Genomic DNA, 55,914 nt, shown 5'->3' with positions numbered 1-55,914 from the left:
GCGCCGAGGCCCAGCCCCAGGCGACCCCGCCTTCGAGCAGGCCGAGAATGAGCAGGGAGCAGCCCACGGTGAGCAGCGCGGCGCCGGTGTAGTCGATGCGGTGGGGCTTGCGGTCGACCCGCTCGGCGAACTTCCGCCACAGCATCCAGGCCGCGACCGCGCCCAGCGGGAGGTTCACGAAGAAGATCCAGCGCCAGCTCAGGTACTCGGCGAACACCCCGCCCAGCGTCGGCCCGACCACCGAGGCCGCCGCCCACACACCGGCGAGGTAGCCCTGCACCCTGGCGCGTTCCTCCACGGTGTAGAGGTCGCCGATCATGGTCATGCCGATCGGCTGGACCGCTCCGGCGCCGATCCCCTGGATCGCGCGGGCGGCGATGAGCACCGGCATGCTCCAGGCGACGCCGCACAGCACCGAGCCGAGCAGGAAGGCCGCGACGCCGAAGAACATCACCGGTTTGCGGCCCAGCACGTCGGCGAACTTGCCGTACAGCGGCACGGTGACGGCCTGGGTGAGCAGGTAGATCGAGAACAGCCACGGAAACTGGGAGAAGCCGCCGAGATCGCGCACGATCGTCGGGACGGCGGTGGCGATGATCGTGCTGTCCAGGGCCACCAGCGCCGAGGTCAGCATGACGGCGCCGAGGACGGGGCCCCGCTCCGAACGCAGGCCGACCCCCTTCGCCCGGTCGGTGGCAGAGGTCGTCATACGGTCGGCTGCTCCTCGGGTCCCCATGGTCAAGTCAAACTGTTTCGCTCGTGCAAGCATTCCACGGCCGCGGTCCGCGTGTTACCGATTTATGATCGACGACTCGCCAGCCATGATGGCTCCATGAGCGCATGGCTGAGGCCCATCCGGACAGGCTGGGTGGTCCGTGACGAAGTGCCCGGACCGGACGTCGACGAGTTCGACGAGCCCGAACGGGTGATCACCGCGCTCGCCGCCCCCGGCGCCGCGGACGACACGCTGCTGGCCGTCCAGCACCCCCACCGCACCCCGGCCGCGCGCACGGCCGGGCTCGACGTCCGCACCGCCCTCCCGCTGGCCCGCGTCGCGCTGGACCGCCTGCGCGCGCTGCACTACCGCCGGGTGAGCGAGGTGGTGGCGCCCTACCGGATCGACGGGCCGGACGGATCGGCACTCGGGGTGCTCTGCCTGGTCGACCCGGCGGCGGTCGGCGCGGACGGGGCCAGCTGGGTCCGGCACACCGAGGAGGTCTACCCCGAGGTCGTCGCCGAACGCGCCGCGGTGCTGTCGGGCCTCGGGTGCGCGACCAGCGCGGCGATGCTGATCCCGGCTTCCGGGGGCGCGGAGCTGACCGGGCTGGTCGAAGACGTCTGCGCCGGGCTCGGCGCCCCGACATCGTCCACAGTGGACTCCGGCGGCCGTCGGCACGCCTTGTGGCTGCTGGGGCCGGGGCAGCCACAGGACGAGCTCCTGGCCGCGCTGCGGCAGCGGCCGCTCCTGGTGGCGGACGGGAACCACCGGGTCGCGGCGGCGACCGCGCAGCGTTCACTGCTGGCACTGGTCACCGGCGGCCCCGGCCTCCGGATCGGGCCGATCCACCGGGTGCTGCGCGGCACCGGCCTCGGCCCGGCCGAGCTGGAAGAGCGCTGGCGCTCGGCGGGCCTGGACGTCCGGCGGGGCGGTGCGGCACAACCGCCCGCGGCGCCCGGCGAGGTGGTGGTCGTCGCGGGTGAGGCCGTCCTGACCGTCCGCCTGCCCGCCTGGCAGCCCGGCCCGTCCATCGATCACGGCGTGGTCGAGCGCGTCCTCGTCCAGCAGGCACTGGGCGTCGACCCGGACGGCCCGTCATTGCGCCCGCTGTTCGCCGGGCGCACCCCGCCCGCCGACGCCGACGCGGTCCTGCTGCTGGCCCCGGTCCCGCTGGCCGACCTGCTCGCGATCCACGCCGCCGGGCGGCGGATGCCCCGCAAGGCCACCTATTTCACCCCGAAACCGCGCAGCGGCCTGCTGCTCGCCGACCTCTGACTCGCGCGACCACGAAACCGACTGCCCCTGAAGGCCACCATCACGGCGTTAAACGCCGTGATGGTGGCCTTCAGGGGCAGTCAGCGCGGCTTGCACCGAGGGGCGGTCCAGGTCGGTGAGGTCGGGGTTCTCCTCGAGAAACGCCGTTCGCAGCGTGCGCCAGCCCTGGGCCGCGGACAGGGCCGCTTCCGCCGCGGTGATCGGGATGAGCCAGACCAGGCGGACCGTCTTCTCACCGAGCTTGTAGGTGGCGAACTCGTCGGGCAGGTACACCGGGCTGTGGGCCCAGAGGCCGACCAGGCCGGGGGAGCCGAGGAAGCCCTTGCCGAACTCGATGGTCTCGCCCTGGCGCAGGCCGCGGCCCGCGCGCAGGTGGTCGCGGGCCAGGTCGAGCAGGGGCGGCCCGTTGTTGCTCCTGGCGTTCGGCAGGTGCATCAGGAACTCCTGGTGCGCCGCTCCGGCGCCCGCGTGGCCGAGGTGGTGGTGGGACAGGCCCAGGGTGACCAGGGTGCTGACGCCGGTGAACGGCGCGTCGCCGAATTTGACCACCTGCAGGCCACTGCGGGGGGCGGCGTCGTCTTTCCACCCGGCCGTCATCAGGCCGAGATGGGCTTCGAGGTGCGTCACCAGATCGGGTGCGGCATCAGTCACGCAGGGATCATGCAGCATGCCTGCCCGGGTGAATTTTCTGAGGTCCGTCACACGTTCGGCCTACGATCGTGCCGTGGATCTGCCTGTGATGCCGCCGGTGCGGCCGATGCTGGCCAAAGCCGTGCACGAGGTGCCGCGCACCCCGGGGCTGACGTTCGAGCCGAAGTGGGACGGGTTCCGCTGCATCGTCTTCCGCGACGGCGACGAGGTCGAGCTCGGCTCCCGCAACGACCGGCCGCTGACCAGGTACTTTCCCGAGCTGGTCGAGCTGCTGAAGGAGGCGCTGCCGCCCCGGTGCGTCGTCGACGGCGAGATCGTGCTCGTCACCAGCGGTGGCCTCGACTTCGAACGGCTGCAGCTGCGGCTGCACCCCGCCGCTTCGCGCGTCAAGAAGCTGGCCGCGGAGACACCGGCCAGCTTTGTCGCTTTCGACCTGCTCGCGCTGGGGGATCGCGACCTCACGCCCGCGCCGTTCCGGGAACGACGCGAGCTGCTCGAAGGCGTCCTCGGCGCCGATCTCGCGCGGGTCCACCTGACGCCGTTGACCGAGGATCCCGACGTCGCGCAGGACTGGTTCACCCGGTTCGAGGGCGCCGGTTTCGACGGTGTGATGGCCAAGCCCGCCGACCTGCCCTACGAGCAGGACAAACGCACGATGTGGAAGGTCAAGCACGAGCGGACGGCCGACTGCGTGGTCGCGGGGTTCCGCTGGCACAAGGACGGTGCGGGCGTCGGCTCGCTGCTGCTCGGCCTGTTCGACGACGACGCCGTCCTGCACCACGTCGGCGTGGCCAGCAGTTTCACCGCCGCCCGCCGCCGTGAGCTGGTCGGCGAGCTGGCGCCGCTGCGGGAGAACGCGCTCGCCGCGCATCCGTGGCGGGAGTGGGCCGAGGCCCATCCGGACGCCGGTGGCCGGATGCCGGGCGGGCTGAGCCGCTGGAGCCCGGCCAAGGACCTCAGCTGGGAGCCGGTGCGGACCGAATGGGTCGCCGAGGTGCGCTACGAACACGTGCAGGGCGGGCGGTTCCGGCACGGCGGCAGGCTCGTGCGGTTCCGGCCGGACCGGGAACCGGCGTCGTGCACCTACGCCCAGCTGGAACAGGTTCCCCCGGCCGAGCTGGCCGCGTTGTTCCCGGAGGAGCCGGTGCGGTGAGCGAATCCGTCACACTGGAGCTCGACGGCACCGAGGTCACCGTGTCGCATCCGGACAAGGTGTTCTTCCCCCAGCGCGGCGAGACCAAGCTAGACCTGATCCGTTACTACCAGGCCGTGGCGGGGCCGCTGATGGCCGCCTTGGGCGGCAGGCCGCTGCTGCTGGAGCGGTATCCGAGCGGCGCGGGCGGCAAGTCGTTCTTCCAGAAGCGGGTGTCGTCCTCGGCGCCGTCGTGGCTGCGCACCACCGTGGTGGCCACCCCGAACGGCACGACCAGTGACGCGCTCGTGGCACACGATCTGGCGCATATCGCGTGGGCGGTGAACCAGGGCTGTCTCGGCTTCCACGTGTGGCCGAACCGGGCCGGGAACCTCGAGATCACCGACGAGCTGCGCGTCGACCTCGACCCGTCGCCGGGCGTCGGCTTCCCGCAGCTGCGCGAAGCCGCGGCGCTCACCAGGGAGCTGCTCGACGAGCTCGGGATCGCCGCGCACGTCAAGACCTCGGGTTCTCGCGGGCTGCACGTCTACGCGGTGCTGCGCCCGGAGTGGGACGGCTACCAGGTCCGGGCCGCCGCCGTCGCGCTGGCCCGCGAGCTCGAACGCCGTCATCCGGACCGGATCACCGCCGAGTGGTGGAAGGAGCTGCGCGGCTCCCGCGTGTTCGTCGACTTCAACCAGAACGCGCCGCACCGCACCGTGTTCGGGGCGTGGTGCGTCCGCCCGCGGGCCGGCGGGCAGGTGTCGACGCCGATCGGCTGGGACGAGCTGGCGACCGTCGAGCCGGACTCGCTCACCCTCGCCACCGTGCCCGCGAGGGTCGCCGAACGCGGTGACCCCTGGGGGCAGCGGAGTCCGCAGTCGCTCGAGCCGCTGCTGGAACTGTCCCGAAAGGACATGGCGAGCGGGCTGATGGACGCGCCGTGGCCGCCGGTGTACCCGAAGCAGCCCAACGAACCGCCCAGGGTCGCGCCGAGCAGGGCCCGCAAGGACTGACGGTTTCGTTGCCCGGAGTGAGGTAGATCGCGGTTGGGTAAAAACATGACCGCGGTTTTCTCAGGTCTGGTTAAGGTTCGCGTACCGATCACGCTCGAACCTGGGGGAACCTCCGATGACGACGCCAGAAGACAGACCGCAGCAGCCCGTGCCCGCCCCGGCACCGGAGGCCAACCCGTTCCAGCCCACGTTCCAGCCCACGGCCCAGGTTGACGGCGCGCAGCCGTACCCGGCCGCCCCGCCGATCGCCACGGCGCCCAAGAACCGCGGCGGGCTCAAAGTGGCGCTGCGGATCGGTATCCCGCTCCTGGTGCTGGCGGTCATCGCGGTGATCGGGCTGAACTCCTTTTCGGCCGAGGTCAGCAACGTTGGTGACTGCCTCAAGGGCAACACCGACAACGCCGAGAGCGTGACCTCGGTCGCCTGTGGCCCGGAGGCGAACTACAAGATCGTCGGTAAGTTCGAAGACCGGTCCCAGATCGGGCTGAGCCTCGGTGGCTGTGACGACTTCTCGACAGCGACCGTCGCGTTCTGGGAGGGCGTGAAATCCTCGAGGGGCACGCTGCTCTGCCTGGAGGACGCGAAGAACCCGGGCAAGGCCATGCCGGCGCTGGGCGACTGCGTCAAGGGCGACATCTCCGACGCCACCAAGGTCGACAAGGTCCCTTGTGGACCGAACGCGGACTTCAAGGTCGCCGCGGTCGAAGCCGGCAGCCCGCTGGGCGGGCTCACGACCGCGGTCTGCACCAAGACGCCGTCGGCGGCCGCCTCGATGGAGTGGAAGCGCCAGGGCAGCCTGTCGTCGAAGGTCCTGTGCCTCGAAGACGTGAAGGACCCGAGCAACCGCAAGCCCGCCGTCGGGGAGTGCCTGGTCGCCGACGCCAAGGAAGAGCTCCACCTCGGACCGTGCCAGAAGGGCGCGTCGAAGGTGCTCGGCCAGGTGGACGGCCTGACCAAGATGGACAGCCTGTCGAAGACCGTCGAGGAGATCTGCAAGGACTTCCCCGGTGCCGACCAGGCGGCTTCCTGGAGCATGCAGGGGTCACTCGCGGTGACCACGTACTGCATGCGGGCGGTGAAGCAGTAGGTCCTACCCGACCGGCAGGTCGAACGTCAGCTGCTCGCAGGCCGCGTCCACGGAGGCGGCCCGCGGTCGTTCCCGGGGGACGTCGAGCGTGGCCGCGCAGGCGGCGCACGGCGGGACCCCCGCCTCGGCCGGGTCGACCGCGTGCCAGGTGCGGGACTGCAGCTCGCCGCAGGCCGAGCGCCGGTAGCGCAGGTCGGCGGACCTGGTCATCAGGTGGGCCGTCAGCAGGTCTTCCGGAAGCGCGCCGACGAGGTACCAGCGCGGCTCGGCCGTCTGCTGCTCGGTACCGGCGGCGGTCACGCCGAGGGTGGCGGACATGAGGCTCCTCCCGTCTTCGTGCGGGTCAAGCCTCTTCAGTGTCCGTCGTGGACGGCTCGTCCTGCGTCGTTTCCGGATCCTCGGCGTGGCGCGCCGCACGGTCCTCTGTGTACCGCAGCACGTGCAGCAGGCCCCGTTCGTCGACGACGCCGGGATCATCGGCCACGCAGGCCCCGAGTCGTGAGCGGACCGCGGCCGCGTCGATCCCGGCGCCGATCAGCACCAGCTCGGTTTGCCGGGGCCCGCCCGACGGCCAGTGGGTGCGTTCGAACCGGACGAAGGCGCCGACGGTGTGCAGGCCGAAGCGCGACAGCGGGCCGGTGGGGCCGAAGTCGAGGTAGCCCTTGATCCGATAGAGCCCCGCGGGCCGCTGTTCCAGGAACCGCACCAGCCGCCGGGGGTGCAGCGGCCGGTCGGTGGTGAACTCGACGCTCTCGTACTTCGCGTGCAGGTGCTTCGAGTGGTCGTGGTCCTCGGCCCGCAGGTCGTCGAAGGACAGCTGGCCGGCGCGCTTGGCGGGGCCGGGGTCGAAGAACAGCTTCGGATCGACCCGCCCGTGCGTCGTGGTCAGCACCGGGGTGCCGGGGCTGAGCTCCTCGACGGTGCCGGTCAGCTTGGCCAAGGTGGTCGCGTCCACGCGGTCGGCCTTGTTGAGCACCACCAGGTCGGCGAGCCGCAGGTGCTCGTCCAGCTCGGGGTGCCGGGCGCGGGTGGCCGGGAACTCGGCGGCGTCGACCACCTCGACCAGCCCGCCGTACGCGATCGCGGGGTTCTCGCCGGCGATCATCAGCCGGATCAGGTCGCGTGGCTCGGCCAGCCCGGACGCCTCGATCACGATCACGTCGATCCCGGCTTCGGCCTCGGACAGCTTGGCGAGCATCGCGTCCAGCCCGCTCGCGTCGACCGCGCAGCACAGGCAGCCGTTGCCGACCGCCATCATGGTGTCGACCTGCCCGGCCACGGCCATCGCGTCGACGTTGATGCTGCCGAAGTCGTTCACCACGACCCCGACGCGCGCGCCGTCGCGGTTGGCCAGCAGGTGGTTGAGCAGGGTGGTCTTGCCGGAGCCGAGGAAGCCCGCGACCAGGATGACGGGAATCAGCTTCGTGGCCACCGGGCCCATGATGTCAGACCCGATGTCAAGTCCTGATGTCAAACTCGGGGGAGGGGCACGAACTCACCCGGAGGTGGCTGGATGGCTTACGACGTCGGCACGGTACGACGGTCCTTCCCGGCGCTGGCGCAGGGCGCCGCGCACTTCGACGGGCCGGGCGGCTCGCAGGTGCCCGCGGTGGTCGCCGACGCCGTGCGCGAAACCCTGTGCTCGGCGATCTCCAACCGCGGCACCGTCACCGCCGCCGAACGGCGCGCGGCGGACGTCGTCGTCTCGGCCAGGCAGGCCGCCGCGGACCTGCTGGGGGCGACCCCGGCCGGGGTCGTCTTCGGCCGCAGCATGACGCAGCTGACCTACGACCTGGCCAGGACACTGGCGAAGGACTGGGGCCCCGGCGACGAGGTGGTGGTGACCCGCCTCGACCACGACGCGAACATCCGGCCCTGGGTGCAGGCCGCCAAGGCGGTGGGCGCCACCGTGCGCTGGGTGGACTTCGACCCGGCGACCGGCGTGCTCGCCGCGGCGGCGGTGGCCGCCGTGCTCGGCCCGCGGACCCGGCTCGTCGCGGTGACCGCGGCGTCCAACCTGCTGGGCACCCGCCCGGACGTCCCGGCGATCACCGCGCTCGTCCACGAGGCGGGCGCGCTCGCCTACGTCGACGGCGTCCACCTGACCCCGCACACCCCGGTCGACGTCGCCGCGCTGGGCGCGGACTTCTACGCCTGCTCGCCCTACAAGTTCCTCGGCCCGCACCTCGGCCTGGTGGCGGCCGACCCGGCACTGCTCGAAACGCTGCGGCCGGACAAGCTGGCGCCGTCGAGCGACGCCGTGCCCGAGCGGTTCGAGCTCGGCACGCTGCCCTACGAGCTGCTCGCGGGGACGACTGCCGCGATCGGGTTCCTGGCCGGGCTCGTGCCGGGGGACGGGGACACCCGCACGCGGCTGACCAGGTCGCTGAGCGCCATGGAGGAGCACGAAGCGGCGATGGCGCGGCGGCTGGAGGACGGCCTGCGGCAGATCCCGGGGACCACGCTGCACGGCGCGCCCGAGCGGCACCGGACGCCGACGGTGCTGTTCTCGGTCGACGGGGTCGCTCCGCGTGAGGTCTATGTGGCGCTCGGGAAACGCGGCGTCAACGCGCCCGCCGGGCATTTCTACGCGCTGGAGTGCGCGCGCCTGCTCGGCCTCGGGGAAATCGGCGCCGTCCGCGCCGGGGTCGCGCCCTACACCGATCAGTCCGATGTGGACAGACTGCTCGCCGGGGTGGCGGAAATCGCCCGTACCTGATGCACCGCCGCGAGTTTTCCACCGATCAAGGCGGTGACCTGCTTGGTGTGTCAGGGAATTCCGCGGTGAGGCGTTCGGCGGATGGGCGGGCGCACTTAGTCGGGTAGTCTCGCGGGCTATTGCTTTCGCGCTGGTGCGAAAGCCGGAGAGTAGGGACACGCCTTGACGTCTACCTCCATCAGGGTGAAGAAGAATTCGCTCGTTGAGCGGTACCGCGGACGAAGAGTGAATTTCGCGGAGGCGGAGGAATTCCTGCGCCTGTTCCACGCCGAACACGAGCAGCACGCGGAGGGCGAGCTGCGCTCGCGGCTGGACCAGGTCCGCGCCGAGATCGCCGAGACCGGCGGCTACCGGCACACCACGGCCGAGCTGGAGTTCGGCGCGCGGGTCGCCTGGCGCAACTCCGCCCGGTGCATCGGCAGGCTGTACTGGCAGGGCTTGCACGTGCGCGACCGGCGCGCGGTGGCGGGAGCCGAGGGCATCGCCGCCGAATGCGCCGCGCATCTGCGGGAGGCGACCAGGGACGGCCGGATCCGTTCCGCCATCACGATCTTCGCGCCCGACACGGTCATCGCACCCGGCCCGCGCATCCTCAACGAGCAGCTGATCCGCTACGCCGGGTACCGCCTGCCGGACGGCACGGTGCTGGGCGACCCGCGCCAGCTCGAATTCACCGCGACCGCGCGCCGCCTCGGCTGGCGGCCGCCGGAGCGGCGCGGGCTGTTCGACGTGCTCCCGCTGGTGGTGAACGACGGCAGCGGCCCGCGCTGGTGCGCCCTGCCTGGCGACGCGGTGCTGGAGGTGCCGCTGAGCCACCCCGACCACGCGTGGTTCGCCGAGCTGGGGCTGCGCTGGCACGCGGTGCCGGCGATCAGCGACATGCGCCTGGTCATCGGCGGCGTCCACTATCCCGCGGCCCCGTTCAACGGCTGGTATCTGGGCACCGAGGTCGGCGCGCGCAATCTCGCCGACACCGCCCGCTACGACCTGCTGCCGGTGGTCGCGGACCTGATGGGGCTGTCGAGGGCGTCCGAGCGGACGCTGTGGCGCGATCGGGCGCTGGTGGAGCTGACGCTGGCCGTGCAGCACTCGTTCGACGAGGCCGGGGTGACCGTGGCCGACCACCACACCGAGTCCCGGCGGTTCCTCGCGCACGTCGCGCGGGAGGAGGCGGCCGGGCGGGTCTGCCGGGCCGACTGGAGCTGGATCGTGCCGCCCGTTTCCGGTGGTCAGACCGCCGTGTTCCACCGCTACTACGCCGAACCGGACCCGGCGGCCCGCCCCGCTTTCCTGCCGCCGGGCTGACGGGCGCGCGCCGCGGCGGGGACGGGCGGGCAATGGCGGCATGACGACCGTGCTCGTGGCCTGCGCCGGGAAGAACGGTGGCACCAGGGAGATCGCCGGGGCGATCGGTGCCGAGCTGCGGGCGATGGACCTGGGCGCGGACGTCCGCGACGCCGCCGACGTGGCCGGGATCGGGGCGTACGACGCGGTGGTCCTCGGCAGCGCGCTGTACTTCCATCGCTGGCGGCCGTCGGCGGTCCGGCTGCTCGCGGACCTCGGCCGCCGGGTCCGGACCAGCATTTCGCGCTGAGGCCGGTCCGCCGCCGGTCAGAGCTGAAAGCGCTTTCTGGACGGCTTGCCACCCCGGCCGTGAGGGTGTAGACCATTTTCCGGGCACTTTCGATCTTCGCCCGCGGCGGACGGGGGCCTGCTTTGACGGACATCGTGGCGGATACCGGGAAGAACCGGCAGCCGCTCACCTCGGACCAGCGCAACTCGTTCGTCGCCGCGCTGCTCGGCTGGAGCATGGACTCCTTCGACTACTTCATCGTCGTGTTCGTCCTCGCCGACATCGCGAAGGACAAGTCGTTCGGCGCGACCGCGACGCAGCTGGCCTTCATCACCACCGCCACGCTGGTCATGCGGCCGGTCGGCGCGCTGATCTTCGGCCTGTGGGCGGACCGGGTCGGCAGGCGGCTGCCGCTGATGGTCGACGTCGTCCTGTACTCGGTCGCCGGTCTGCTGTGCGCGTTCGCGCCGAACTTCACCGTGCTGCTGATCCTGCGGTTCGTCTACGGCATCGGGATGGGCGGCGAGTGGGGGCTCGGCGCGGCGTTGGCGATGGAGAAGATCCCGGGCGCGCGCCGCGGGTTCTTCTCCGGCCTGCTGCAGGTGGGCTACTCCTGCGGGTACCTGCTCGCGGCACTGGCGTACCTGCTGTTCCACTCCGCGCTGGGCCTCGAGTGGCGCTGGATCTTCGTGCTGAGCGTGTTCCCGGCCCTGATCAGCCTGCTGATCCGCTCGCGCGTCAAGGAGTCCGAGGTCTGGGTGGCCTCGCGGGAGAGGATGCGCGTCACCCGGACCTCGCTCAAGGACGTCCTGCTCGACGGCAAGGTGATCCGGCGGTTCGGCTACCTGATCCTGCTGATGACGGCGTTCAACTGGATGAGCCACGGCACCCAGGACGTCTACCCGAGCTTCCTCAAGGCGACCGAACACGGCGGCGCGGGCCTCGCGGCGTCGACCAGCACCTGGATCGCGGTGATCTACAACATCGGGGCGATCATCGGCGGGCTGAGCTTCGGCGCGCTGTCGGAGCGGTTCGGCCGCCGCCGGACCATCGTCCTGGCCGCGGTGCTGGCGCTGCCGATCGTGCCGATCTTCGCCTTCGACCACGGCACGGGCTTCCTGGTGCTCGGCTCGTTCCTGATGCAGGTCATGGTGCAGGGCGCGTGGGGCGTGATCCCGGCGCACCTCACCGAGATGTCGCCGGACTCGATCCGCGGGTTCTACCCCGGCGTCACCTACCAGCTGGGGAACCTGCTGGCCGCGCTCAACCTGCCCATCCAGCAGAGCCTCGCCGAGTCGCACGGCTACTCGTTCGCGCTGCTGTGGACCGTGGTCCCCGGGCTGGTCGCCGTGATCGTGCTGACCTCGCTCGGCAAGGAGGCCAAGGGCATCCGGTTCGGCGAAACCGCCGTCACCACGGCCCCGCGCTGAGTCGTTCTTCGTGGGTCTTGGTGATTCTCGTGTGTCCGAGCGTGGGACTCGCCGCACGGCGCGCAGTTCCTCCGCGAGTCCCGCACTCAGGGAGCCGAGTCCCACACTCGAGCGAAACAGACCACGCTCCACCAACACCCCGAAGAACTTCCGAAGTGACCACTGAGTCAGGGAGCCCGGCGCCGCGCCTGCACCCGGCGGTAGCTCCACACCAGCAGCCCCAGCAGCACCAACCCGGACAGGATCAGGCTGGACCCGGTGCTCCACCCGCCCAGCGGGAGGCCCGGGACGAGCCCCCAGGCCACGCCCGCGCCGATGAGCAGCAGCCCGGCCAGCACCGACCCCGCGATGCGCAGGGGAGAGGAGACGCTGTCCTCGGCTGCCTTCATCGCCCGCTCCTGGACCGGGTCGACATAGCGCTCCAGCGCGGGGAACTCGGACGAGAGGATGAGCAGCCCGGCCAGCACCAGCAGCAGGCCGGGGCCGGGCAGCACCAGCAGCGCGATCCCGACCAGGAGCACCGCGCCGCCCGTGACGGCCACCGTCACACGTTTCACCGGGTTGCCTGTAGCCACAGTGCCCACTTTCCGTCGTTTGCCCCGATTCTGCCCGTCACGCGCTGCCGACGCCCGCTTCTCCGCCGTGGCGGGGTGGGTGTCGCGCCGGGACCGCGCGTGCGGGTCCACCCGAAGGGGCGAGATCCGGCTGCCGGGACCCCGTCGTCCGGTAGCGTCCCCGGCAGGATCCCTCGCCGAAGGGAAGGCCGTGGCCAGGCAACTCCGGTCGGAAGTCACCAGGGGGGCGATCGTCCGCGGTGCGGCCGAGGCCTTCGACCGGTTCGGCTACGGCGGCACGAGCCTGAGCGAGGTAATCGCCCAGGCGGGGGTCACCAAGGGCGCGTTGTACTTCCACTTCGGCTCGAAGGAGGACCTCGCCCGCGCCGTGATCGCCGAGCAGCAGGCGTGGTCGGCGGGGGAGTACCTCGAGGGTGGCGCGCCCGGCCTCGAAGCGGTCATCAGGCTGACCCAGCTGCTCGCCGGGCGGCTCACCACTGATCCGATCATGCGCGCGGGCGTCCGGCTCACCCTCGAGAACGGCACTTTCGGCGGGGCCCTGCCCGATCCGCACCGGGAATGGATCGACGTGACCGAGCAGCTGCTCCGCCGCGCCGCCGCCGAGGGCGATCTGCGGGCCTCGGTGGACCCGGCGGCGCTGGCGCGGTTTGTCGTCGGCGCGTTCACCGGGGTGCAGATCCTCTCCCAGGTGCTCACCGGCCGGGCGGACCTGCGGGCGCGGCTGCGGGAGATGTGGGAGCTGCTCCTGCCGTCGGTGGTGCCGGAGTCGAAGGTGTCCGGGTTCCGGAGTGTCCTCGGAAGTGTTACAGGGAGTGTTACAGGAAGTGTTCTCGGAAGTGTCACAGCCGGTGTGGAGGCTCGGGCCCGCGGTCGCCTGCCGTCCAGCGGCTAGGATCCGCTCGGACGGTGGCCTTTACCGGCGTCACCGGCCGGAAGGGACGCTTCCGATGACCGAAGAGCTGGGGCGGCTGGCCGACCATCTGGACGAGGTCACCGACGCGCTCGAAGCGCTGACCGGCACGCTCGCTCGGGAGCAGGACCTCGACGTCATCCTGACCGCGATCTGCCACCAGGTGATCCGGGTGGTGCCGGGCGCGGACATGGCCAGCATCACGCTGCCGGGCGAGGGCGACGCCGAGACGGTGGCGAGCACCGATCCGCGGGCCGTCGAGATCGACGCCGAGCAGTACCGCTCCGGCGACGGGCCGTGCCTGCGCGCCGCCGCCACGGGCGAGGTGGTCCGGGTGGCGGTCGAGACCGCGTCGGCGCTGTGGCCGCGGTTCACCCGTGTCGCCCGTTCGCTGGGTGTCCGCAGTTATCTCGCGGCGCCGCTGGTCATCGAGCCGGAGCTGTCCGGGGCGCTGAACCTGTTCGGTTTCGAGGAGCACGGTTTCCAGGAGCTGGACGCCAAATTCCTCGACATGTACACCACGGTCGTGGCGGCGACCGTCCGCAGCACCCGCCGCTACCTCCGCGCGCAGGAGCACGTCGAGCAGCTGCGCCAGGCCATGGATTCGCGCGCGGTGATCGAGCAGGCGAAGGGCATCCTGATGGCCGCCAGGGGGATGACCGCCGAAGCCGCGTTCGACGAGCTGGTCGCCGTTTCCCAGCGGGACAACGTCAAACTGCGCGAAGTGGCCGCGCGGTTCGTCGGGAACGCCGCGGGGCTCGCCGGACAGGGCTGAGCATCCGGGCGTCGTCGCGGTGCTACTTTGCCCTCGGCTGCCGGTGGCGCGGCGCGGACTGGGTGATTTGGACTTGGTGATTCGGACTGGGGAATTCGGACTGGGGGACTTCGATGGACGACGACCGTCGCCGGGCATTCGCCGGAAAGCTGCTCAGCACGTCCACCGGTGGCGCGCTGACGTTGCTGATCAGCCTGGGCCACCGCACCGGCCTGTTCGAGGCGGCCGCCGGGGGACCCGCCACCAGCGAGGCGCTCGCCGCCCGCGCGGGACTGCGGGAACGCTATGTCCGCGAGTGGCTCGGCGCGATGGTCACCGGCGGGTTCTTCACCTACGAACCGGAATCACGCGAGTACACCCTGCCGCCCGAGCACGCCGTGCTGCTCACCGGGGACACCGCGGCGAACCTCGCGCCGACGGCCTCGATGCTGCGGGGGTTCGCCGGGGTGCTGCCGGGGCTGGAGCGGGCTTTCGAGACCGGCGGCGGGGTCTCGCACGAGGAGTTCGCCGCGTCGTTCGAGGCCGCCGGCGCGCGGTTCGGCGACACCTGGCGGCAGATCTACGACGAGCAGCTGGTCGACGGGTTCTTCGCCGTCGTGCCCGGCCTGAACGACCGGCTCACGGCCGGGGCGAGCCTGCTCGACCTCGGCTGCGGGACCGGGCACGCGGTGAACGTGGCGGCACAGGCGTTCCCGTCGTCGCGGTTCCTCGGGATCGACATCTCCGAGCAGGTGATCGCCATGGCCGAGGCCGAGCGGGACGAGCTCGGGCTGGGCAACGCGGCCTTCGCGGTGGGGGACGCGGCCCGGCTGCCCGCCCAGCCGGGTTTCGACGTCATCACCGCCTTCGACTCGGTGCACGACCAGCATTCGCCGCAGGAGGTCCTGCGCCGGATCCGGGCCGCGCTCGCGCCGGACGGGGTGTTCGTCATGGTCGACGCCAAGTTCTCCAGCCACCTCGAGAACAACGTCGGAAACCCGCTCGCCCCGCTGTGCTATTCGATCAGCCTGATCTACTGCACCAGCGTCTCCCTCGCCGAGGGCGGCGCCGGGCTCGGCGCGATGTGGGGGACCGAGCTGGCGGGCCGGATGCTCGCCGAGGCGGGGTTCGGCCGGGTCGAGGTGTACGACTCGCCGAGGCCGCAGAACTGCGTCTACGTCTGCCGGGCCTGACGGCCGTTCCGTTCAAGCGGCCCGCCGGTCCCGGTGCCAGAATCCGGGCCATGGAACCGCGTATTCACTTCATCACCCTGGCCACGCCGGACCTCGGCGCGGCCCGCGCCTTCTACCGTGACGGGCTGGGCTGGGAGCCGCTCGCCGACGTGCCGGGGGAGATCATCTTCTTCCAGGCCGCGCCCGGGCTGGTCCTTGGCCTGTTCGACGCGGTGAAGTTCCGCGAGGACGTCGGCGGGGCCGTGCCCGACACCAGCGTCACGGGGGTCACGCTGTCGCACAATGTGGACAGTCCCGAGGCCGTCGACACGGTGGTGGCGTCGGCCGTGCGGGCGGGCGCCCGGCTCGTCAAAGCACCCCAGCGCGCCGGATTCGGTGGCTATCACGGCCATTTCGCCGATCCCAACGGGGTCCTCTGGGAAATCTGCCACAATCCCGGCTGGCACGTCGACGGGACCGGGCGGGTGTCGCTCGAACCCGCGGGCTGAACCGGTGACCGGGCGCTCACCCACCGAAACGTTGCCGATCTTGAGCAACCTCGGGCCTGGCTGAGCCGTCAAAAGGTTGTGACAACAGGAAAAACCCGGGTACCGGGGCCGTGGGTGCGGCTCGAGGACGGCAGGAGCGGGATCGAGGACCTGCTGCGGCTGGCCCACGCCGACATGCCACCGACGCCGTTCGACTCCGTGACCGTGCTGGCCGAGGGCAGGCGCAGACTCCTGCGCCGTCGCTTCGCCGTGTCGCTGGGGGTGGCGCTCGCCGTCTCGATCTGGGCCGCGGCCCGCTGGGCGAGCAGACCGTGGTGATCCACCGGACCCGGCGTTTTTCCTTGGTTGCCCACGATTCGGACACGGCAAAGCCGGTGGGGCCCGTCGGCCCCACCGGCTTTGCCGTGTCCGGCCGCTGTCAGCGCGTGGCGGCGGGAACGTTTTCGTAGATCCGCTGCGTGGCGCGGGCGCCCTGGGCGGCCAAGCCGTTGGCCCACAGGGAGTTGACCCGCGAGGACTCCTGCGCGTTCGGGTTCGCGTTGGTGCAGGACGGGCCGGGGCCGCCGCCGGACATCAGCTCGGAGCACGGGCCCTGGTAGTGGTCGGGCAGGCCGAGCGCGTGCCCGGTCTCGTGGGCCGCGATGCGGGTGTTGTCGTACTGCTGGGCCTGCGTGTAGTCGAGGAAGATCGTGCCGCTGCCGTGGCCGTCGGTCTCGGCGTAGGAGCCCTGCGGGTCGTTGCCCTCGACGTAGCGCAGCGTCGCACCGGAGCAGGACTGGAGCTTCACGTTCGACACGGCGCTGTTCCAGTTGGCCGCCCCCGCGTTGATGGCGGACGCGAAGCTCGGCGCTCCGGAGGCGTCGTAGCAGACCGTCGCGGCGGCGGGCGCCTGAGCCGCCGCGGGCGCCGCGGTGGCCTGTCCGGCCGCGACGGGGACGACGAGTACCGCGAAGCCGGCGGCGGCGGAAACGAAGAACTTCCTGGCCATAGTTGTTACTCCTTGCCGAGGTGGCGGTGGGGACGCGTGCTCGGCAGGAAATCTAGGGCCGGGTGAAGCCCGCTACATCAGACTTTCGTCTTCTATCGCGGCTGGTGATTTACCAACCCGGTTGCCTTATTGACTTATCGCGATGTGTGCATGAGTATGCCCGCCGCTCAGTGGAGCAGCTGCTGCCAGTCCGCCGGGACCGCGTCTTCCGGGCCGGGCGTCGGCTGCTCCGCCGGGTGGGCGGCAGGCGCGGCCAGCTCCGGGCCGCCGTCGTAGAACTCCTCTGTCCTGGTGTCCCAGAACCAGTCCTCGCCGGGCTCGAAACTCGTCAGGAACGGGTGGCCCGCCTCGCTCGCGTGCTTGCTGGCGTGCTGCGCGGGCGACGAGTCGCAGCAGCCGATCTCGCCACATTCGGCGCAGCGCCGCAGGTGGAACCACCAGCCGGGGCCGTCGCCGGTGGAGCAGCCCGCGCAGCCGTTCCCGCTCGGTTTCGCGGTGGGGTTGATGCCGGGAATGCGTTCGGTGGACATCGGGCCGCCTCGTGGTCGATGGAGTGTCCCCGGATCATGCCTGGCCGACGTCGAGAAGCTGAACTGGAACCCCGACAACGGCGGGACCTTCGACAAGCTGGCCGCGCACCTGAGCGTGGACAAGACCGGCAAACGCGGTGACGAGGCCGTTTCGACAAGACGCAGATCGCCACCTATGGCGTGGGACAGCTGGCGGGCAAGGACTTCATCGGGGAGGCGACCTGGAGCTCGTTCGTGTCCGCCACCGGCGCGCGCAACGACGACGTGTTCGCGGAAATGGAGCAGAAGAGCCAGGAGGTCCTGGTCAAGAAGTAGCCTTGGCCTGAACGGATCCGGAGCGGGAAGCGGGGGATGGCGATGAACGCGGTGGTCGTGCTGAGGGCGGGTGGCACCAGCCTGGTCGTGGAACTGGCCGAGCCGGTGCCACGGGTGCTGCACTGGGGCCGTGACCTCGGTGAACTGTCCGAAGAGGACTGCGCCGCGCTCCGGCTGACCGACGAGCCCGCCGGGCTGAACAACGCGCTCGACACGCCGCGGCGGTTCTCGGTCTGGCCCACCGAAGCCGAGGGCTGGTCGGGAATCCCGGCGCAGGAGGGGCACCGCGGCGGCACCGCCACCACGCCCCGCCCGCGGCTGACCCGCGCCCACCAGCCCGGCGCCGGTGAACTCGTGCTGGAGTTCGACGACGCCGTCACCGGGCTGGACACCGTGCTCACCTATCGGCTCACCCCGTCGGGGGTGCTGGCCGTGCAGGCGACGATCACCCGGACCGACGACACCGACCCGGAGCCGTACGACCTGGCGGCGGTGGCGACCCTGCTGCCGCTGCCCGGCCGCGCGACGGAGATCCTGGACTTCACCGGCCGGTGGTCTCGCGAACGGGTGCCGCAACGGCGTCCGCTCGGCTTCGGCGCCCATGTCCGGGAGGGCCGCCGCGGCAAGCCGGGCATGGACTCGCCGTACCTGCTCACCGTCGGCACTCCCGGTTTCGGCTTCCGCACCGGCGAGGTGTGGGCGCTCCACGTCGGCTGGAGCGGTGACCACCGGTTCTTCGCCGAGCGGCTGCCGGAGGGCGCGGGCGTGCACGCCGGGGTCCTCGGCGGCGGCGAACTGCTCAGGGCGGGCGAGGTCCGGCTGGCCGCCGGTGAGTCCTACACCGGTCCGGTGAGCTATTTCGCCTGGTCCGGCGACGGGCTGGACGGGCTCGCCGGACGGTTCCACGCGTTCCTGCGCGCCGGTCCGTCGCGCACCTCGACGCCGCGGCCGCTGGTGCTCAACACCTGGGAGGCCGTGTACTTCGACCACGACCTGCCCCACCTGCTCGCGCTGACCGAGCTCGCCGCCGAGGTCGGCGTCGAACGGGTGGTGCTCGACGACGGCTGGTTCCGCGGCCGCCGCGACGACACGGCCGGGCTGGGCGACTGGTCGGTCGACGAGCAGGTGTGGCCCGCGGGGCTCGCGCCGCTGGCCGACCGCGTGCACGAGCTCGGCCTGCAGTTCGGGCTCTGGTTCGAGCCCGAGATGATCAACCTCGATTCGGTGCTGGCGCGCGAGCACCCGGACTGGATCCTCGGCCCGAGTGCCGGGCTCGGGGAGACCTCCAGGAACCAGTACGTGCTGAACCTGGCCCGCGAGGATGCCTGGACGTATCTGCTCGGCGCGCTCGACGAGCTGATCACCCGCTACCGCGTCGACTACGTCAAATGGGACCACAACCGCGAACTGCACGAAGCCGTCCAGCGGCGGCCCGGCGGCGCGGACATCCCGGGTGTGCGGGCGCAGACGCTGGCGCTCTACCGCCTGCTCGACGAGCTCCGCGCCCGGCACCCGCGGCTGGAGATCGAAAGCTGCGCCGGCGGCGGGGGCCGGGTGGATCTCGGCATCCTGGCCAGGACCGACCGGGTGTGGGCCTCGGACTGCATCGACCCGGTGGAGCGCCAGTCGATCCAGCGGTGGACGGCGCAGCTGCTGCCGCCCGAGTTCATCGGCTCCCACTTCGGCGCGGAACGCAGCCATACCACCCAGCGGGTGACCGGCACCTCGTTCCGGCTGCTCACCGTGCTGTTCGGGCACGCCGGGATCGAGCAGGACCTGACCCGTTGCACACCGGAAGAGCTGAAGCTGATCACCGCCTGGTCGGCGCTGTACCGCGAGTTCCGGCCGTTGCTGCACAGCGGCACGGTGGTCCGCGGCGACCTCGACGACGACGCGAACCTGCTGCACGGCGTGGTCGCGGCCGACGGTTCGGCGGCGCTGTACTGCTGGGTGCGCCTGCCGACCTCGGCCCCGAGCCAGCCGGGGCGGGTGCTGATCCCCGGGCTCGACCCGGCCTCCCGTTACCTGCTGCGGATCCGGGACGACGTCGGCCTGCCCGCGATGCAGCAGGCCGCGGCGCCGGGCTGGCTGGCCGCCGCGCTCGGGGAGGGGGTGCGCCTGCCGGGCGCCGTGCTGACCGGCGCCGGGTTGCCGATGCCGAACCTGCAACCGGAACAGGCGCTCCTGCTGGAGTTCCGCCGTGCCGGATGAGCAGGAATATCACCCATCATATGTCAGTGCGCGCCGGGCGCCAGGGTCAACATCGACGAGATCGCCCGCGAGCTGGTCGTTTCGGCGACGCCCGTGCGGGAGGCGTTGGCCCGCCTGGAATCCGAGGGACTGGTCAGCAGGCTCCCGCCGCGCGGCTGCACGAGCTGATCCTGCGCATCGCCGGGAACCTCGCCGTGGAGCGGGCTTTCACCCGCACCCACTGCCATCTGCACTTCTTCCAGCTGTCGTACCACCAGCCGTTCGGCGTGCAGGCCATCGCCGAACACCGGCACCTCATCGACGCGATGGTCGCCGGCCGGCCCGAAGCTACGAAGAACGCGATGACCGGACATCTGGAGACCGCGCGGGACAGGCTGTTGTCCCGCCTCTGACACGGCCCACGCGGCCCCTTGCCTATGCTGACGGGCATGGCGTCCGAAGTGCTGACCTCGACCGGGAATCTGCTGCGCAAGGCGACACAGCAGTGGCGTGCGCGCTGGTCCACGTCGGTGGCCAACGGCATGACCTCGCCCCAGTTCGTCGTGCTCAGCCTGCTGACGCCGGGTGAGCCGCTCGACCAGCACGACATCTCCGAGCGTGCGGTGCTGGACAAGGCCAGCTGCAGTTATCTGGTCGATCGCCTGGTCAAGCTCGGTTTCGTGCACGCGACCGAGGATCCGGCGGACCGCCGCCGCAAGCTCGTCGAGATCACCCCCACCGGGCGCCGGGCGTTCCAGGACGCCAAACCCGGGCATGTGGAGGCCCACCGCGCGACGCTGGTCAACCTCACCGAACCGGAGCAGGACCAGCTCAACCGCCTGCTCCGCAAGATGCTCGACACGCGCTAGGCGGCCGGAAGTCACCCCGCGGAGTCACCCGTTCGTGTCAGAAATGCTTACGCACCAAGTGGTGCTCGTCCACGGTGCACGGTGGCACCGCCGGTCCCGCGACAGCCGCCGTCCATCCACAGTGGACGGCGACCGCCGCGGGAGCGGATCAGAGGGTGGCCTTCTCGGCCGCCTGCCGTGCCCAGACCGGGTCGGTCATCGCACTGGCCCAGTCCGGTTCCTCGACGGTGGACACCGCGACGGGCTCCGTGACCGGGGCCGGCACGGGTGCCGGGAGCCGCCGGTCGAGCTCGGCCATCCAGTGCAGCATCGCCTGCGGCCGGTCCCAGCCGCAGGCGCCGACCAGCCTGCCCGCCTGGACGAACCCCGTCACGCCGTCGGCGAGCTGCACCGTGTCGTCGCCGAGCGAGGGCAGCCCGATCATCTGCAGCCGGACGTCGTACAGGCTCGACCACGCGCGGGGCAGCGGGGTGAACGGCTGCGCCTGCCCACGCCCGGCCAGCAGGCTTTCGGCCGCGTGCCGCGCGCTTTCGACGGCGTTCATCCAGTGCTCGACGCGCCGGGGCACCTCGTCGAAGCGCAGGTTCGGCCAGCGGGCCATGTCCCCGGCCACGACGACGTCGTCGGCGCCGGTGGCGAACAGGTTCGCCTCGCACAGCACGCCGTCCTCGAGGTCGAGGCCGGAACCGCGCATCCAGTCCACCGCGGGCACACTGCCGATCGAGAGGAGCACGCAGCTCGCCACCAGCAGCTGGTTGTTCGTCAGGTGCAGCCCGAACGTCTCCTTGGTGCTGATCCAGTGCCGCACCTTCGTGTTCATCGCGAGCTTCGCCCGGTGCTCGTGGTGCAGTTTGGTCACCGCGCCCGAGATCCGCTCGCCGAACCGGTTGAGCGGCGCCGCGGCGTGCCCGACCAGCGTGACGTCCCGGCCCAGGTGGCGCATGCTCGCGGCGAACTCGCAGCCGATCAGCCCGCTGCCGATCACCACGACCGGCTTGGCGCTCGCGGCCAGCGCACGGCGCACGGCGATCGCGTCGTCGACCGTCCGCATCACCCGGACGCGGGGATCGTGGCGCGGCGAGCCGGGCAGGTGCCGGGGCACGACACCGGTGGCGACGATCAGCCCGTCGTACCAGAGCGACTCGCCGCCGGGCAGGTGCACGACCCGCTCGTGGGTGTCGAGCCGGGTGGCCCTGGTGCCGAGGCGCCAGCGCACGTCGAGCTCGCCGTGGGACTTCAGCGTCACGTCCGAGGCCCTGGCCGCGCCGTAGACCAGCTGCTTCGACACCATCGGCCGGTGGTAGGGGCGCCGCGCCTCGTCGCCGACGATCATCACCTCGCCGTCGAACCCGAGCTCGCGCAGCCGTTCGGCCGCGCGGAGGCCGGCCACGCCCGCCCCCACGATCACGATCCGGTCGCCGTCACTCATCGAGGCCACCTCTGATCACGACGGCCTGCGTCGGGCAGAGCCGGGCCGCCGCGGCGGTCTGCTCCAGGTCCCCGGTGTCGATGGCGCGCCGGAAGCGCAGCCTGCCGTCACGGCCCAGTTCGAACACGTCGGGTGCCTCCCAGGCGCAGATTCCGTATAACTCGCAGCGGTCGTTGTCCACGCTGACGCGGATGCCTTCGCGTTGCCTGCCGAGCTTCATGACTGTTCTCCCGCCCTCGTGCCGCGCGTCCTCATGCGACCACCTCCTCGACCAGACCGATGCGTTCCAGGGTCCTGGCCGGCAGGAATCGCAGCACGGCCAGGGTGAGCGTGGGTATCAGCAGGGTGATCCCGCCCAGCCAGACCAGCGCGAGATGCCCGTTCGCGATGGCCCCGAACAGCGAGTGCAACGCGGTGAGCGCGACCGCCGGGTAGGCGAGCCGGTGCAGCCACAGCCAGCGCCGGTACGAGGTCCAGCGCTGCAGCCCGGCGGTCAGCGCGATCGACAGCATCAGCTCCAGGCCGAGGATCCCGAACGTGTGCCTGGCCAGCGTGCCCGGCAGCAGCGGGATCACCAGCTGTACCGGCGCGAACAGGGGAGTGGCCAGGAACAGGAAGCAGATCGCGTGCACGATGCCGAACGCCAGGGTGAGCGTGGCCAGTGCCAGGTGCCCGCTGCGCAGCGCCTTGCGCCCGGTGATCGAGCGGACCCAGCCGGTGGCGGTGAGCACGCCCCAGCAGAGCGTGAGGCACATGAAGGCGTAGGCGAGCCGGGCGGAGAACGCGGCGATGCCCCGGACTCCCACATCGGCGGGCACCGCCTGGGCGACGGTGATCACCATCTGGGACCAGCCCTCAACCATGAACGTCTCCCGTGGAGGTAGCGGCGGTGAGTGGGGGGTCGAACTCCGTCTTGCCCGCCCGCGCGGCGGCCCTCCGCCGTGAGCCGCGGATGAGCCGCAGCCCGAACACGGTGGTGCCGCCCAGTACGACGGCCAGCACGACCCCGGTGAGGATGTCGGTGGCCTGGATGTCGAGTGCCGCGCTGGCCAACGGGGTGGTGGTGGCAGCGGGCAGGACGGCGTCGGGGAGCCTGCCGTAGTCGACAAGGCCGGTGCTCTCCAGCAGGCTGATGTGCCGGAGCACGGCCTGGTTGGCCGTGGTCGCGAACTCCCGGATCTTGTCGTTGCGGGTCGCGGCGCGCACCGCGGAGATGACCGAGAACACGGTGCCGTGGGCGGCGCGCAGCCGGTTGACGAAGATCTGGTCGAACTCCGCCGGGGTCTTGGCGGCGTTCATCTCGTTCAGCCAGCCCTGCTGTTCCGCGGTGGGCTGAGCGGGCAGCGCGACGGTGAGTTCGGCCGCCAGCGCGCGGGTCGCCGTGTCGAGCCTGCCGTGGTCGATCATCAGCATCATGCCGACCTCTTTGACCCGGGGGCTGGCCCCGCGGGTCTCGGCCCACCGGCCGGCGGGCATCTCCCAGAGCCCGGCCTGGCGGACCTTGGTGAGCAGGGTCTGGTCGGTCGTGGTGAGCGGCTGGGCCGCACGGGCGTTCCCGGTGGCGGCCAACTGGGTCAGCACACTCAGGGCCAGCAGGAGCACGACGAGCACGAAAGAGGGCAGACGCATGGGGGATCTCTCAGATTCCGAGTGCATTGGCCTGCCACGCGGTGCCGGTGGCCCGGATCTTGCCGCCGTCCGGGGTGAGCGGGAACCAGGCGTCGCCGACGCCCTGGCCCGCGGTCTCCCCGGGCATTTGGTCCTTGGTGTAGCGGTAGAGCGGCCAGCCGGCCAGGGTGAGCTGGTCACTGCCGTCGGTCCGGGTCACCTGGCCGACGAGCGCCTTGTCGATGCCCGTCACCTCGAGGTTCTCGGCGGACCGGACCGGCGTCCACACCTGGGCGCAGCTGTCCTCGCAGGCCGACCTCGGCGGGCTCGCACTGTCCTTGTCATAGCGGTAGAGCGAGAATCCCTGACCGTCGACGACCATCGCGCCGACGTCGAAGGGACGCGCCGCGCGCAGTGCGGGTGGCCCGGGGACGGTGCCCATGCCCGGCATTCCCGCCGTGGCCTGTGCGCCGGAACCGGTACCGGCGGAATACCCGGCCGCCGGCGTGGCGGACGAGCCTGAACTGTCACAACCCGCGACCAGTGCGAGCGCGGCGAAACACGTGGCGAAAGGGATTACTGTGCGTGAGACGGAGTTCACGACTTCCTCCTGTCAGTGGGCAGGGGAGAACGCCGTAGCTGGGAGGCAACGGTAAACGGGCGCGAAAAATCCACTGTGGACAGTCTCATCCTTGGTGGATATCAGCGCGTTGCGGGGACAACGCTGTCGGGGGTCTTCGGTAGGGGATACGGACACGAGAGCATCACGGTTCAAAAAACTTTTCCGGGAAGCCAAATGATTTTGGTACTGGACGAAAAGGCCCGTCACCCACAAGGATGTCGTCCGTGGGACGCCACAGCCGGACTTTGCGAATTGTCGATCATGACGCCGATCAGGGCGGGCATGACGATCTGGCTGTGGCGTTGTACCAGGAGTTCGGCACCCAGTTGATGGCCTTCGTGCTCAAACTGACCGGCCACGACCGGCAGTGGGCCGAGGACGTCGTCCAGGAAACGCTGATCAAGGCCTGGCGCAACGCGGACAAGCTCGACCGCAAGCCCGAGATGCTGCGGGCGTGGCTGTTCACGGTGGCCCGCCGCATCGTCATCGACGGCTGGCGTAGCCGCAGTGCCCGCCCGCAGGAGGTCGAGGAGGCGGACGCCGACTCGATCGGCGTGGCCGACGAGTCCGAACGCACCTTGGCCGCGATGGTGGTCTATGACGCGCTTCGCAACCTTTCCCCCGAACAACGCGAGGCTGTCCAGCAGACCTACCTGCGTGATAGAACCGTGAACGAAGTCGCCGCGACGCTCGGCGTCCCGCCGGGTACGGTCAAGTCGCGAATTCACCACGCCGTGCGAGCGCTGCGGCGGGCCTTGCAGGATCGGGGGTGACCTGAGGTGGCTGGCGCGAGCCATACCGATTTCGCCGCCTACCTCCTCGGTGTGCTCGATCCCGCCGACGTCGACCAGTTCGAGACCCATCTGCTGGACTGCCCGCACTGCCAGCTCGACATGCTGGAGCTGTACCCGCTGCCCGACATCCTGCAGCTGGTCAAGCGGAGCTGGCCGGCGCCCCCGGTCCCCGAACCCGGTCCCCAGGTGGTGAGCGGGCTGCTGGAGGTGGCGGCGGCGAAACGCCGTCGCCGTCGGCGCAACGCGATCCTGACCGCCGCGGCGGCCGCCGCGGCCATCATCGCCGGCCCGCTGCTGACGATGGCGTTCGTCTCCTCCGGCGATTCGCCGCCGGTCAGCGCGGCGCTGCCGGTGGTGGCCCCGACGTCGATCCCGCTGCCCCCACCGTCTTCGTCCCCCGCCGCCGCCCCGACGCCGAGTCTGGGCGCGGCCGGTCCCGGTGGCTCGTTCGGCTGGTCCGAGGCCGGCAGCGCGGTTGGTGTCCAGGTGACCGTGCAGCCCCGGGAGTGGGGCAGCGCGGTCGACGTCGAACTGCGCGGGATCGTCGGGCCGATGAACTGTCAGCTCATCGCGGTGTCCCGGGCCGGCGAGTCGCGGACGGTCACCGGCTGGGCCGTTCCCGGCCGCGGTTACGGCGTGCCGGGGTCCCCGGAACCGCTGCGTGTTTTCGGTGGTACCGCGCTGAAGCCCGAGGACATCGCGCGCTTCGAGGTGTGGTCCGACGGCGGCACCTTGCTCGCCACGGTCGTCCACTGACCCTTTCCGTTTATAACGGAACAATAACGGCCAGGTCGCGTTTTGAACCGGTACCCCCGCCGCGTCCGTATTCCCCCATGCCGGATCTCCTCGGCAGGCGCACCCGGGCCCGAAACCCACCGGGCGCCTCGAATCCCGCAGTGACCATTCGTGGCTCGAACCTGGGCGGACGTGTTCTTTCGCCTGCCCAGAAGGCGAACGAGGTGAGTTATCAATGGCTTCGAATCAAGGGCGGCATCGAGTCGCCCGTAGAACGACCATCGCGACCGGCGTCCTCGGACTGACCATCGCCGTCGGCGCCATCGTGGTGTCCACCACGGCCGGTGAGCCCGGCCAGGCCGGTGCCGACGAGGTGAACAAGGCGCTGTTCGTCGACATCAAGACGGTCCAGCCGAACGTGAAGCCGCCGAACAACAAGGGAAACGCGTCCACCGGGACGTTCACCGTCAACTGCGGCACCAATCAGAACGGGCACTTCAACCCGGACAACTTCATCGCCCAGCCCGGGATCAAGAACGGCGCCCAGCACCTGCACGACTATGTCGGCAACCTCTCGACCAACGCGGAATCGAACAACAAGAGCCTGCTGCAGGCGGGCACCACCTGTAAGAACGGTGACCAGTCCGCCTATTTCTGGCCGGTGGTCCGCATCGACACCGGTGAAGCGGAAAAGGCGGCGGCCAACCCCAAGGGGGTTGCCCCCGACGCCGAACGCGTCCAGGCGGCCAAGGACGCCGCCGCGCCCCGGGTGGACTGCCCGGATGTCGCCAGCGCGCTCCCGGAGGTGCCCGACGGGTCCATGGACGCGGTGAACGCCGAGCTCGATGCGATGGACCAGCAGGCCGCCGACGCGGACGAGCAGCTCGCGGCCGATCAGGGAAAGTCCGCCGACCAGGTGCTCAAACCGTTGAAGGACAAGCGGTCCCGGTCGATCGACAAGATCAACGCCGCGATGGCCCAGAACGGCGCCGACGCCGGGAACGCCGACGCTGTGAACACCGACGACGCCCAGCAGCTCGCCACCTGCGCGGTGAAGGACCCGGGCGCCGCGGGCATCGACAACGGTGCCCAGAACAGCGATCCGGCCAAGGACACGGCGAAGCTGGGGGTGTCAACCAGAACAACGAGCTGGCGGGCAACGACGGCGAGATCCAGGAGCCGGTGAGCGCGCGGCTCACCTTCAAGGGCAGCGCCGCGGGCAAGGTCAGCGCGATGCCGAAGTTCCTCCGCATCCTTTACGGGGACGCGAAGGTGACCACCAACGGCCCGGCGAACGCCCGGCCCAGCTGGACCTGCAGCGGGTTCGAGGACCGGCTCACCCAGAAGTACCCGATCTGCCCCGACGGCAGCAACGTCAAGCGGATCCACACCTTCCCGAGCTGCTGGGACGGCAAGAACACCGACAGCGCCAACCACCGCACCCACATCGTCTTCCCGGACGCCGGTGGCAAGTGCAAGCAGGGCTTCCGCGCGGTGCCGGAGCTGCAGATCTCCCTCACCTACAACATCCCGCACAACATCCAGGTGGCCCGTCAGTACAAAGTGGACTCCTTCCCGGAGGAGAGCCACAACCCGTTCTCCGATCACGACGACTTCGCGAACGTGATGTCGCAGTCGATCATGAACCGGCTGGTCAACTGCGTCAACAACAACAAGAAATGCCAGGAGTGAGGCCGCTTCCGTAGTCAGGAACCGGTGCTCTTCCCCCCGAATTCGTAGGAGAACCCTGATGTCCCGGATCAAGATCGTCCTGCCGGTGCTGCTCGCCGTGCCGGGCCTCGGCCTGCTCAGCTCGTGCGGCCTCGGCACCGACAGCGCGAGTGACAACCCGGGCTATGTCACGCCCGTGGCGGTGCAGCAGCAAGCCCAGCAGCAGCCGGCCACCGAGGTGGTGAAACTGGCCGCGACCGAGGTCGAAAGCCTCGGCCAGGTGCTCGCCGACCAGAACGGCATGACACTTTACCGCTATGGCAAGGACACGGCCAAGCCGCCGAAGTCCAACTGCGACAACGCCTGCGCCACCGCGTGGCCGCCGCTGCTGGCCGAGGGCCGGGTCGACGTCTCCGGCGTGGACCAGAACCTCGTCGGCTCGGTCACCCGCGCGGACGGCAAGAAACAGGTCACCGTCAGCGGCTGGCCGGTCTACCGGTTCGCCAAGGACAACGGCCCCGGCAAGGCGCAGGGCCAGGGCGTCGACGGCAACTGGGCCGCGGTCACCCCGACCGGCGCGAAGGCCGCGGAGGCGGGGACCGCGCTGTCCGCGGCCGACGTCGACGGCCTCGGCCAGGTGATGACCGATCAGGACGGCAAGACGCTGTACCTGTTCACCAAGGACTCGAAGAAGCCCTCGAAGTCCACTTGCGACGGTGACTGCGCGAAGACCTGGCCGCCGCTGCTGGCCAAGGGCGACCCGAAGCTGAGCGGCATCGACCCGGCGCTGGTCGCCAAGGTGACCAGGACCGACGGCACCGAGCAGGTCACCGTCGGCGGCTGGCCGGTGTACCGGTACTCGAAGGACACCGCGGCGGGCGAGGCCAAGGGCCACGGCGTGGGCACCACGTGGTACGCGGTCGAGCCGAACGGCTGCAAGGTGGCCGCGGACAAGAAGCCGGCCGCCCCCGAGACATCCTCCAGTCCGTCGGAAGTGCCGTCGTCCAGTGCGGCGCCGTCCGACAGCTCGGGAGGATACGGCTCGGGCGGCTACTGACTCCGGCCGCCCGGGTCCCGGCCCGGTGGGAGCTCACCCCCCTCCCACCGGGCCCTCGCCCAGTGAAAGCCCGACGCCCCAACAGGAACAGATCCTGCGGGCTTTCACTGGGCCCATCAACGCACCACCCGCACGAAGACTCCGGGCCGCGCTTTCCTCGCGCGGCCCCGGGGCGGTCGAACCGGGCGGGACAGTCGAAGTACCCCAGTGGCCACGGCACGGACGGCGGGCAGGCCGATCCGGCCGGGGAGCCCGGTGAGCAGAGGGAACTCGCCGGACGTCCACCAGGGTGCGCCCAGCGCACGACCACGACGGGCCCGCCGGTGCGTCGGCCGGGCGTACTCGCCGGGGGCGGCGAAGCAGAGCGCCGCTCCCGGCGAGTACCCCCAGAAACCTTCACGAGAGCCCGGTCGCGGTGTCGCTCAGCGGTTTTGGAAGTCCGGTGCGCGCTTCTCGGCGAAGGCCGCCATGCCCTCCTTCTGGTCGAGCGTGGCGAAGGTGCTGTGGAAGACGCGCCGCTCGAACAGGATGCCCTCGGTCAGCCCGGTCTCGAACGCCCGGCCGACCGCCTCCTTGACCATCATCGCGGCCGGGGTGGACATTTTCGCGATCTTGCCCGCGACCTTGAGCGCCTCGGCCACCAGGTCGTCGGCCGCGACGATGCGGGACACGAGTCCGGCGCGCTCGGCCTCCTCGGCGTCCATCATCCGCCCGGTCAGGCACAGTTCCATCGCCTTGGCCTTGCCGACGGCCCTGGTCAGCCGCTGCGAGCCGCCCATCCCGGGGATGACGCCGAGGGTGATCTCCGGCTGGCCGAACTTCGCGGTGTCGGCGGCGAGCAGGATGTCGCACATCATCGCCAGCTCACAGCCGCCGCCGAGCGCGTAGCCCGCGACCGCCGCGATCAGTGGCTTGCGCACCCTGGTGAGCGCGTCCCAGCCGGCGAACCAATCGGCGGCGTAGACCTCGCTGAAGCTCTGCGGCTGCATCTCCTTGATGGCCGCTCCGGCCGCGAAGGCCTTCGCGGAACCGGTGAGCACGATCGCGCCGATCTCCCGGTCGCGGTCGAGCTCGGCCGCCGCGGTGGTGACCTCGCTCATGACCTGCGCGTTGAGCGCGTTGAGCGCCTTCGGCCGGTTGAGCGTGATCAGGGCGACGCCCTCGGCCGGGCGGTCGACGATGATCGTCTCGTAGTCGGTCATGCGGCTCCTTCTTCGTGCCGGGCGGTCAGTACGCCGTCCCGGACGGCCGTGACGGTCTGCCCATCATGGGCGCCGGCGCCCGACCGGGCGAGTCCGAGGTCCCGCACCATCAGCCCGCCGGTGAACGGCACGGGGCAGTCAGCGGCCCGATGTCGTCGCCGATCGGGTCGCCGTCCACTCTTCGGCGCCGAGCGGCGCGAAGAAGCTCTCGACGCGTTCGTCGGTCACCTCGGCCAGCGTGGCGGGCGACCAGGCCGGAGTGCGGTCCTTGTCGATGATCCGCGCGCGGATCCCCTCGGCGAAGTCAGGGATGTGCAGAGCCGCTGTCGAGACGCGGAACTCCTGTGCCAGCACGGTTTCCAGGTCGGGCAGTTCGGCGGCCGAGCGCAGCGCGCGCAAGGTGACCTTGAGTGCCGTCGGCGACTTGCCCTCGATCTCCTTGGCCGCCGACGAGGCCGCCTCGTCGTGCTGCCGGAGCCGGACGAGGATCTCCTCGACGCCCGGCGCCGAGTAGCACGCGTCGATCCAGGTCCGCTGCCGTGCGAGGTCGCTCTCCGATGCCGGTTCCGCGAACGAGCGCATGACTCCGGCCGGGTCACCCTCGCTCAGCGCGTCGACCAGCTCGCCGAGGCGGTCGCTCGAAACGAAGTGGTCGGCGAGTCCACAGGGCGACGTAGGGCTTGGGGTAGCTCGCGATCCGGGCGTTGAGCCGGTACTCGTCGGCGCAGAAGGCCAGTGAGTCCGTGCCGCCGGAGCGCGCGTCGGCGTGGATCGAGCGGATGTCGCCGCCCGCGCAGAGCCCGCGTTCCCCTTCGCCGTCGAGCACCACGGCGCGGACGCTGTCGGCGTGCTCCCACGAGTCGAGCGCGGCCGCGATGGCCCGCACCATGTCGTGGTTGAGCGCGTTGATCGCCCGTGGCCGGTCGAGGGTGATCCGCCCCAGTCCGTTGTGGACGGTGGTGCGCACGTCGGTGATCATGCCGCTCCCAGCGTCGGGCGGGACACGATGACCCGCATGATCTCGTCGGTGCCCTCGGGGAGCTCGCCGGACTTGCCCGCACCCGTGGTTCTCGGGAAACCATAAAGTAGGAAGTCCTACTATGTCGAGCAACGTCGGCGTGCCTGCCGTCACAGCGTCGGCCCGCCAGGGGAGGATGGTGCCATGACGCGACCGGATGCGCTGCCCGCCGAGGGACCCGGCCGGCTGTGGGAGCTGCTGGGCGAGACCGAGCGCCAGGCGGTCCGCGCGGCCGCCGAGGTCCGGCGGTTCGCGGCGGGGGCGGTGATCATCCGCGAGGGGGACCGGTCGAACTGGGTGCTGATCCTGATGGCGGGTCGGGTCAAGATCACCGCGGTGTCGGCGGGGGGCTACGACGCCGTGCTGGCCGTGCGCGACCCTGGCGACATCGTCGGAGAGATGGCCGCGATGGACGGCCGCGACCGGTCGGCCACGGTGGTCGCGGTCGAGCCGGTCACCGCGCTGTGGCTCTCGTCGGGCGCGTTCGCCGGGGTGCTGCAGGAGTACCCGGCGGTCTCGGCGGCGCTGCTGCGGATCGTCGCGGCCCGCCTGCGCCACGCCAACGCGCGCCGCACCGAGTTCGGTGACAGCACGGCCGCCGAGCGCATCGCCGCCCTGCTGCTCGACCTCGCCGAGCGCTACGGCGTCGCGGTGCCCGACGGCACCCTGATCGCCCTGCGGATCAGCCAGCGCGACCTCGCCGGGCTGGCCTCGGCGTCGCGGGAGGCCGTCGGCCGGACCCTGCGGACGTTGCGCGCGGAGGGCGTGCTGAGCACGGGAAGGCAACGCCTGATCGTGCGCAGCCTGCCCGAGCTGCAGCGGCTGGCCGTGGGAAAGGCCACTTAACGCCCCTGAAGGCCACCATGACGGCGTTTAACGCCGTCATGGTGGCCTTCAGGGGCAACTGGGCCTACCGGCCCCGCATGCCGTTTTCGATCGCGTCGATGATCCGCGGCCGCAGCTCACCGGCCTTCACGATGGCGTCCACCGAGCCGACCTCGACGGCCCGCTCGATGCTGTGCACGCGGTCGAACTCCGCGGCGACCTCGCCGAGCTTCACCGTCCGGACCGAGGACCGCAGCTCGGTCAGCTCAGCGCTGAGCTCGGCGCGCTCCGCCCCACTCGCCTCGGCGACCCGGCTCTGCAGCTCCCGCACCGCCGGGTCGTTCGCCGTGCGCTGGTTGACGTCGCCGACGAAGACCACCGCCGCCGCCGGGGCGCCACCGAGCACCGAGGCGAACGAGCCTTCCAGCGCGAGCACCGTCATGTTCGGGTTGAGCGCCTTCGAGAACACCACGAACGCGCCGCCGTGGTAGCGGGAGATCACGCAGAACACGATCGGGCCCTCGAAGTTGACGATGGCCCGGCCGATCTCGGCGCCGTACTCCAGCTGCAGCTTGCGCATCGACTCCGGCGAGCCGTCGAACCCGGACAGGTTCGCCAGCACCACCAGCGGCCGGTTGCCGCTGGCCGCGTTGATCGCCCGCGCCGCCTTCTTCGACGACCGCGGGAACAGCGTGCCCGCGGTGTAGGTGTCCGGGCCGTCCGCCGGCGGGAAGCCGCGGCGCGGCACCGACCGCGACTCGATGCCCAGCAGGCACACCGGGAAACCGCCGAGGTGCACGTCCTGCACCGCGGCCGTCTCCGCGTCGGCCATGCCAGCCCAGCGTTCCAGCACCGGGTGATCCTGGTCGGCGATCGCGCGCATCACCGTGCGGATGTCGAACGGCTTCTTGCGGTCGGGGTTGTGCTCGGCCGAGAAGATCTGCCCGACCGTGGTGAACTCGCTGTCCACCACGGCGTGCGGGAACCCCGAGATGTCCCGGTCGAGCGGGTCGGTGGTCTTCGCGCGGCGCGGCGTGGTCTCCCCGGGGGCGATGTAGGCGTGGTCGTAGTGCGACATCAGCACCTTCCACGCCTTGGTGAGGTTCGGCGCCCAGTACTGCGCCTGCCCGTTCGGGCCCATCACCCGGTCGTAGCCGCCGATGCCGAAGTTGTCCTCCGCCGAGACACCGCCGGAGAAGTCGAGGGACTGCTTGCCGGTCAGCACCATCGCCGAGTCCGGGGTCATCACCAGGATGCCCTTGGTGTGCATCAGCATCGTGGCCTCGGCGTTCCAGTACGGCTGGGCGCCGACGGTGATCCCGGCGATCACGATGTTGATCTCGCCGCCGTCCTGGGTGAAGGTCACGATGCGCTTGAGCGCCTTCGCGACCCAGTCCATGTTCTCCGTGCCGGACTCCATGGAGATCTTGGCGCCCGCCGAAAGCGCGTACCACTCCAGCGGGACCCGCATCGACTCGGCGAGGTCCAGCGCCGCGATCACCCGCGCGCACTCCGGCTCGGACAGCGAGCCGAGCGACTTCGTCGGGTCACCGAGCAGCACCACCCGGGTGACGCCTTCGGGGTAGCGGGTGGTCGGCGTCGTGGCGACCCCGGCCACGAGCGCGGCCGTGTTCTTGCCATGGGGCCGATCGACCGGGACGAGCACGCCGGACTCGTCGAGGTCGTGCTCCGCGAACGAACCGCCCGTGCCCGACAGCATGCCGGTGAGCTCGTAGGGATAGGTCGTGCCCCGGCGCGCCGCGCTGAGCACCTTCTGGCGGTAACCGTCCAGCGGCTTGATCACGTCGGTGGCCGGGGGTTCGACCACCAGGTGGGTGCCGCGCATCCGGACCGCGACCTCGGTCAGCTCACCGGTCGCCGCGTCCCGCCTGCGCCCGAGGAACTGGACCTCCTCCAGCCCGGCGCCCGCCGTCGTCGGCTGCACGCGCTGCGCGACGGTGTTCAGCTCGGCCGCGGTCAGCTCGCTCGGCGGCCACACGTAGATGACGATCCGGTTGGTGTCGAACCGCTTTTTGGCCGGTCGCTGTGCCTGCACCGTGCGGATCGCGTCCAGGCACCCGGCGAAGGTGCCCTCGGCCGCGGGCAGCGAGACGAGCCTGCCGTCGGTCTCCCGCAACGCCGTGAGGTCGCGGACCTGCGCCATCGCCACGAGCCGCTCGTCGGACAGGTTCTCGCGCGCGACGCACTTGAACAGGTACACCTCCTCGTCGCCGGAAGGCAGCCGGGTGAGGTCGAAGTCGCGCAGCCGCTCCAGCTGCATGCGCTGGGCGATGAGCGGGTGCAGGCCGCGGATGACGCGGTTCTCGGCGAACCCGCCCGCGCCGTCGGCGGCGGGGGAGAAGGTGAAGTGGTGGTGCATCACCTCACCGCCCCGGCCGGCCACGGTGGTGGTGATCCGGCGGACCTGCGCGGGCAGCGCCTGCGCCGCCAGCACCTCGTGCAGCGCGGCCGACATCGTTTCGGCGTCGGCGGGCTGGTCGCGCCAGATCAGGTAGAGGTCGGCCACCAGCGAGTCCTGGGGACCCAGCTCGCCCGCCAGCTCGCCGACCGCCCTGACCGCGTGCGCCAGCGCGGGGAACTCCACGGCGGTGGTGACCACCAGGGAGTCCTCGCCGTCGGTGCTGTGGTGCGAAGCGGTGACGAACGTGCAGTCCGCGACCGTGCGGGTGCGGATGTCCTCGAGCGCCCGGTTGCTGTAGTAACGGCGGCTGAGCACCTCCAGCAGCGGGGCCTGGTCGGTGCCGGGACGGCCGATCCGCTGCCCGAGCACCCGGACCAGCGGCTCGGAACTGGCCACCATGGCGGCGATCCGCTCGGCGCGGTCCGGGGAGTCCGGCTGCCGGTCGAGGTGGCGCAGGTGCTCGCGGACGTCGGCGTAGACCTCGGCGCGCTTGCGCCGCAGCAGCGGCTGGGCGAACCAGCGGAACACCACGCCGCGCGCGAGGTCGCCGATGCTCGGGAACCGCAGCTGGGTGGCGGCGACCAGGTGCTCCAGCGCCAGGCCCGCTGTCTCGTGCAGCGCTTCGCCCGGCGGCAGCTCGGTCAGCCATTGGCGCAGCAGCGCGCCGACGACCGCGACGTCCGCGCTCGCCCGCTGCTGGGCGAGGAAGATCCGGAACAGCGCGGCTTCCAGCTCCGGCGTGCGCTCCAGGTCGTTGACGCCGTAGTGGCTCAGGACGCGCTCGAGCCTGGTCTGGAACGTCTCGGACAGCCCGGCGCGATCGACGTCGAGGCTCTGCAGGTAGGTGTGGAAGTACTCGCGCGGGCTGTGCACCCGGCTGTCCGGCCGGGCCTCGTCGCCCGCCGGGACGTTGCGGGTCAGCTCGGACAGATCGGCGAACAGGCCGAGCAGCTCGATCTCCCCGGCCAGCGGCCGTCGGCCTTCCTCGGCCAGTTCCTCGCGGGCGGCGAGGTAGCTGCTCAGGGTGCGGCCCTCGTCGTGCGGGTCGACGTCGAAGCCGAGCAGGAGGCTGCGGAGGTCCTGCAGCCCGCGCTCCGCCCGGTGCTCGGCCGAGGTGCCCTCGGGCTCGGCCGGGATGTCCAGCTCGACCTCGTTCGAGGCCTCGGCGGCACCCGCTTCTTCGGCTTCGTCGCTGAGCGGCTCGAGCCGCATCAGCGGGGCGCCGGTCTCGACCTGGCTGCCGACGGAGATGGAGCTTTCCTTGAGCCGGGCGCGGAACGGCGCGCGCAGCACGGTCTCCATCTTCATGCTCTCCAGCACGAGGATCGGGGCACCGGCCTCGACCTCGTCGCCGACGGTGAGCGGGGTGGCGACCACGAGCGCGGGAGCGGGGGAGCGGACGACGCCGCCCTCGTCCCGGCTGACCCGGTGCGCGACGCTGTCGACCTCGATCAGGTGGATCGGCCCGTGCGTGCCGGTGACCAGCCGGAACCGGGTCCCGTTGACCGTCATCTGCCCGGTGTGCCGGTCGAACCGGTCGAGCTCGACGTCGGCCGGGTGGACCTCGCCGCCGTTCGCGCCGGCGATCCCGACGCGGAACCGGCGCTGCCCGATCCTGGCCACGCTGACCTTGTAGCCCGCGCCGCGGAGCTTGAGCTCCAGCGGGCGGCCGCTCTCGTGCTGGACCTGCGGACGGCCGCCGTGCGAGGTGGAGAGCAGCCGCTGCCGCTCGACCCCTTCCTCGTCCTCGTAGGCCTCGATGGCGGCCGCGGCGAGCGCGATCGCGGAGTGGCGGTGCGTGACGAGCCTGCCCTCGGCGCGGACGCGGTCGATCCAGCCGGTGTCGGCGGAGCCGTCGATGACCTCGGGCTGGTCGAGCAGGTCGAGCACGAAGCTCTTGTTGGTCGCGCCGCCTTCGATGATGACCGTGGTCTGCGCCATCGCGCGGCGCAGCTTGCCGAGCGCCTCGGCACGGGTGCGGCCGTACGCGATGATCTTCGCGATCATCGAGTCGAAGTCGGCGGGGATGGTGTCGCCCTCGCTGACGCCGGTGTCGACCCGGATACCCGGGCCCGCGGGCAGCATGAGGCGCGCGATGCGGCCGGGGGACGGGGCGAAGTCGCGGTCGGGGTCTTCGGCGTTGAGCCTGGCTTCGATCGCGTGGCCGGACTCGGCGGGCTGGAGGCCTTCGAGCTTGCCGCCCGCGGCGACGTGCAGCTGGGCCTTGACCAGGTCGATCCCGGTGGTGAGCTCGGTGATCGAGTGCTCCACCTGCAGGCGGGTGTTCACCTCGAGGAACGCGAACAGCTTGTCGCCGGGGTGGTAGAGGAACTCGACGGTGCCCGCGCCGCTGTAGTCCACGGCCAGCGCGAGCCGCTCGGCCGAGGCCTTGAGCTCGGCGTTCTGCTCGGGGCTGAGCACCACCGAGGACGACTCCTCGATGATCTTCTGGTTGCGCCGCTGCACGGAGCAGTCGCGGACGCCGAGCGCCCACGCGGTGCCCTGGCCGTCGGCGATGACCTGCACCTCGACGTGGCGGGCGCCGGTGACCAGGCGCTCCAGGAACACGACGCCGCTGCCGAACGCGCGCTCGGCCTCGAGGCTGGTGCGCTCGTAGGCGTCGGTGAGGTCCTCGGCGCTGGTGACCACGCGGATCCCGCGCCCGCCACCCCCCGCGGTCGCCTTGAGCATCAGCGGGTAGCCGATCTCGTCGGCCGCCCTGATGGCCGACGGCAGGTCCGCGACCGCACCCCGGCTCCAGGGTGCGACCGGGACGCCGACCTCCTCGGCGAGCAGCTTCGCGCCGATCTTGTCGCCCAGCTTGCGCATCGCCTCGGCGCTCGGGCCGACGAACGTCACGCCCAGTTTGTCGCAGAGTTCGGCGAACGCCGGGTCTTCGGCGACGAATCCCCAGCCGACCCACGCCGCGTCGGCGCCGGTCTCGATCAGCGCGCGCTCCAGCACCCCGAGGTCGAGGTACGGGCGGGCCGAGGCCGGGCCGAGGTCATAGGTCAGGTCCGCCTCCCGCACGAAGGTGGCGGTGCGATCGGCGTCGGTGTAGAGCGCGACGGTCTCGATCAGCTCCCCGGTCTCCGCGGAGAGCTCCCGGGCGGCGTGGATGAGCCGCATCGCGGCCTCTCCACGGTTGACGATGGCGACACGAGTGAACACCGACTGAGCCTCCCACATTCGGACATACCGCAGGGCGACGCTCCCGGTCACGGATCGCCGCCCTGCACCTAACTGCACACTCTTCCCCGTACCGGCCGGTATCGAAATGTCGTACCCGGCGCATGCCGGGGGCAATACCTTGTGGAGAACGTCAAAAGCACGCGGTTTCCGCTCGTCACACCGGGGTTTTCGTGAGCCAGGTCGCACCGGTTCCCACCAGGGTGACCCGGCTCACCCGCCGATCCGGCCGACTTTACCCAGCCGCACCGGCGCCGCGCAGGCTTCGCGGCAACCGGCATGCGGATACCCGGGAAAGCCCTAGTCTGAACGCCATGAGCCCGACCGCCGTCAAGGCAACCACCCTGCGCAACCTGCACGCCGCTCCCGACCTGCTGAAGGTCGTCAACGTCTGGGACGTCATCAGCGCGAAGGTGGTGGCCGAGCTCGACGGCACCACCGCGCTGGCCACCGCCAGCCACTCGATCGCCGCGTCCTACGGCTATCCCGACGGCGAGAACATCCCTGTCGACCTGATGATCGAGGCCGTCGGCCGGATCGCCGCCGCGACCGACCTCCCGGTCAGCGCAGACCTCGAAGCGGGCTATGGCGACCCCGGCGAGACCGTGCGCAAGGCCATCGGCGCCGGGATCGCCGGGGCGAACCTGGAAGACCAGATGAAGCCGCTGGCCGAGGCGGTGGCCGCGGTCGAGGCCGTGGTCAGGGCGGGTGAGGCCGAGGGCGTGCCGTTCGTGCTCAACGCCCGGACCGACGCGTTCCTCAAGGCGGGCGACCGCGACCCGGCCGACGTGCTGGCCGACGCGATCGAGCGGGGCAGGGCCTTCCTCGACGCGGGCGCGCCCGTGGTGTTCGTGCCCGGCCGGTTCGACGAGCGGACCGTCACCGCGCTGGTCGAGGGCCTCGGCCCGCGCAAGCTCACGCTCATCGCCGTGCCGGGCAGCCTGCCGCTGGCCAAGCTGGAGGAGCTCGGCGTCGCCCGCGTGTCCTACGGCCCGTGGAGCCAGCGTGTCGCGCTGACCGCGCTGGCCGACTTCGCCACCGACGTCCTCGGCGGCGGTGCGCTGCCGGAGAACACCCGCCCGCTGAACTGAACCCGCTGGTCAGGACTTCATCAGCGAGCAGGCCACGTCTTCCGCGGCCAGGCCGTTCTTGCCGAAGACGGTGACCCGCAAGCCGGCACCCGCGCCCGCCATGACGCGCGCGGCGATGGCGGTGCAGGCGATCTGGTCGAGCGCCGGCCGGCTGAGGAACACCGTATTCAAGGGCACCCGGACGATCATCACGTCCGCGTCCGGCTGCTCGAGGACCGGGGTCACGGGCGGCAGGGCGGTGTTCAGCCCGCTGGCCAGTTCCTCCGGGTCCTGCCCGGCGAACAGCAGGGTCAGCGCGTCCGCCACGGTGCCGAGCCGCCCGGTGACGCGCGGGGCGGCGGTCGTGACGTTGCCTTCGCCGAGGAAGTACAGCATCGGCCCGGTGGCGACCCCCACCGGCGCCTCACCGGCTTGGACGACGCCGGTGGGGCGCACGCCGCACCCGGTCAGCACGGTGAGCAGGGTCAGCGCCGCGAGCAGCGCGCCCGCCCTGGTCACCGGATTCATGCGGTCGTCCCGTCGATCGGCAGGCGGAGGGTGAAACTCGCCCCGCCGCCGGGCTGGTTGGCGGCTTCGAGCGTACCGCCGTGCAGGGTCGCGTTCTCGGCCGCGATGGCGAGGCCGAGGCCGCTGCCTTCCGAGCGTGAGCGGGCCGTGTCGGCCTTGTAGAGGCGGTCGAACACGTGGGGCAGCACGTGCTCGGGCAGGCCGGGGCCCTGGTCGGTGACCGTCACCACCACCGACGTCCCGGCCGTGCCGACGGTGACCCGCACCGGCGGCTCGCCGTGCCGCAGGGCGTTGCCCACGAGGTTCGCCACGATCACGTCGAGGCGTCGCCGGTCGAGCAGTGCCACCTGGTCGCCCGGCAGGTCCGTCTCGACCGAGTCCGTCCAGCCGCGCGCCCGCAGCGTCTGGCCGATCAGCGCGCCGACGTCGACGAGCTGCCGGTCGAGCCGGGCGGTGCCGGAGTCGAACCGGGAGATCTCGATGAGGTCTTCCACCAGCCGGGTCAGGTTGCGGGTCTCCGAGCCGACCAGGCGCGCGGCCCGGCCGGTGTCCGAATCCAGGCCGGTCTCCTCCTCCAGGAGGTCGGTGACCGCGGTCATCGCGGCGAGCGGCGTCCGCAGCTCGTGCGAGACGTCGGCGACGAAGCGGTGCGCGTCGGCCTGCATCCGCCGCAGCTCGCCGACGGAGGTCTCCAGGCTCGAAGCGGTGTGGTTGAACGTCTTCGCCAGCTCGGTGAGCTCGTCGGCGCCCGGGGTGGCCAGGCGGGTGGAGAGCTCGCCGTCGGCCAGCCTGCGGGCCGCGTCCCGCAGCCGCCGCACCGGCCGCAGCACCGCTTCGGCGGCCAGCCACGCGATGAGGATCGCCAGCGGGACCGCGATCGTGCCGGTGGTCCAGCCGTTGTCGGAGAACTCCTCGATGCTCTGCACGGCCTCGCCGAGGTCGTGCTCGCCGTACACCTCGATCCCCGACCGCTCCTGCTTGCCGTCCGGAGTGGACCGCAGGATCGGCATCCCGATCCACAGGACCGGCCGGTCGTATCTGATGCCGCGCTGGAACTTGGTCCCCAGGCCGGTCGAGACGGCGGTGCGGAGTTCGGCGGGCACCACGGTGACGTCCAGGTGGTTCCCTTCGGCGGGCTGCTGGCCCTGGAAGGTCACGCCGGTGAAGCCCGGCAGCCGATCCGCCAGTTGCGCGAGGTCCTTCGAGGTCGGCGGCATGGTGAGTTGGGGCGCGAGCACGTCCACCGCGTTGCGCAGGCCGATGATCGTCTCGTTCTGTTCCGAGGTGAGGACCGTACGCCGCCCGGACACGTAGCTCGCGCCGGACGCGGCGATCGTTGCCAGCAGCGAGACGGCGGTGAAGGCGAGGATCAGGCGGGGCCGGATTCCCTTGGCCCACAAGGGGATACGTTCCTTCAGTGAGCCTTTCGCGCTGGCCTTCGCACGGGGTTTCACACCGGGTTTCACACCGGGTTTCACACTGGGCCGAACCGGTAGCCGAATCCGCGGACCGTGCGGATGTACACCGGGTCGGCTGGCACGTCCTCGATCTTCGCGCGCAGCCGCTGGACACAGGCGTCGACCAGCCGGGAGTCGCCGAGGAAGTCGTGCTCCCACACCAGCTCCAGCAGCTGCTGGCGGCTGAACACCCGGCCGGGCACCCGGGAGAGCTCGAGCAGCAGGCGCAGTTCGGTCGGCGTCAGCCCGACCGGAGTGTCCGCTTTGGACACCACCAGCGCCGAGCGGTCGACGAGCAGGTCGCCGTGGCGGACCTGGTCCTGCTCGCCGACGGCCTGGTGGCGCCGGAGCACCGCGCGGATCCGCGCGTCGAGCACGCGCGGCCGGACCGGTTTGACCACGTAGTCGTCCGCGCCCGCCTCCAGCCCGCCGACGACGTCGAAGTCGTCTCCGCGCGCGGTGAGCATGATGACCGGCACCGAGCCCGCCGCGCGGATGCGGCGGCAGACCTCGAACCCGTCGATCCCGGGCAGCATCAGGTCGAGCAGGACGAGGTCCGGGTTCAGCGACTCGAGCAGCGCCAGGCCCCGCTCGCCGTCCTCGGCGGGTTCGACCCGATGGCCGTGTCGGCTCAGGCCGAGACACAGGCCCTCTGAGACGGCGGGGTCGTCTTCGATCAGCAACACAGTGGGCACTGGCCGATTATCGGGCCACCGCGAACGCGGTGCGGCCGCTGTAGCGAAACCATGACATGACCAAGATCTAACCAGGACATGCCGGGACGACGATTCCGCCATGATCGACCAGACGACCCAGCCGATCGCGCGGCCTTCCGACGCTCCGCGCCCGCCCGCCCGCCGCCGGTTCGCCGGCCGCCGCCTGGCGGGCTGGACGATCGCGGCGACCGCCGTGATCATCACCGCGGTCGCGCTGAGCGCCGCTTCGTCGAAGGACCCCGCGACCGACGCCGCCGCGCGCGTCGCCGCGAACGGCCGGATCGCCACCGTGGTGGTGGACCGCCAGGACGACACCGAGCTGGTCAGCAAGGGCGGCGGCGAGCGGTTCCGGACGGCGTCGGTGGTGAAGCTGCTGATCGCGCTGGACGAGCTGGACGGGCCCGGCCGTCCGGACGCGCGGCTCGGCCGCATGCTCTCGAACAGCGACGACACCATCGCGAGCGCGCTGTGGTCGGCCAACGGCGGCCCGGCGATCGTCACCAGGACCGCGGCGGCGATCGGCCTGCGCGGCACCACCCCGCCGGAGACCGCCGGCCGCTGGGGCGACACGCTGACCACGGCCGACGACGTCGTGTCGATCTACCGCTACCTCCTCGCGCTGCCCGGCGCGAAGCGCGAGCCGCTGCTGCGTGCCCTGCGCGGCGCGCCCCGCTTGGCGGCCGACGGGTTCGACCAGTACTTCGGCATCCCCCGTGCGCTGGACGCGTGGCCGTGGGCGATCAAACAGGGCTGGGCGGCCGGGCGCAACGGGGTGGACGTGCACACCACGGGGCTCGTCGGCGAGCAGGACCGCTACATCGTCGTCGTGCTCACCAGCTACCCCGAGGGCTCTGACCTCGGCGCGGCGACGCGCGCGATCACCGCCGCGGCCGCCACGCTGGCGCCAAAGCTGGTGCCGCCAACGGTCGCCAAGCGCAAGTGAGCCGGAACTGGCCCGCCGCGAGTTCGACAGTCGGCTTGGCGGTGCGGGCTTAGCCGACGGAGGGGCCGAGGCCAAGGGACTGCGGGGTGCTGGAGTCGGGTGAGGGCTGGTGGAGGCCCTCGTCCAGCGGGCCGAACTCGGTCATCAGCGCGGCGCTGCCGCCCCATGGCGTCTGCTCCTCGGCGATGAGCGTGTTCGTGGTCAGCAGCATGCCCGCCACCGAAGCGCCGTTCTGCAGCGCCGAGCGCGCCACCCGCAGCGGGTCGACGATGCCCATCTCGATCATGTTGCCGTAGCGGCCTTCCAGCGCGTCGAACCCTTCGTCGACCCCGAGTTCCAGGCTCCTGGCGACGATCTCCTCGGCGGGATAGCCCGCGTTCGAGGCGATCAGGAACGCGGGCTGGTGCAGCGTCCGGCGGACGATGTCCACGCCGATCGCGTAGTCGTCCTTCACCTCCAGCTCGTCGAGGACGGCGCCGGCGTGCAGCAGCGCGGCGCCGCCGCCCGCGACGATGCCCTCGGCCATCGCGGCCCGCGTCGCGGACAGCGCGTCCTCGACCCGGTGCTGCAGTTCCTTGAGCTCGGCGTCGGTCGGCGCGCCGACACGGATCACCGCGACCTTGCCCGAGAGCGACCCGATCCGCTCGTTGAGCACGTCCTCGTCGATGCCGAACGTCGCCCGGTCGCGTTCGGCGCGCAGCTGGGTGATCCGGAACTCGACCTTGCCGGCGTCCGCGCCGCCGAGGATGGCCGTGCGGTCGGCGTTGGCCCGCACCTGCCCGGCGTGCCCGAGGTGCGCCAGGGTCATGTTCTCCATGCCGATGCCGGAGTGCTTGCTGAAGACCGTGCCGCCGGTGATCGCGGCGATGTCCTCCAGCTTGTGCAGCCGCCGGTCGCCGAACCCCGGCGCTTTCACCGCGATGCACTGGAACCGCCCGCCGACGTGGTTGTGCACCAGCATGCTCAGCGCGGTGCCCTCGAGGCTTTCGGCGATGATCACCAGCGGCCGCGGCGCCCGCATCACCTTGTCCAGCAACGGCATGATCTGCTGGACGTCCTTGATCTTCTCGCTGCACAGCAGGATGTACGGGTCGTCGACGACGGCTTCGAGGCTCGCCGCGTCGGTCACCATGTACGGCGAGAGGTAGCCGTTGTCGAACTCGAAGCCCTCGACGAAGCCGACGCTCATCCCGTAGGTCCCCGGCGACTCCTCGACGGTGACGATGCCGTGCTCGCCGACGGTGTGCAGCGCCTTGGCGATGACCGCCCCGACCACGTCGTCGTCGTTGGCCGAGATCGCCGCGACCCGCTTGAAGTCCTCTTCGCTGACCACCGGGTGCGCCACCGTGTGCAGGTACTCCACCAGCCGCCCGACCGCCAGGTCGATCCCGCGCTTGACCAGCACCGGGTTGCCGCCCGCGGTGATCGCGCGCATGCCCTCCCGCACGACGCCCTGCGCGATCACCGTGGCGGTGGTGGTCCCGTCACCCACGATGTCGTTGGTCTTGATGGCCGCTTCCTTCACCAGCTGCGCGCCCATGTTCTCGAACTGGTCCTTCAGATGGATCTCCCGCGCGATGGTCACCCCGTCGTTCGTGATCACCGGCGAGCCGGTGATCTTCTCCAGGATGACGTTGCGTCCCTTCGGACCGAGGGTCGATTTCACCGCTTCGGCGAGTTGGTCCACACCGGACAGCAACAAAGCGCGTGCCTCGGGACCGAAACGTAGTTCCTTCGACATCGGGTGCTCCTCCAGACGACGGTGACCGGACAGGGTCTGCGGTGTTCAGGGAACGAGGATGGCGCGGCCGCGGACCTTGCCCGCCGCCAGATCGGCGAGGGCGTCGTTCGCGGCTTCGAGCGGGTACGTCTTCGTGCGCAGGGTCACCCTGCCCGCGCGGCCGAGCTCCATCAGCTCGACCAGATCGGTGTGGCTGCCGACGATGTTGCCGACGATGTTCCGTTCGGTGGAGATGATGTCCAGGGTCGGGATGTGCACCGTGCCGCCGTAGCCGATGACGAAGTACGAGCCCGCCCGCGCGGTCATCGCGAACCCGTCGGCCTCCGCGCCCTCCTCCGCGACGAAGTCGAGCACCACCTCGGCGCCGCCGCCGGTCAGTTCGAGCACCTTGTCGATCTGGCCGCCGTCGGCCACCACCGTGTCGTGCGCGCCGAGGTCCTTGGCCAGCGCGAGCGCCGCGGGGTTGCGGTCGACCACGATGATCCGGGTGGCGGTCAGCGTCGCGAGGCACTGGATGCCGATGTGCCCGAGCCCGCCCGCGCCGATCACCACGGCGGTGCTGCCGGGGTAGAGCAGCGGGATCGCCTTGCGCACCGCGTGATAGGCGGTGATCCCGGCGTCGGCGAGCGCGGCGACGTCCTCGGGCCGGGTCTCCGGCGAGAGCTTCACGCACGCGCGCGCGGACGTGAGCAGGTACTCGGCCATCCCGCCGTCGCTGTCGAGGCCGGGGAACGAGCTGTCCGTGCAGTGCATCTCGTGCCCGGCCCGGCACGAGCGGCAGAGCCCGCAGGTCGGCGTCGGGTGCAGGATGACCATGTCGCCGACCGCCACGTTTCCCACCGCGGAGCCGATCTCGTGCACCCAGCCCGCGTTCTCATGGCCGAGCGTGTAGGGCAGGCCGACGCCCATCGCGGCGGCCCACTGGCCCTCGATGATGTGCAGATCGGTGCGGCACACGCCGGCGCCGCCGATTTTCACCACGACGTCGAGTGGGCCCTTGACCACGGGCTCGTCGACCTCCTCGACCACCGGCTGCTGGTGATACCCGTGTAGCCGCACCGCTTTCATCAGTTGGTGTCCTCTCCCTGTCCGGTTCCCGAATAGCGGTGTCGCAGCATGCCCCGGCAGATCCCGGTGTTGGCCTCGATGCCGACCCTGGTGAGCCGCGCCTTGCGCAGGTGCAGCGGCAGGCCGTCCGCGCCGACGGCCTGCCCGGTCACCGGGTCGAGCACCAGCGCCGCGTCCGGGCTCGCGGGCAGCCCGAGATCGGCCCGGCGCGCCCGCAGCCGGTCGAGCTCGACCGAGGGCGGGACCTCGCCGAGCGTCAGCGCCGTGAGCCCGGCCGGGGTGGTGCCGGCCGCGAGCAGCGGCCGGCACACCTGGTCCGTCCCGGCGAGCACGGCCTTGCGCAGGAAGTCTGCCCGCAGCCGGTCGAGCTCGCCGTCCGCCTCACCTTCGAACGACCGGGCGAACCCGGCCCGCGCGGCGACGCCCGAGTTGATCGCCTCCGACGCGAAATGGTCGTCCAGCGCCACGTCCACCGCGCCCACGCCCTCGATGGCCGCCACCGCGTCATAGGCGTCGGCGACCATCAGGAACGCGAAGTTGGGCGCGCAGAAGTACGTCGGCAGCCGCAGCCGGACCACGGCGTCGCCGCCGGGGGAGACGGTGCACGACGACACGAAGCCGAGCGTGGTAATGGGCTCGTCCAGCTCCGGGTCGCGCACCGCCGCCAGCGCGGTGAGCACCCGCGCCCGGTCCAGCTCCGCCGTGGCCGTCATCAGTGCGTCACCAGCTGCGCGTCGTCCTCCGCGGCGGGCGTGCCCTCACCGGCGTCGAGCCGGTACTCGGCGGGCACTTCGATGTCGTAGAGCTTCGCCGCGTTGAGCCCGAGGATCTTCTTCTTCGTGGCCGTGGTGACCGCCGGGTAGTCCGAGTACTCCTCGCCAGGGTAGTTCCAGTCCACGAAGCCCTCGATCTGCCACTTCGGTTCCCAGATGCCGTAGTCGCTGCCGAAGGTCATCTTGTCCTCGCCGACCCAGAACAGCAGCTCGCCCATGACCTTCGCGAAGAACCGCGGCCGGGCGTGCATCAGGCCGCCGATGACCACCGAGAGCCCGGCGTACACGTTGGGCTCCTGCGTGGCCATGAAGCAGAAGTCCTCGATGCGCGGCAGCCCGACGTGCTCGACGATGAAGTTGAGCTCGGGGAAGTCCGTCGCGGCGTGGTCCACATCGGACACGTCGAAGGCGTCCTTGTCCAGCGGCCAGATCGTCGGTCCTTTGTGGACGTGGATGTTCTTGATCCCGAGTTCCTGGCTGGCTTCCAGGAACCGGTAGGCCTCCGGGTCCTTGAGCGTCCAGCCGCGCGACCCTTCGCGCCACTCGGCGGTGTAGAGCTTGACGCCCTTCGCGCCGTACCGCTCGACGTTCTCCTTCAACGCCTTGATGCCCGCGTCGCCTTCACGCGGGTCCCAGCGGGTGTTGGCGATGAACTTGCCGGGGTGCTTGTCGCCCAGCGCGGCGTTGCGCTCGGTGGTGTTGAAGCCCTCGGTGTACCACTCCTTGAGGTAGGTCGGCTGGAACACCGCGACGTCGACGTGCCCGTCCTCGAAGACGTCCTTCATCAGGTCGTCCTCGGTGTAGGACTGGAACTTCTCGATCGGCCAGTGCGTGGCGGGCGGGCCGAGCGACTGGTAGGCGTGGAAGCACTCGATCCAGCCCTTCGCGTACTGTTCGGCGCCCTTCACCCAATTGGCCGGGCTCGCGTCCCAGTAGTGCATGTGGCTGTCGACCACGAAGTACTTTTCGCCGTCCTTCTCGTACACGCTCTCACCTCGCCGTAAGGTCGAAATCGATGAACTCCGCCGCGTCCTCGGGATTGGCGAACATGATCGTCCGGTCGTCCTCGTGGATCATCCGCCCGTAGTGGGTGGACATGTTCTCCTCGAACTCGGCGGCGTCGAAGTAGCCCTCTTCTTCGCCCAGCGCCTCGGAAATCTCGTTGTAGTCGAAGTCCATCCGGTTCTTCGCGTCCACGCGGATCATCGAGGGCAGTTCGGTGACGGTGACGTTCTCCTTGCCCTTCATCACCTGGGCGACCACGGCGCCGACCTGGTTGTTCATCAGGGTGACGCCACACATGTTGGACGCGGTGCTGTCCGATTTGAACGGGCTTTCGGACGCTTGGAAGGTGGTCACTGAGCCAGCTCCTTCGGGGTCGGCAGGCCGAGGCCCGCGAGGATGCCGCCGAAACGGCTCTTCGAACGGTCGAGGGCGTCCTCGAACCGCGGCGGTTTGGCGTCGGGCTGGGACCACAGCGGCTGCATCGTCCTGGCGGCCGCGATGCAGCGGGGGACCCAGGTCTCCAGCCACCCGTTGATGATCAGCTTGTTGTGCTCGGAGAACTCCTTGTCGTTGACGAGCAGGTCGAACATCGCCTTCGTGTAGCGCAGGTCGCGCTCGGCGTAGTCGTACTCCTCCGCGCCCATCACGGTCGGGGTGATGAAGTCGCCGTTGCCCGGAGCCGCCTGCTGGACCAGGTTGCTGCGGAACAGTTCCCCGACGAGCGGCTCGAAGATGACGTTGGCGGCGAAGATCGCCTCGCACCAGTCGTCGATCCCGGTGAGCTGCTCGGCCACCGTGCGCGTGCCCTGCCAGACCGGGTCGGAGTTCCAGGTCTCGACGTGGGCCGACCCGTCGAACCCCTCGATCTCCTCGCTGAGCGTGAGGTTGTAGAGCGCGAGGTCCTGTGCCGAGCGGATCCGGTGCATGCTGTTCACCGCGATCGCGTTGTTGTGCATGTTCGTCGGCGCCCGGCGGTTGGCGTTGGCGAACAAGTACAGACCGAGCCCGTGGTCCACGTGCATCCAGGCGCCCACGTGCTGGGCGACGAACTGGATCCAGTTGCGGTTCCACTGCTCGAAGGCCTTGGACTGCTTCGCCGCGTCGATGTTCTGGTTGACCTGCCGCACAACGTTGGAGTTGTAGCGGTACATCGTGAGTTCCCACTCCTCGTTGGGATCACGGAACTCGTGCCAGCCGTGCGCCGGCCATTCGTAGCCCGCGCCGCCGGAGCCGGCGAAGCGTTCGGGCACGGGCCGGTCCGAACCCCACGCCTTCAGTGCCGTCCACTCGAGCGGGTAGCCGCCCGTGCCGTCGGCGAACCCGTAGAGCCAGCCCTGGGACAGGTAGTGCCGCGGGTCCGGCTGGACCTCGACCGTCACGTCCTCGTAGTGGGTCTGCTTGCGCTTCTGCGGGGTGTAGTAGTTGTAGCGTCGCGAAAGCGAGTCCGGAAACACCTTGTGTCCGGCCTCGGCGTCGGTGAAGACGGGTTGCGGCACGCTGCGTTCTGGCGCGGTGGTCATCTGATCTCCCTCACCTTTCGGTTTGGTCCTCGTCCCCGGTGGTGGTGAACTTGTCGTAGAAGACGCGCTTGTCCGGCACGCCCAGTGCGGGCAGCAGTTCGAGAGCCGCTTCGACCATCGGCGGCGGCCCGCACACGTAGGCGTCGGCTTTGCCGGCGTCCGTTTCCAGTCTGCGGACGACGTCGGTGATCAAGCCGACCTCGCCGTCCCACGCGTCGTCCTCGGCCGGCTCGGACAGGGCAGGCACATAGCGGAAGCCGGGCAGTCTCTGCTCCAGCTCCCGCAACTCGTCCTCGAAGCAGAGGTCCTTCCTGCTCCGCGCGCCGTAGTAGTAGGTCGCCTTACGCTCGATACCGCGCTCGGCCATGGACCGCAGCAGGCTCAGTATCGGCGCCATGCCGGCGCCGCCACCGAGGAAGACCAGGTCCGAGGTCGGTGCGTCCCGGAGGGTGAACACACCGAACGGCCCGGTCAGCTCCAGCCGGTCGCCGACCGCCAGCCGCCCGGCCAGGAACTCGGAGAAGACCCCGCCGGGGTAGACCTTGATGACGAACTCGAGCTGCCCGCTCTCCCGGCTGGAGGTGTTCGCCATGGAGAACGACCGGGTGTGCCCGGTGCCCGGCACCTTGATGTCGACGTACTGCCCGGGGAAGAAGTTGATCTCCGTCGGCTCGATCAGCTTGAGGACCAGGTGCCGCAGGTCGTGGGTGACCGCGTCGTTCGCGACCACCTCGGCCGCCGCCTCCACGATCGGCAGGCCCGAGCGGATCATCTCCTCGTCGTAGTTGAGCAGCTCGATGGTGAGGTCCTCATAGGCGTGCGCCCGGCACAGGAGCGTGTAGCCCTCCTCCTTCTCGTAGTCGGGCAGGGCGAACGTCGAGTACCGATCGTGTTCGATGTCCTCACCGTCGAGGACGAACGACTTGCACGCCGCGCACTGGCCCTCCTTGCAGCCGTGCATGAGCATGACGCCCTGTTCGGCCGCGGCCCGCAGGATCGTCTTGTCCTCGTCGACCTCGATCTCGATGCCGACCGGTTCGAACCGCACGACGTGCTTGTCTGCCATGACTCCCTCGCGCTGCCCGGTGGGAGAGCGGGGCCCGCTGCCGGGCCCCGCTCCTGGTCCTTACCCCGACGATCAGGCGTCGACCGGCGCCCGGCCGCCGGGGCCACCGCGCACGTAGCGGGCGGCGAAGGCGGTGCGTTCCGCGTCGGTCATCTCGTTGAGCAGCACGTTCGGGCTCTGCAGCGGCGGGCACCGGCGCAGGTGGTCGAGCGTCCACATCTTCTTGGGGTCGAGGTTCAGGTGCGGCTGGGCGACCATGGTGTGGCCGTCGTCCCGCACGAAGCCCATGTCCTTGACGACATCGGCCCAATTCCAGCCGTGGTAAAGGGTTTCCCATTCACGGGCACCGGTCAGCTTGCCCATGTTCGGGGTCTCGCGGCCCAGGTAGGTGGGCCGGAAGGCGTTCTCGTCGGTCCAGCGGCACATCTCGTGGCAGTACGTCCGCCACTGGCCGTCGACCTCCGCCATCACCATGTCCTCGCGGACCAGGCACGGGACCATGCAGGTCCAGCAGCGGTGCGGGTACTCGTAGTCGACGTCCTCGAACACGATCGGGTTGTGCCCGTTCGGCGTCGCGAGGCGGTTGTAGTTCTCCCACCACTTGCCGTACCGGTCGTACCAGCCCGGGTACTTGAACTCGAACCACTCGAAGTCGGTGTCCGTCATCGTGTCGATGCGCCAGTAGTTGGCGAGCCAGCCGGTGGCGAAGAACTGGGCGACCTCGTGGACGTAGCCCTTGTTCCAGATCTGGTTCCAGGACTCCTCGATGAGGTCGTGCGGGATGACCAACCCGTACTTCTCCAACGGGACCAGGTAGCTGCGGTAGTAGTCGTCGTAGATCCAGCGGCGCCACATTTCGGCGTAGCTGTCGCGCTCCTTGCGGCGGTCCTTCGTGCCGTACTCGATGAAGGTGCCGATCGCGGCGTCGACCACCCGGTGGTTGTTCCACCAGGCGTAGCGGAGGTCGCGTTCGAGCAGCTGGTGGTTGCCCTCGTCGGACAACGCCATCAGCAGTGTGGCGTAGCCGTTGCTGATGTGGCGCGATTCGTCGGACTGCACCGAGTGGAACACCGTCGGCAGCAGGTAGTCGCCGTTCGCGGCGGCCTCGGCGGGCATGGCGACGAACAGCGTGTTGGTGAACGCCGTCTCGGCGACGATCGTGAGGTAGATGCTGGCGGCGGTGATCGCGTCACCGGTGATGAACCCCTCGGCGAACTGGCGGCCGATGGTGCCGCAGTAGTCGCTCTGGAAGTTGCGCAGGCTCGAGTTGAACCCGGCCGGGTCGATGTAGTTGTTCATGTACAGGCGCTTGAGGTTCTGCTGGATCGTCGAGTGGCGGACCTCGTCGATCATCTGGATCGCCTGGCCGTTGTGCAGTTCCGGGTTGGGCACCGTGCGGAACAGCAGCGGCATCGCGCGGGCCGCGGAGATCTCCGGCAGCGGGATGATCGAGAGGAACAGCTTCTGCCATTCCAGCCAGCGCTCCTGGACCTGGCGGAACATGTTCCCGCGGATGGCGCCGTCGGAGGCGCCGTACACGCGGTGGTCCTTTTCTTCCTGCATCGGGAAGTAGGAGCGCAGGACCTGCTTGAGCGGGTCCTTCTTCTTGGCCTTCTTGAAGGTGTAGTCGGTGCCGTACTGGGACACCGGCTCGTGATAGGCGGGTTCCCAGGACAGCTCCTGGATCTTCTGATGAGCTTTTGCCACACTCTGGCGACTCATTCGCACTCCTTACCAGTCGCTTCGGGCCGCTCGCGCTCGATCTGCACCCGGCTGCGGCCAGCCGGCGATGGCGCGATGTCCGAGGAACAGACCTCGTGGCGCAAGGTCATACAACCTGGGTTTCTCCCCGGCCCGGGTCTCAACATGAGACGGCGGTCACACGGATGGCGGTGCGGCGGCTCAGCGCTCCCCGAAGACCGTGGACCGCAGGTCGGCCAGTTGTTCCCGCACGTCCTGGACGATCTGCTGGTTGCCTTCGACCGCCGGTTCGATGCCCAGCGCGCGCAGCAGGGCGGCCGCGGGCTCGCCGGGGTTGCCCGCGTCGCCGAGCACCGGATGCAGTCCTTCCTCCGCCAGCCGGTCGAACACCAGGTTGACGATGGTCCAGGGGTTGTAGGTCTCGCGGTGCTGGCCGTCTGGCGTGCTCACAAGAACCTCCTCGCGCGGGTACTGGCGATGACACGGCTGTTACGGACGGGTGGCGGTCTCAATTTGAGACGCGGCGAACCGGTCAACGGGGCTTAGGCTGGATAGCCGGTGCAGGTTCGCCAGTAGGCCTGCGCCTCGCCGTGTTGCCTGCCGGAGCTGTCAGGAGGAAGCGGTGCACGACTCTCGTCTCGTCGCGCCCGAAGACCAAGGACGACTGGCCGACGCCCGGATCCGGTTCCTGACCTCGGAACCGTTCGACCGGCATGATGTCAGGGACACCATCCTCGCGTCGTGGTGGCGCTCGCACCGCTGGAAGGTCGCCGCCGACCACATCGCCCTGCCCTACGTCCGCAACCCCAACCTCGACCTCCCGCTGATCCGCAGCGCCAACCCGATCCTGCGGCGGCTGAGCGAGCAGCTCGACGGCCAGTCGATCAGCCTGATCCTGACCGACCAGTCGGGCGTGGTGCTCCAGCGGCTCACCGGTGACGGCGAGCTCGACCGGCACCTCGACAGCATCCAGCTCGCCCCCGGGTTCAGCTACGCCGAGGAGTTCGTCGGCACCAACGGGATCGGCACCGCCCTGGAGGGCGGCCGCGCCGCGCACGTGTTCGGCCACGAGCACTACGCCGAATACCTCGACAACCTGGCCTGCGCCGGGGTGCCGATCCACCACCCGATCACCGGCAAGACGGTCGGCGCCGTCGACCTGACCTGCTGGCGCAAGGACGCCAGCCCCCTGCTCGTCGCGCTGGCCAAGACCACGGCCGACCAGATCCGCCAAGCGCTGCTCGTCGACAGCGGGGTCCGTGAACTGGAACTGTTCCAGGCCTACCTGCAGGCCTGCCGCCGCACCACGGGCATGGTCCTCGCGCTCAACAACGACCTGGTCATCATGAACGACCTCGCCCGCCAGCTGCTGGACCCGGCCGATCAGCCGGTGATCCTCGGCTTCGCCGCCGAGGCGCTCGCCAGCGGCCGCGCGGTGCCGATGATGCTCGACCTGCCGACCGGCGGCACCGCGCGCGTCTCGTGCCGTCCGGTGCAGAGCAACGACCACATCAGCGGCGGCATCGTGCACATCACGCTGATCGAGCAGGACGAGGAGGAGGTCGCCGCCTCCTGGCCGGTGCTGCGGATGTTCCTGCCGGGGCTGGTCGGGTCCGGGCCGCTGTGGCTGCGCTGCTGTCACGACGTCGACCGGGCGTACCTGGCGGGGGAGTGGCTGCTGCTCGGCGGCGAGCCCGGGGTCGGCAAACTCGCCCTGGCGCGGGCGATCCACCAGCGGCGCAACGCCGCGGGCGGGTTCCACGTCCTCGACGCCGCCGACGCGGCCGGATCCGCCGAGGCGGACTGGATGACCGCGCTGCGCGCGGAGCTGGACGAGTCGCGCGAGCACGCGGTGGTGATCCGGCACATCGACCGGCTCGAGGCCGGTGCCCTGCGGCTGCTGGCCGGGGCGCTGACCGAGGCGTCCGCGCGCCCCGGCGGTCACCCGTGGGTGGCCGTGACGCAGGGGCAGGCCGACTTCGTCAGCACCGAGCTCGCCGCGGTGCGGGAGCTGTTCCCGACCACGGTCGAGATCCCGCCGCTGCGGCACCACATCGAAGACCTGCGCGAGCTGGTCCCGCTGTTCCTGGCCAGGCTCAGCCACAGCGGTGAACTGATGTGCTCGCACGAGGCGCTGCAGCTGCTCACCAGGTCGAACTGGCCGGGCAACGCCGAACAGCTGCACCAGGTGCTCCGCCACGTCGTGCGGCACCGGCGCCGGACCGGGGCGATCCAGCCCGGCGACCTGCCGCCGGAGTACCACGCGGTGAACCGGCGGCAGCTGAGCCAGCTGGAGTCGCTGGAGCGCGACGCCATCGTGCAGAGCCTGCTCGGCAGCCGGGGCAACCGCGTGCGCGCCGCGGAGTCGCTCGGGATGTCGCGGGCGACCATCTACCGCAAGATCCGCGAGTACGGGATCGTGTCACCCCGGGCCTGAGGAGCCGCGGTGCCGCTCAGCCGACGAGCGTCCGGTGTGCCGACGGCCGGGCGCTCCCGGCGACGAGGTCGCCGAGGCTCAGCGTCAGCCCGACGGTGAGTTCGGCCGCCCACACCACGGTGAGGGTGGTGACCATGGCGAGGCTCATGCCGAGGCTGGTCGTCGGTTCTTCGGGGCTGAAGTCGTTACCGGGCAACGTGTTTCGAGAGTCCATCAGTGGTGGTCCAACCCGTGTCGGTGATGCTGTGGGGAGTGCGGGGTGGCGTGGCGCGGCGGGGGAGTTCGTCCAAGGTAACCCCGCGCGCGGTGCGCGCCGGGAACCTCACCCGGACGTAGTAGCCGTCCCGGTGCGGCCCGCTGGTCCATCCGGCGGGATGCCGGTCCGGCGTTCGCTGTCTCCGCGTTGCCCGACGCGGAAGCGCAGGCGGCAGACCACGGCGTTCGTCCGTCGGCGCAGCGCGTGTGCCAGCACCGCGCCGCGCTGGTTCTGCAGCAGCCGCTGCCACAGGTGCTCCGGTTCGACCTCGGCGATCAGCACGAACACGTGCGGTTCGGGCAGGCCGCACAGGTAGTCGGCCAGTGGCGCGCCCAGCCTGCGTTTCCCGTCGTGCAGCCGGACCAGCGGAACGCCGGGATCCCACGCCTCCCACTCGGCGACGAAGGTGTCGTCCGCGCCGGACGGGGTGATGTGCACGGCCCGCACGCGATCGCCCAGTGAGAGCGCCGCGGCGAGCGCCTCCCCGGTGAGCCGGGACACGGTGCCCACCGGGACGATCACCAGGCTCCGGTGCGGCCGTGGTGGCGCCGGGATCCGCCCGAGTCCGAGCCGGGTGCCGATGTCGCGGTAGGCCAGGTGCACCCGTTCCATCCCGAGCACCAGCAGCGGCAGGGAGACGACGACGAGCCAGCCGCCCTCGCCGAACTTGGTGGCCGTCACGACCACCGCCGCGATCGCGGTGAGGACGGCGCCGGTCCCGTTCAGCACCGCGCGGCCTCGCCAGCCCGGCGGCCGCAGCGCCCGCCAGTGCCGGACCATCCCGGCCTGCGAGAGCGTGAACCCGACGAAGACGCCGATCGCGAACAGCGGCACCAGCAGGTTCACCCGGCCGTCGGCGATCACCAGCAGGATCGCCGAGGCGGCGGCGAGGAACCCGATCCCGTAGGTGTGCACCTGGCGTTCGTCCCTCAGCGCGAACAGGTGCGGGAGGTTGTTGTCCCCGGCCAGCAGCTGTGCCAGCACGGGCAGCCCGCCGAACGAGGTGTTGGCGGCGAGCGCGAGCAAGACCACGGTCGAGAACTGGACCAGGTAGTAGCCGAAGCCTTCCCCGAGCGAAGCTGCGGTGACCTGCGAGAGCACGGTGATCCCGTCGGCCGGGTGCACGGCGAACTTCTCGATCAGCACGGCGATGCCCAGCAGCATCACAGCGAGCAGCACCCCGAGGGTGACCTCGGCGCGCTGAGCGCGTTTGACCCGGGGAACCCGGAACGAGGGCACCGCGTTCGCGATCGCCTCGACCCCGGTCAGCGCGGCACAGCCGTTGGCGAAAGCCTTGAGCAGCAACAGAATCCGGACGGTCTGCAGACTGCCGCCCGGCGCGGCGGCGGGCAGCGCGACCGCCGGGCCCGACCGGACCAGCCCGGCGACGATCACCACCAGGATCGCGCCGACGTAGACCACGGTCGGCGCGATGAAGGCCCGCGCACTGTGCGCGATCCCGCGCAGGTTCACCGCGGTCACCAGCGCGAGCACCCCGAGGCAGAGCCACACCGTGTACGGCAGCAGCCCGGGAAAGGCCGACGTCAGCGCGGCGACCCCGGCCGCGACGGAAACGGTGACATTGAGGACGTAGTCGACGATCAGCGAGGCGGCCGCGACCAGCGACGCCCGCCGCCCGAGATACCGGCGGCAGACCCCGTACGCCCCGCCGCCCTCGGGAAACGCGGCGACGACCTGGCGATAGGACAGCGTCAGCACCCCGAGCAGCACGGCGATGGCGACGGTGACCGGAAGGGTGAACCCGAGCCCCGCGCCGCCGGCGACCGCGAGGACCAGGACGATAGCCTCCGGGCCGTACGCCACGGAGGCCATCGCGTCCAGCGACAGTGCGGCGAGCCCGCCGGTGACGGTCAGCCGATGTCGTTCGCCGTCGGCGTTCACGGCGGTTTTCGGGGGCGCGAAGGTCAGGGACACAACTGCCGAGCATCCCCGCGATGGGCTCTGATTCCGGTGTCCCCTATGCGTTCTTGACGCCGCCGGGCCGAACCTTCACGCCGCCACCACCCGGAGCGATCCGGTGGTCGGCGAGCGGATCGCGGTTGTAGGTGATCGTCGCGCCGTCGGGGCAGAAGATCTCTTGTCGTTGGCGTACTTGACGATCACGTCGATCAGGTCGTACTCGTGCCGTCGACTCTGACGCGGAGGTGTCTGACGACCCGGTCCAGCGGGACAGCTTGATCCGCTGATTGTTGACTGGGCGTGGTTTGTTGCCGGACGACGAGTGTCGGCGTCCGGCTGGTAGGGCGGTTTCGTCGCCGAGGCGCCCTTACCGGGGTGGGTCGTGTGCGGTGTTGCGGATGGGTCTTCGTTCCGGGTCCAGCCATTCGGGGGGTAGCCATTCGATGGTTCCGTGGCGTAGTCGGATGTCCCAGCCGCCGTGGTGGATCAGGCGGTGGCACTTTTCGCAGACGAGGCTGAGATTTATGATGTCGGTCGGGCCTCCGGCGCCACCGGGGTTGCTCCAGTGGGTGAGGTGGTGAGCGACGCACCACTTGGGGCCTCGTGAACAGCCTGGCCCTGTACAGCCCCTGTCCCGCAACACTAACGCTCGTCGTTGTGCCGGGCTCGCGGTGCGGACTGTGCGGCCGAGGTCGAGAACCTCGCCGACACCGTTGAGCACGGCGGGT

At 70.7% G+C, this 55,914-nt stretch carries 58 protein-coding genes (1 of these 58 only partly in view); 27 read left to right on the top strand and 31 right to left on the bottom strand.

Features of this window, described 5'->3' with window-relative positions; translation table 11 throughout:
* Positions 1–709, bottom strand: partial view of an MDR family MFS transporter gene (locus QMK34_RS12365; RefSeq protein ID WP_326413964.1) — the beginning only. The gene continues 815 nt to the left of window position 1, outside the view; the window shows 709 of its 1,524 coding nt (coding positions 1–709); its start codon is at positions 707–709; the stop codon falls past the left edge of the window.
* A gap of 123 nt (positions 710–832) precedes the next feature.
* Here QMK34_RS12365 and QMK34_RS12360 point away from each other — a divergent pair, with 123 nt between their 5' ends.
* Complete coding sequence (locus QMK34_RS12360; RefSeq protein ID WP_326413963.1) at positions 833–1,993, top strand: DUF1015 family protein; 1,161 nt, start codon at positions 833–835, stop codon at positions 1,991–1,993.
* 48 nt (positions 1,994–2,041) lie between these two features.
* Here the strand turns inward: QMK34_RS12360 and QMK34_RS12355 are convergent, their stop codons facing one another.
* Complete coding sequence (locus tag QMK34_RS12355; protein ID WP_326413961.1) at positions 2,042–2,644, bottom strand: suppressor of fused domain protein; 603 nt, start codon at positions 2,642–2,644, stop codon at positions 2,042–2,044.
* Between the two features lie 73 nt (positions 2,645–2,717).
* Here QMK34_RS12355 and QMK34_RS12350 point away from each other — a divergent pair, with 73 nt between their 5' ends.
* From QMK34_RS12350 to QMK34_RS12340, 3 genes are all read left to right on the top strand, one after another.
* A complete protein-coding gene (locus QMK34_RS12350) occupies positions 2,718–3,797 on the top strand; it encodes an ATP-dependent DNA ligase (protein ID WP_326413960.1) in 1,080 nt (359 codons plus the stop codon).
* Positions 3,794–4,792 (top strand): non-homologous end-joining DNA ligase, encoded by a 999-nt coding sequence (ligD, locus tag QMK34_RS12345; protein WP_326413959.1) that lies wholly within the window; start codon positions 3,794–3,796, stop codon positions 4,790–4,792. The genes QMK34_RS12350 and ligD overlap by 4 nt, the downstream gene beginning before the upstream one ends.
* A 115-nt stretch (positions 4,793–4,907) precedes the next feature.
* Positions 4,908–5,879, top strand: a complete 972-nt coding sequence (locus QMK34_RS12340; RefSeq protein ID WP_326413958.1) for an LppU/SCO3897 family protein — start codon at positions 4,908–4,910, stop codon at positions 5,877–5,879.
* A 3-nt stretch (positions 5,880–5,882) separates the two neighbouring features.
* Here QMK34_RS12340 and QMK34_RS12335 read toward each other — a convergent pair whose 3' ends face one another.
* Together QMK34_RS12335 and QMK34_RS12330 are read right to left on the bottom strand one after the other, a co-directional pair.
* On the bottom strand, positions 5,883–6,197 hold the full coding sequence (locus QMK34_RS12335) for a hypothetical protein (RefSeq protein ID WP_326413957.1): 315 nt from the start codon (positions 6,195–6,197) through the stop codon (positions 5,883–5,885).
* A gap of 25 nt (positions 6,198–6,222) precedes the next feature.
* On the bottom strand, positions 6,223–7,311 hold the full coding sequence (locus QMK34_RS12330; protein ID WP_326413956.1) for a CobW family GTP-binding protein: 1,089 nt from the start codon (positions 7,309–7,311) through the stop codon (positions 6,223–6,225).
* A gap of 81 nt (positions 7,312–7,392) precedes the next feature.
* Between QMK34_RS12330 and QMK34_RS12325 the strand changes: the two genes are divergently transcribed.
* The 4 genes from QMK34_RS12325 (at position 7,393) to QMK34_RS12310 (ending at position 11,601) form a co-directional block, all read left to right on the top strand.
* Entirely contained in the window at positions 7,393–8,598 is a 1,206-nt protein-coding gene (locus QMK34_RS12325) for a cysteine desulfurase-like protein (RefSeq protein WP_326413954.1), read from the top strand.
* 177 nt (positions 8,599–8,775) lie between these two features.
* The gene (locus tag QMK34_RS12320) at positions 8,776–9,903 is read left to right on the top strand and encodes a nitric oxide synthase oxygenase (protein WP_326414050.1); all 1,128 of its coding nucleotides are present in this window, start codon (positions 8,776–8,778) and stop codon (positions 9,901–9,903) included.
* 40 nt (positions 9,904–9,943) lie between these two features.
* Positions 9,944–10,192 carry a flavodoxin domain-containing protein gene (locus QMK34_RS12315; RefSeq protein WP_326413952.1) on the top strand — a complete coding sequence of 83 codons (249 nt, stop codon included), beginning with the start codon at positions 9,944–9,946 and terminating at the stop codon, positions 10,190–10,192.
* 122 nt (positions 10,193–10,314) lie between these two features.
* Positions 10,315–11,601 (top strand): MFS transporter, encoded by a 1,287-nt coding sequence (locus tag QMK34_RS12310; RefSeq protein WP_326413951.1) that lies wholly within the window; start codon positions 10,315–10,317, stop codon positions 11,599–11,601.
* Between the two features lie 167 nt (positions 11,602–11,768).
* On the opposite strand, the gene QMK34_RS12305 is transcribed toward QMK34_RS12310, so the two are convergent.
* Positions 11,769–12,176, bottom strand: a complete 408-nt coding sequence (locus QMK34_RS12305) for a PGPGW domain-containing protein (RefSeq protein WP_326413950.1) — start codon at positions 12,174–12,176, stop codon at positions 11,769–11,771.
* 190 nt (positions 12,177–12,366) lie between these two features.
* Between QMK34_RS12305 and QMK34_RS12300 the strand changes: the two genes are divergently transcribed.
* The 5 genes from QMK34_RS12300 (at position 12,367) to QMK34_RS12280 (ending at position 15,839) form a co-directional block, all read left to right on the top strand.
* A complete protein-coding gene (locus QMK34_RS12300) occupies positions 12,367–13,068 on the top strand; it encodes a ScbR family autoregulator-binding transcription factor (RefSeq protein WP_326413949.1) in 702 nt (233 codons plus the stop codon).
* Positions 13,069–13,123: 55 nt separating this feature from the next.
* The gene (locus QMK34_RS12295; RefSeq protein WP_326413948.1) at positions 13,124–13,861 is read left to right on the top strand and encodes an ANTAR domain-containing response regulator; all 738 of its coding nucleotides are present in this window, start codon (positions 13,124–13,126) and stop codon (positions 13,859–13,861) included.
* A gap of 113 nt (positions 13,862–13,974) precedes the next feature.
* Complete coding sequence (locus QMK34_RS12290; RefSeq protein WP_326413946.1) at positions 13,975–15,033, top strand: class I SAM-dependent methyltransferase; 1,059 nt, start codon at positions 13,975–13,977, stop codon at positions 15,031–15,033.
* Between the two features lie 50 nt (positions 15,034–15,083).
* Positions 15,084–15,521: a VOC family protein gene (locus QMK34_RS12285; protein WP_326413944.1), complete on the top strand. Its 438-nt coding sequence runs from the start codon at positions 15,084–15,086 to the stop codon at positions 15,519–15,521.
* A gap of 114 nt (positions 15,522–15,635) precedes the next feature.
* A complete protein-coding gene (locus QMK34_RS12280) occupies positions 15,636–15,839 on the top strand; it encodes a hypothetical protein (RefSeq protein ID WP_326413942.1) in 204 nt (67 codons plus the stop codon).
* Between the two features lie 100 nt (positions 15,840–15,939).
* On the opposite strand, the gene QMK34_RS12275 is transcribed toward QMK34_RS12280, so the two are convergent.
* Together QMK34_RS12275 and QMK34_RS12270 are read right to left on the bottom strand one after the other, a co-directional pair.
* A complete protein-coding gene (locus QMK34_RS12275; protein ID WP_326413941.1) occupies positions 15,940–16,509 on the bottom strand; it encodes a snapalysin family zinc-dependent metalloprotease in 570 nt (189 codons plus the stop codon).
* Between the two features lie 167 nt (positions 16,510–16,676).
* The gene (locus QMK34_RS12270) at positions 16,677–17,039 is read right to left on the bottom strand and encodes a UBP-type zinc finger domain-containing protein (protein WP_326413938.1); all 363 of its coding nucleotides are present in this window, start codon (positions 17,037–17,039) and stop codon (positions 16,677–16,679) included.
* A 180-nt stretch (positions 17,040–17,219) separates the two neighbouring features.
* On the opposite strand from QMK34_RS12270, the gene QMK34_RS12265 reads away from it, so the two are divergent.
* From QMK34_RS12265 to QMK34_RS12250, 5 genes are read left to right on the top strand one after another with little or no spacing between them, the layout of a single operon-like run.
* On the top strand, positions 17,220–17,354 hold the full coding sequence (locus QMK34_RS12265; protein WP_326413937.1) for a hypothetical protein: 135 nt from the start codon (positions 17,220–17,222) through the stop codon (positions 17,352–17,354).
* A 36-nt stretch (positions 17,355–17,390) separates the two neighbouring features.
* Positions 17,391–19,565, top strand: coding sequence for an alpha-galactosidase (locus tag QMK34_RS12260; protein WP_326413935.1), 2,175 nt, complete (start codon positions 17,391–17,393; stop codon positions 19,563–19,565).
* Between the two features lie 6 nt (positions 19,566–19,571).
* A complete protein-coding gene (locus tag QMK34_RS12255; RefSeq protein WP_326414049.1) occupies positions 19,572–19,733 on the top strand; it encodes a GntR family transcriptional regulator in 162 nt (53 codons plus the stop codon).
* Positions 19,734–19,759: 26 nt separating this feature from the next.
* Positions 19,760–19,957: an FCD domain-containing protein gene (locus QMK34_RS47810; protein WP_442785142.1), complete on the top strand. Its 198-nt coding sequence runs from the start codon at positions 19,760–19,762 to the stop codon at positions 19,955–19,957.
* A gap of 36 nt (positions 19,958–19,993) precedes the next feature.
* Positions 19,994–20,413, top strand: a complete 420-nt coding sequence (locus QMK34_RS12250; RefSeq protein WP_326413933.1) for a MarR family winged helix-turn-helix transcriptional regulator — start codon at positions 19,994–19,996, stop codon at positions 20,411–20,413.
* 148 nt (positions 20,414–20,561) lie between these two features.
* On the opposite strand, the gene QMK34_RS12245 is transcribed toward QMK34_RS12250, so the two are convergent.
* The 5 genes from QMK34_RS12245 to QMK34_RS12225 are packed head-to-tail and all read right to left on the bottom strand — an operon-like array spanning position 20,562 to position 24,051.
* Positions 20,562–21,842 (bottom strand): NAD(P)/FAD-dependent oxidoreductase, encoded by a 1,281-nt coding sequence (locus tag QMK34_RS12245; protein WP_326413931.1) that lies wholly within the window; start codon positions 21,840–21,842, stop codon positions 20,562–20,564.
* On the bottom strand, positions 21,835–22,062 hold the full coding sequence (locus QMK34_RS12240) for a ferredoxin (protein ID WP_326413928.1): 228 nt from the start codon (positions 22,060–22,062) through the stop codon (positions 21,835–21,837). The genes QMK34_RS12245 and QMK34_RS12240 overlap by 8 nt, the downstream gene beginning before the upstream one ends.
* Before the next feature lie 31 nt (positions 22,063–22,093).
* Positions 22,094–22,705, bottom strand: coding sequence for a ferric reductase-like transmembrane domain-containing protein (locus QMK34_RS12235; protein ID WP_326413927.1), 612 nt, complete (start codon positions 22,703–22,705; stop codon positions 22,094–22,096).
* Positions 22,698–23,471: a DUF4142 domain-containing protein gene (locus tag QMK34_RS12230; protein WP_326413924.1), complete on the bottom strand. Its 774-nt coding sequence runs from the start codon at positions 23,469–23,471 to the stop codon at positions 22,698–22,700. The genes QMK34_RS12235 and QMK34_RS12230 overlap by 8 nt, the downstream gene beginning before the upstream one ends.
* Positions 23,472–23,481: 10 nt before the next feature.
* Positions 23,482–24,051: a hypothetical protein gene (locus QMK34_RS12225; RefSeq protein WP_326413923.1), complete on the bottom strand. Its 570-nt coding sequence runs from the start codon at positions 24,049–24,051 to the stop codon at positions 23,482–23,484.
* Between the two features lie 245 nt (positions 24,052–24,296).
* On the opposite strand from QMK34_RS12225, the gene QMK34_RS12220 reads away from it, so the two are divergent.
* The 5 genes from QMK34_RS12220 (at position 24,297) to QMK34_RS12205 (ending at position 28,329) form a co-directional block, all read left to right on the top strand.
* Entirely contained in the window at positions 24,297–24,845 is a 549-nt protein-coding gene (locus tag QMK34_RS12220; protein WP_326413922.1) for a sigma-70 family RNA polymerase sigma factor, read from the top strand.
* A 6-nt stretch (positions 24,846–24,851) separates the two neighbouring features.
* Positions 24,852–25,622, top strand: a complete 771-nt coding sequence (locus QMK34_RS12215; RefSeq protein WP_326413919.1) for a zf-HC2 domain-containing protein — start codon at positions 24,852–24,854, stop codon at positions 25,620–25,622.
* Between the two features lie 214 nt (positions 25,623–25,836).
* A complete protein-coding gene (locus QMK34_RS12210; protein WP_442785141.1) occupies positions 25,837–26,787 on the top strand; it encodes a hypothetical protein in 951 nt (316 codons plus the stop codon).
* Positions 26,784–27,293 (top strand): DUF1996 domain-containing protein, encoded by a 510-nt coding sequence (locus QMK34_RS47805; RefSeq protein WP_442785140.1) that lies wholly within the window; start codon positions 26,784–26,786, stop codon positions 27,291–27,293. The genes QMK34_RS12210 and QMK34_RS47805 overlap by 4 nt, the downstream gene beginning before the upstream one ends.
* 58 nt (positions 27,294–27,351) lie before the next feature.
* A complete protein-coding gene (locus QMK34_RS12205) occupies positions 27,352–28,329 on the top strand; it encodes a hypothetical protein (protein WP_326413916.1) in 978 nt (325 codons plus the stop codon).
* Positions 28,330–28,751: 422 nt separating this feature from the next.
* Here QMK34_RS12205 and QMK34_RS12200 read toward each other — a convergent pair whose 3' ends face one another.
* The 3 genes from QMK34_RS12200 to QMK34_RS12190 form a co-directional block, all read right to left on the bottom strand.
* Positions 28,752–29,531 carry an enoyl-CoA hydratase gene (locus QMK34_RS12200; RefSeq protein WP_326413914.1) on the bottom strand — a complete coding sequence of 260 codons (780 nt, stop codon included), beginning with the start codon at positions 29,529–29,531 and terminating at the stop codon, positions 28,752–28,754.
* Between the two features lie 138 nt (positions 29,532–29,669).
* Positions 29,670–30,152, bottom strand: a complete 483-nt coding sequence (locus QMK34_RS12195; RefSeq protein WP_326414047.1) for an enoyl-CoA hydratase/isomerase family protein — start codon at positions 30,150–30,152, stop codon at positions 29,670–29,672.
* Positions 30,127–30,510 carry an enoyl-CoA hydratase/isomerase family protein gene (locus tag QMK34_RS12190; RefSeq protein WP_326413912.1) on the bottom strand — a complete coding sequence of 128 codons (384 nt, stop codon included), beginning with the start codon at positions 30,508–30,510 and terminating at the stop codon, positions 30,127–30,129. The genes QMK34_RS12195 and QMK34_RS12190 overlap by 26 nt, the downstream gene beginning before the upstream one ends.
* Positions 30,511–30,693: 183 nt before the next feature.
* On the opposite strand from QMK34_RS12190, the gene QMK34_RS12185 reads away from it, so the two are divergent.
* The gene (locus QMK34_RS12185; RefSeq protein WP_326413909.1) at positions 30,694–31,395 is read left to right on the top strand and encodes a Crp/Fnr family transcriptional regulator; all 702 of its coding nucleotides are present in this window, start codon (positions 30,694–30,696) and stop codon (positions 31,393–31,395) included.
* 64 nt (positions 31,396–31,459) lie between these two features.
* Here the strand turns inward: QMK34_RS12185 and QMK34_RS12180 are convergent, their stop codons facing one another.
* The gene (locus QMK34_RS12180) at positions 31,460–36,967 is read right to left on the bottom strand and encodes an ATP-binding protein (protein WP_326413906.1); all 5,508 of its coding nucleotides are present in this window, start codon (positions 36,965–36,967) and stop codon (positions 31,460–31,462) included.
* Between the two features lie 332 nt (positions 36,968–37,299).
* Here QMK34_RS12180 and QMK34_RS12175 point away from each other — a divergent pair, with 332 nt between their 5' ends.
* Positions 37,300–38,076 (top strand): isocitrate lyase/PEP mutase family protein, encoded by a 777-nt coding sequence (locus tag QMK34_RS12175; RefSeq protein ID WP_326413904.1) that lies wholly within the window; start codon positions 37,300–37,302, stop codon positions 38,074–38,076.
* A gap of 9 nt (positions 38,077–38,085) precedes the next feature.
* On the opposite strand, the gene QMK34_RS12170 is transcribed toward QMK34_RS12175, so the two are convergent.
* The 3 genes from QMK34_RS12170 to QMK34_RS12160 all read right to left on the bottom strand — a co-directional run bounded on the left by QMK34_RS12170 (position 38,086) and on the right by QMK34_RS12160 (position 40,735).
* Complete coding sequence (locus tag QMK34_RS12170) at positions 38,086–38,583, bottom strand: hypothetical protein (RefSeq protein ID WP_326413902.1); 498 nt, start codon at positions 38,581–38,583, stop codon at positions 38,086–38,088.
* On the bottom strand, positions 38,580–39,983 hold the full coding sequence (locus tag QMK34_RS12165) for a HAMP domain-containing sensor histidine kinase (protein ID WP_326413900.1): 1,404 nt from the start codon (positions 39,981–39,983) through the stop codon (positions 38,580–38,582). The genes QMK34_RS12170 and QMK34_RS12165 overlap by 4 nt, the downstream gene beginning before the upstream one ends.
* 74 nt (positions 39,984–40,057) lie before the next feature.
* Complete coding sequence (locus tag QMK34_RS12160; RefSeq protein WP_326413898.1) at positions 40,058–40,735, bottom strand: response regulator transcription factor; 678 nt, start codon at positions 40,733–40,735, stop codon at positions 40,058–40,060.
* 100 nt (positions 40,736–40,835) lie between these two features.
* On the opposite strand from QMK34_RS12160, the gene QMK34_RS12155 reads away from it, so the two are divergent.
* Positions 40,836–41,699, top strand: a complete 864-nt coding sequence (locus QMK34_RS12155; RefSeq protein WP_326413896.1) for a hypothetical protein — start codon at positions 40,836–40,838, stop codon at positions 41,697–41,699.
* Between the two features lie 49 nt (positions 41,700–41,748).
* On the opposite strand, the gene groL is transcribed toward QMK34_RS12155, so the two are convergent.
* From groL to QMK34_RS12110, 9 genes are all read right to left on the bottom strand, one after another.
* The gene (gene groL / locus QMK34_RS12150) at positions 41,749–43,440 is read right to left on the bottom strand and encodes a chaperonin GroEL (RefSeq protein ID WP_326413894.1); all 1,692 of its coding nucleotides are present in this window, start codon (positions 43,438–43,440) and stop codon (positions 41,749–41,751) included.
* A gap of 45 nt (positions 43,441–43,485) precedes the next feature.
* Positions 43,486–44,508 (bottom strand): NAD(P)-dependent alcohol dehydrogenase, encoded by a 1,023-nt coding sequence (locus tag QMK34_RS12145; RefSeq protein ID WP_326413892.1) that lies wholly within the window; start codon positions 44,506–44,508, stop codon positions 43,486–43,488.
* A complete protein-coding gene (locus QMK34_RS12140; RefSeq protein ID WP_326413889.1) occupies positions 44,508–45,221 on the bottom strand; it encodes an iron-sulfur cluster assembly protein in 714 nt (237 codons plus the stop codon). The genes QMK34_RS12145 and QMK34_RS12140 overlap by 1 nt, the downstream gene beginning before the upstream one ends.
* Complete coding sequence (locus QMK34_RS12135) at positions 45,221–46,267, bottom strand: amidohydrolase family protein (protein WP_326413887.1); 1,047 nt, start codon at positions 46,265–46,267, stop codon at positions 45,221–45,223. Before QMK34_RS12135 ends, QMK34_RS12140 begins: the two co-directional genes overlap by 1 nt.
* Before the next feature lie 4 nt (positions 46,268–46,271).
* Positions 46,272–46,640, bottom strand: a complete 369-nt coding sequence (mimD, locus tag QMK34_RS12130; protein WP_326413885.1) for a propane 2-monooxygenase effector subunit MimD — start codon at positions 46,638–46,640, stop codon at positions 46,272–46,274.
* Positions 46,637–47,806 carry a toluene hydroxylase gene (locus QMK34_RS12125; RefSeq protein WP_326413883.1) on the bottom strand — a complete coding sequence of 390 codons (1,170 nt, stop codon included), beginning with the start codon at positions 47,804–47,806 and terminating at the stop codon, positions 46,637–46,639. Before QMK34_RS12125 ends, mimD begins: the two co-directional genes overlap by 4 nt.
* A 10-nt stretch (positions 47,807–47,816) precedes the next feature.
* Positions 47,817–48,872, bottom strand: coding sequence for an NADH:ubiquinone reductase (Na(+)-transporting) subunit F (locus QMK34_RS12120; protein WP_326413881.1), 1,056 nt, complete (start codon positions 48,870–48,872; stop codon positions 47,817–47,819).
* A gap of 72 nt (positions 48,873–48,944) precedes the next feature.
* Positions 48,945–50,594 carry a methane monooxygenase gene (locus QMK34_RS12115; RefSeq protein ID WP_326413879.1) on the bottom strand — a complete coding sequence of 550 codons (1,650 nt, stop codon included), beginning with the start codon at positions 50,592–50,594 and terminating at the stop codon, positions 48,945–48,947.
* A gap of 180 nt (positions 50,595–50,774) precedes the next feature.
* Positions 50,775–51,023 carry a hypothetical protein gene (locus QMK34_RS12110; protein ID WP_326413877.1) on the bottom strand — a complete coding sequence of 83 codons (249 nt, stop codon included), beginning with the start codon at positions 51,021–51,023 and terminating at the stop codon, positions 50,775–50,777.
* A 172-nt stretch (positions 51,024–51,195) separates the two neighbouring features.
* On the opposite strand from QMK34_RS12110, the gene QMK34_RS12105 reads away from it, so the two are divergent.
* The gene (locus QMK34_RS12105; protein ID WP_326413875.1) at positions 51,196–53,010 is read left to right on the top strand and encodes a sigma-54-dependent Fis family transcriptional regulator; all 1,815 of its coding nucleotides are present in this window, start codon (positions 51,196–51,198) and stop codon (positions 53,008–53,010) included.
* 16 nt (positions 53,011–53,026) lie between these two features.
* Here the strand turns inward: QMK34_RS12105 and QMK34_RS12100 are convergent, their stop codons facing one another.
* From QMK34_RS12100 to QMK34_RS12090, 3 genes are all read right to left on the bottom strand, one after another.
* Complete coding sequence (locus tag QMK34_RS12100; protein ID WP_326413873.1) at positions 53,027–53,224, bottom strand: hypothetical protein; 198 nt, start codon at positions 53,222–53,224, stop codon at positions 53,027–53,029.
* A 108-nt stretch (positions 53,225–53,332) separates the two neighbouring features.
* Positions 53,333–55,201 (bottom strand): APC family permease, encoded by a 1,869-nt coding sequence (locus tag QMK34_RS12095; protein WP_326413871.1) that lies wholly within the window; start codon positions 55,199–55,201, stop codon positions 53,333–53,335.
* 352 nt (positions 55,202–55,553) lie between these two features.
* Positions 55,554–55,829 carry an HNH endonuclease signature motif containing protein gene (locus QMK34_RS12090; RefSeq protein WP_326414046.1) on the bottom strand — a complete coding sequence of 92 codons (276 nt, stop codon included), beginning with the start codon at positions 55,827–55,829 and terminating at the stop codon, positions 55,554–55,556.
* Positions 55,830–55,914: the final 85 nt, after the last annotated feature.

Origin of the sequence: Amycolatopsis sp. H20-H5, assembly GCF_035828755.1 — a bacterium.
Classification (GTDB): Bacteria; Actinomycetota; Actinomycetes; order Mycobacteriales; family Pseudonocardiaceae; genus Amycolatopsis.
Note: the sequence above shows the minus strand (reverse complement) of the source record. Positions and strands in the feature narration are given on the sequence as shown.

Bases quoted from the DNA above. Each gene is read 5' to 3' on its own strand.
- QMK34_RS12360 (WP_326413963.1), top strand. From the start codon at position 833: ATGAGCGCATGGCTGAGGCCCATCCGGACAGGCTGGGTGGTCCGTGAC.
- QMK34_RS12340 (WP_326413958.1), top strand. From the start codon at position 4,908: ATGACGACGCCAGAAGACAGACCGCAGCAGCCCGTGCCCGCCCCGGCA.
- QMK34_RS12335 (WP_326413957.1), bottom strand. From the start codon at position 6,197: ATGTCCGCCACCCTCGGCGTGACCGCCGCCGGTACCGAGCAGCAGACG.
- QMK34_RS12325 (WP_326413954.1), top strand. From the start codon at position 7,393: ATGGCTTACGACGTCGGCACGGTACGACGGTCCTTCCCGGCGCTGGCG.
- QMK34_RS12315 (WP_326413952.1), top strand. From the start codon at position 9,944: ATGACGACCGTGCTCGTGGCCTGCGCCGGGAAGAACGGTGGCACCAGG.
- QMK34_RS12295 (WP_326413948.1), top strand. From the start codon at position 13,124: ATGACCGAAGAGCTGGGGCGGCTGGCCGACCATCTGGACGAGGTCACC.
- QMK34_RS12290 (WP_326413946.1), top strand. From the start codon at position 13,975: ATGGACGACGACCGTCGCCGGGCATTCGCCGGAAAGCTGCTCAGCACG.
- QMK34_RS12285 (WP_326413944.1), top strand. From the start codon at position 15,084: ATGGAACCGCGTATTCACTTCATCACCCTGGCCACGCCGGACCTCGGC.
- QMK34_RS12275 (WP_326413941.1), bottom strand. From the start codon at position 16,509: ATGGCCAGGAAGTTCTTCGTTTCCGCCGCCGCCGGCTTCGCGGTACTC.
- QMK34_RS12270 (WP_326413938.1), bottom strand. From the start codon at position 17,039: ATGTCCACCGAACGCATTCCCGGCATCAACCCCACCGCGAAACCGAGC.
- QMK34_RS12260 (WP_326413935.1), top strand. From the start codon at position 17,391: ATGGCGATGAACGCGGTGGTCGTGCTGAGGGCGGGTGGCACCAGCCTG.
- QMK34_RS12250 (WP_326413933.1), top strand. From the start codon at position 19,994: ATGGCGTCCGAAGTGCTGACCTCGACCGGGAATCTGCTGCGCAAGGCG.
- QMK34_RS12245 (WP_326413931.1), bottom strand. From the start codon at position 21,842: ATGAGTGACGGCGACCGGATCGTGATCGTGGGGGCGGGCGTGGCCGGC.
- QMK34_RS12240 (WP_326413928.1), bottom strand. From the start codon at position 22,062: ATGAAGCTCGGCAGGCAACGCGAAGGCATCCGCGTCAGCGTGGACAAC.
- QMK34_RS12235 (WP_326413927.1), bottom strand. From the start codon at position 22,705: ATGGTTGAGGGCTGGTCCCAGATGGTGATCACCGTCGCCCAGGCGGTG.
- QMK34_RS12230 (WP_326413924.1), bottom strand. From the start codon at position 23,471: ATGCGTCTGCCCTCTTTCGTGCTCGTCGTGCTCCTGCTGGCCCTGAGT.
- QMK34_RS12210 (WP_442785141.1), top strand. From the start codon at position 25,837: ATGGCTTCGAATCAAGGGCGGCATCGAGTCGCCCGTAGAACGACCATC.
- QMK34_RS12205 (WP_326413916.1), top strand. From the start codon at position 27,352: ATGTCCCGGATCAAGATCGTCCTGCCGGTGCTGCTCGCCGTGCCGGGC.
- QMK34_RS12200 (WP_326413914.1), bottom strand. From the start codon at position 29,531: ATGACCGACTACGAGACGATCATCGTCGACCGCCCGGCCGAGGGCGTC.
- QMK34_RS12190 (WP_326413912.1), bottom strand. From the start codon at position 30,510: ATGATCACCGACGTGCGCACCACCGTCCACAACGGACTGGGGCGGATC.
- QMK34_RS12185 (WP_326413909.1), top strand. From the start codon at position 30,694: ATGACGCGACCGGATGCGCTGCCCGCCGAGGGACCCGGCCGGCTGTGG.
- QMK34_RS12175 (WP_326413904.1), top strand. From the start codon at position 37,300: ATGAGCCCGACCGCCGTCAAGGCAACCACCCTGCGCAACCTGCACGCC.
- QMK34_RS12170 (WP_326413902.1), bottom strand. From the start codon at position 38,583: ATGAATCCGGTGACCAGGGCGGGCGCGCTGCTCGCGGCGCTGACCCTG.
- QMK34_RS12155 (WP_326413896.1), top strand. From the start codon at position 40,836: ATGATCGACCAGACGACCCAGCCGATCGCGCGGCCTTCCGACGCTCCG.
- groL (WP_326413894.1), bottom strand. From the start codon at position 43,440: ATGTCGAAGGAACTACGTTTCGGTCCCGAGGCACGCGCTTTGTTGCTG.
- QMK34_RS12145 (WP_326413892.1), bottom strand. From the start codon at position 44,508: ATGAAAGCGGTGCGGCTACACGGGTATCACCAGCAGCCGGTGGTCGAG.
- QMK34_RS12140 (WP_326413889.1), bottom strand. From the start codon at position 45,221: ATGACGGCCACGGCGGAGCTGGACCGGGCGCGGGTGCTCACCGCGCTG.
- QMK34_RS12125 (WP_326413883.1), bottom strand. From the start codon at position 47,806: ATGACCACCGCGCCAGAACGCAGCGTGCCGCAACCCGTCTTCACCGAC.
- QMK34_RS12120 (WP_326413881.1), bottom strand. From the start codon at position 48,872: ATGGCAGACAAGCACGTCGTGCGGTTCGAACCGGTCGGCATCGAGATC.
- QMK34_RS12115 (WP_326413879.1), bottom strand. From the start codon at position 50,594: ATGAGTCGCCAGAGTGTGGCAAAAGCTCATCAGAAGATCCAGGAGCTG.
- QMK34_RS12100 (WP_326413873.1), bottom strand. From the start codon at position 53,224: ATGGACTCTCGAAACACGTTGCCCGGTAACGACTTCAGCCCCGAAGAA.